The organism is Synergistota bacterium, assembly GCA_025060595.1.
In the GTDB taxonomy this organism is placed as follows: Bacteria; Synergistota; GBS-1; order GBS-1; family GBS-1; genus 42-11.
In genome coordinates this window covers 1-57,269 of the sequence record JANXBX010000013.1, presented here as the reverse complement: position 1 = coordinate 57,269, position 57,269 = coordinate 1, and the positions used below count along the sequence as shown (strand labels likewise).

Annotated in this window: 61 protein-coding genes and 1 tRNA gene; 44 read left to right on the top strand and 18 right to left on the bottom strand. The window is 41.1% G+C overall.

The window, feature by feature from the left end:
• The 3 genes from NZ900_08510 to NZ900_08500 form a co-directional block, all read left to right on the top strand.
• Positions 1-625: lectin like domain-containing protein (locus tag NZ900_08510; protein ID MCS7234124.1), on the top strand; the 625-nt coding region annotated here is incomplete at its 5' end.
• Between the two features lie 196 nt (positions 626-821).
• Positions 822-1,640, top strand: coding sequence for a pyrroline-5-carboxylate reductase (gene proC, locus NZ900_08505; GenBank protein MCS7234123.1), 819 nt, complete (start codon positions 822-824; stop codon positions 1,638-1,640).
• A gap of 102 nt (positions 1,641-1,742) precedes the next feature.
• The gene (locus NZ900_08500) at positions 1,743-1,943 is read left to right on the top strand and encodes a cold shock domain-containing protein (GenBank protein MCS7234122.1); all 201 of its coding nucleotides are present in this window, start codon (positions 1,743-1,745) and stop codon (positions 1,941-1,943) included.
• Between the two features lie 71 nt (positions 1,944-2,014).
• Here the strand turns inward: NZ900_08500 and NZ900_08495 are convergent, their stop codons facing one another.
• Positions 2,015-2,788 (bottom strand): glucose 1-dehydrogenase, encoded by a 774-nt coding sequence (locus NZ900_08495; GenBank protein MCS7234121.1) that lies wholly within the window; start codon positions 2,786-2,788, stop codon positions 2,015-2,017.
• A gap of 129 nt (positions 2,789-2,917) precedes the next feature.
• Between NZ900_08495 and NZ900_08490 the strand changes: the two genes are divergently transcribed.
• From NZ900_08490 to NZ900_08440, 11 genes are all read left to right on the top strand, one after another.
• Entirely contained in the window at positions 2,918-3,934 is a 1,017-nt protein-coding gene (locus NZ900_08490; protein MCS7234120.1) for a rod shape-determining protein, read from the top strand.
• On the top strand, positions 3,931-4,728 hold the full coding sequence (locus tag NZ900_08485; GenBank protein ID MCS7234119.1) for a flagellar hook-basal body protein: 798 nt from the start codon (positions 3,931-3,933) through the stop codon (positions 4,726-4,728). The genes NZ900_08490 and NZ900_08485 overlap by 4 nt, the downstream gene beginning before the upstream one ends.
• Before the next feature lie 15 nt (positions 4,729-4,743).
• Positions 4,744-5,532: a flagellar basal-body rod protein FlgG gene (gene flgG, locus NZ900_08480; GenBank protein MCS7234118.1), complete on the top strand. Its 789-nt coding sequence runs from the start codon at positions 4,744-4,746 to the stop codon at positions 5,530-5,532.
• A gap of 6 nt (positions 5,533-5,538) precedes the next feature.
• Positions 5,539-6,492 (top strand): flagellar basal body P-ring formation chaperone FlgA, encoded by a 954-nt coding sequence (gene flgA / locus NZ900_08475; GenBank protein ID MCS7234117.1) that lies wholly within the window; start codon positions 5,539-5,541, stop codon positions 6,490-6,492.
• Positions 6,480-7,049 (top strand): flagellar basal body L-ring protein FlgH, encoded by a 570-nt coding sequence (locus NZ900_08470; protein MCS7234116.1) that lies wholly within the window; start codon positions 6,480-6,482, stop codon positions 7,047-7,049. The genes flgA and NZ900_08470 overlap by 13 nt, the downstream gene beginning before the upstream one ends.
• A 17-nt stretch (positions 7,050-7,066) precedes the next feature.
• Positions 7,067-8,077 carry a flagellar basal body P-ring protein FlgI gene (locus NZ900_08465; GenBank protein MCS7234115.1) on the top strand — a complete coding sequence of 337 codons (1,011 nt, stop codon included), beginning with the start codon at positions 7,067-7,069 and terminating at the stop codon, positions 8,075-8,077.
• Complete coding sequence (locus NZ900_08460) at positions 8,055-8,345, top strand: rod-binding protein (GenBank protein ID MCS7234114.1); 291 nt, start codon at positions 8,055-8,057, stop codon at positions 8,343-8,345. Before NZ900_08465 ends, NZ900_08460 begins: the two co-directional genes overlap by 23 nt.
• 104 nt (positions 8,346-8,449) lie before the next feature.
• Positions 8,450-9,175, top strand: coding sequence for a molybdopterin-guanine dinucleotide biosynthesis protein B (mobB, locus tag NZ900_08455; GenBank protein ID MCS7234113.1), 726 nt, complete (start codon positions 8,450-8,452; stop codon positions 9,173-9,175).
• 13 nt (positions 9,176-9,188) lie between these two features.
• Entirely contained in the window at positions 9,189-9,404 is a 216-nt protein-coding gene (locus tag NZ900_08450) for a hypothetical protein (protein MCS7234112.1), read from the top strand.
• Between the two features lie 178 nt (positions 9,405-9,582).
• On the top strand, positions 9,583-10,677 hold the full coding sequence (locus tag NZ900_08445) for a zinc-binding dehydrogenase (protein ID MCS7234111.1): 1,095 nt from the start codon (positions 9,583-9,585) through the stop codon (positions 10,675-10,677).
• Between the two features lie 17 nt (positions 10,678-10,694).
• Complete coding sequence (locus tag NZ900_08440; protein ID MCS7234110.1) at positions 10,695-12,035, top strand: MmgE/PrpD family protein; 1,341 nt, start codon at positions 10,695-10,697, stop codon at positions 12,033-12,035.
• Positions 12,036-12,058: 23 nt separating this feature from the next.
• On the opposite strand, the gene NZ900_08435 is transcribed toward NZ900_08440, so the two are convergent.
• Both NZ900_08435 and NZ900_08430 read right to left on the bottom strand, forming a co-directional pair.
• Positions 12,059-12,133 (bottom strand) — tRNA-Ala (locus NZ900_08435).
• Between the two features lie 45 nt (positions 12,134-12,178).
• Positions 12,179-12,466, bottom strand: coding sequence for an iron-sulfur cluster assembly accessory protein (locus NZ900_08430; GenBank protein MCS7234109.1), 288 nt, complete (start codon positions 12,464-12,466; stop codon positions 12,179-12,181).
• Positions 12,467-12,652: 186 nt separating this feature from the next.
• On the opposite strand from NZ900_08430, the gene NZ900_08425 reads away from it, so the two are divergent.
• The 7 genes from NZ900_08425 to NZ900_08395 all read left to right on the top strand — a co-directional run bounded on the left by NZ900_08425 (position 12,653) and on the right by NZ900_08395 (position 20,894).
• Complete coding sequence (locus NZ900_08425; GenBank protein MCS7234108.1) at positions 12,653-12,940, top strand: DUF997 family protein; 288 nt, start codon at positions 12,653-12,655, stop codon at positions 12,938-12,940.
• A complete protein-coding gene (locus tag NZ900_08420) occupies positions 12,941-14,461 on the top strand; it encodes a sodium/solute symporter (protein ID MCS7234107.1) in 1,521 nt (506 codons plus the stop codon).
• Between the two features lie 21 nt (positions 14,462-14,482).
• Positions 14,483-16,078 (top strand): D-aminoacylase, encoded by a 1,596-nt coding sequence (locus NZ900_08415; GenBank protein MCS7234106.1) that lies wholly within the window; start codon positions 14,483-14,485, stop codon positions 16,076-16,078.
• Between the two features lie 129 nt (positions 16,079-16,207).
• The gene (locus tag NZ900_08410) at positions 16,208-16,951 is read left to right on the top strand and encodes an alpha/beta hydrolase (protein ID MCS7234105.1); all 744 of its coding nucleotides are present in this window, start codon (positions 16,208-16,210) and stop codon (positions 16,949-16,951) included.
• A gap of 2 nt (positions 16,952-16,953) precedes the next feature.
• On the top strand, positions 16,954-18,549 hold the full coding sequence (locus tag NZ900_08405) for a UDP-N-acetylmuramoyl-tripeptide--D-alanyl-D-alanine ligase (protein MCS7234104.1): 1,596 nt from the start codon (positions 16,954-16,956) through the stop codon (positions 18,547-18,549).
• Between the two features lie 21 nt (positions 18,550-18,570).
• Positions 18,571-19,746, top strand: a complete 1,176-nt coding sequence (locus NZ900_08400) for a D-alanine--D-alanine ligase (protein MCS7234103.1) — start codon at positions 18,571-18,573, stop codon at positions 19,744-19,746.
• On the top strand, positions 19,743-20,894 hold the full coding sequence (locus NZ900_08395) for a hypothetical protein (protein ID MCS7234102.1): 1,152 nt from the start codon (positions 19,743-19,745) through the stop codon (positions 20,892-20,894). Before NZ900_08400 ends, NZ900_08395 begins: the two co-directional genes overlap by 4 nt.
• Before the next feature lie 61 nt (positions 20,895-20,955).
• Here NZ900_08395 and guaB read toward each other — a convergent pair whose 3' ends face one another.
• From guaB to purS, 8 genes are read right to left on the bottom strand one after another with little or no spacing between them, the layout of a single operon-like run.
• A complete protein-coding gene (gene guaB / locus NZ900_08390; protein ID MCS7234101.1) occupies positions 20,956-22,407 on the bottom strand; it encodes an IMP dehydrogenase in 1,452 nt (483 codons plus the stop codon).
• A 5-nt stretch (positions 22,408-22,412) separates the two neighbouring features.
• Positions 22,413-23,339, bottom strand: a complete 927-nt coding sequence (locus tag NZ900_08385) for a phosphoribosylformylglycinamidine cyclo-ligase (protein MCS7234100.1) — start codon at positions 23,337-23,339, stop codon at positions 22,413-22,415.
• Positions 23,326-24,549 carry a phosphoribosylamine--glycine ligase gene (gene purD, locus NZ900_08380; protein ID MCS7234099.1) on the bottom strand — a complete coding sequence of 408 codons (1,224 nt, stop codon included), beginning with the start codon at positions 24,547-24,549 and terminating at the stop codon, positions 23,326-23,328. Before purD ends, NZ900_08385 begins: the two co-directional genes overlap by 14 nt.
• A complete protein-coding gene (gene purN, locus NZ900_08375) occupies positions 24,546-25,109 on the bottom strand; it encodes a phosphoribosylglycinamide formyltransferase (GenBank protein ID MCS7234098.1) in 564 nt (187 codons plus the stop codon). Before purN ends, purD begins: the two co-directional genes overlap by 4 nt.
• Positions 25,063-26,421 (bottom strand): amidophosphoribosyltransferase, encoded by a 1,359-nt coding sequence (gene purF, locus NZ900_08370; GenBank protein MCS7234097.1) that lies wholly within the window; start codon positions 26,419-26,421, stop codon positions 25,063-25,065. Before purF ends, purN begins: the two co-directional genes overlap by 47 nt.
• Positions 26,415-28,235, bottom strand: a complete 1,821-nt coding sequence (purL, locus tag NZ900_08365; protein MCS7234096.1) for a phosphoribosylformylglycinamidine synthase subunit PurL — start codon at positions 28,233-28,235, stop codon at positions 26,415-26,417. The genes purF and purL overlap by 7 nt, the downstream gene beginning before the upstream one ends.
• Positions 28,232-28,885 (bottom strand): phosphoribosylformylglycinamidine synthase subunit PurQ, encoded by a 654-nt coding sequence (purQ, locus tag NZ900_08360; protein MCS7234095.1) that lies wholly within the window; start codon positions 28,883-28,885, stop codon positions 28,232-28,234. The genes purL and purQ overlap by 4 nt, the downstream gene beginning before the upstream one ends.
• Positions 28,882-29,145 carry a phosphoribosylformylglycinamidine synthase subunit PurS gene (gene purS, locus NZ900_08355; GenBank protein MCS7234094.1) on the bottom strand — a complete coding sequence of 88 codons (264 nt, stop codon included), beginning with the start codon at positions 29,143-29,145 and terminating at the stop codon, positions 28,882-28,884. Before purS ends, purQ begins: the two co-directional genes overlap by 4 nt.
• 281 nt (positions 29,146-29,426) lie before the next feature.
• On the opposite strand from purS, the gene NZ900_08350 reads away from it, so the two are divergent.
• Positions 29,427-29,648: a hypothetical protein gene (locus tag NZ900_08350; protein MCS7234093.1), complete on the top strand. Its 222-nt coding sequence runs from the start codon at positions 29,427-29,429 to the stop codon at positions 29,646-29,648.
• A 36-nt stretch (positions 29,649-29,684) separates the two neighbouring features.
• Positions 29,685-30,035: a cupin domain-containing protein gene (locus NZ900_08345; GenBank protein ID MCS7234092.1), complete on the top strand. Its 351-nt coding sequence runs from the start codon at positions 29,685-29,687 to the stop codon at positions 30,033-30,035.
• Positions 30,036-30,050: 15 nt separating this feature from the next.
• On the opposite strand, the gene NZ900_08340 is transcribed toward NZ900_08345, so the two are convergent.
• From NZ900_08340 to NZ900_08330, 3 genes are read right to left on the bottom strand one after another with little or no spacing between them, the layout of a single operon-like run.
• Positions 30,051-30,893 (bottom strand): sensor domain-containing diguanylate cyclase, encoded by an 843-nt coding sequence (locus tag NZ900_08340; protein MCS7234091.1) that lies wholly within the window; start codon positions 30,891-30,893, stop codon positions 30,051-30,053.
• Positions 30,894-30,936: 43 nt separating this feature from the next.
• Positions 30,937-31,536, bottom strand: coding sequence for an ImmA/IrrE family metallo-endopeptidase (locus tag NZ900_08335; protein MCS7234090.1), 600 nt, complete (start codon positions 31,534-31,536; stop codon positions 30,937-30,939).
• On the bottom strand, positions 31,533-31,865 hold the full coding sequence (locus NZ900_08330; GenBank protein ID MCS7234089.1) for a helix-turn-helix transcriptional regulator: 333 nt from the start codon (positions 31,863-31,865) through the stop codon (positions 31,533-31,535). The genes NZ900_08335 and NZ900_08330 overlap by 4 nt, the downstream gene beginning before the upstream one ends.
• Before the next feature lie 162 nt (positions 31,866-32,027).
• On the opposite strand from NZ900_08330, the gene NZ900_08325 reads away from it, so the two are divergent.
• The 20 genes from NZ900_08325 to NZ900_08230 all read left to right on the top strand — a co-directional run bounded on the left by NZ900_08325 (position 32,028) and on the right by NZ900_08230 (position 50,281).
• Complete coding sequence (locus NZ900_08325) at positions 32,028-32,207, top strand: ferredoxin (protein ID MCS7234088.1); 180 nt, start codon at positions 32,028-32,030, stop codon at positions 32,205-32,207.
• 40 nt (positions 32,208-32,247) lie between these two features.
• Positions 32,248-32,844, top strand: coding sequence for a DUF445 family protein (locus tag NZ900_08320; protein MCS7234087.1), 597 nt, complete (start codon positions 32,248-32,250; stop codon positions 32,842-32,844).
• Between the two features lie 9 nt (positions 32,845-32,853).
• Entirely contained in the window at positions 32,854-33,864 is a 1,011-nt protein-coding gene (gene mltG, locus NZ900_08315; GenBank protein MCS7234086.1) for an endolytic transglycosylase MltG, read from the top strand.
• The gene (locus tag NZ900_08310) at positions 33,812-34,108 is read left to right on the top strand and encodes a DUF4911 domain-containing protein (GenBank protein ID MCS7234085.1); all 297 of its coding nucleotides are present in this window, start codon (positions 33,812-33,814) and stop codon (positions 34,106-34,108) included. Before mltG ends, NZ900_08310 begins: the two co-directional genes overlap by 53 nt.
• Complete coding sequence (locus NZ900_08305; protein ID MCS7234084.1) at positions 34,065-35,111, top strand: 50S ribosome-binding GTPase; 1,047 nt, start codon at positions 34,065-34,067, stop codon at positions 35,109-35,111. The genes NZ900_08310 and NZ900_08305 overlap by 44 nt, the downstream gene beginning before the upstream one ends.
• Before the next feature lie 5 nt (positions 35,112-35,116).
• Positions 35,117-36,475 (top strand): TldD/PmbA family protein, encoded by a 1,359-nt coding sequence (locus NZ900_08300; GenBank protein MCS7234083.1) that lies wholly within the window; start codon positions 35,117-35,119, stop codon positions 36,473-36,475.
• Positions 36,462-38,471, top strand: a complete 2,010-nt coding sequence (locus tag NZ900_08295) for a DNA translocase FtsK (protein MCS7234082.1) — start codon at positions 36,462-36,464, stop codon at positions 38,469-38,471. The genes NZ900_08300 and NZ900_08295 overlap by 14 nt, the downstream gene beginning before the upstream one ends.
• Positions 38,468-39,106 (top strand): thiamine diphosphokinase, encoded by a 639-nt coding sequence (locus NZ900_08290; GenBank protein MCS7234081.1) that lies wholly within the window; start codon positions 38,468-38,470, stop codon positions 39,104-39,106. Before NZ900_08295 ends, NZ900_08290 begins: the two co-directional genes overlap by 4 nt.
• Before the next feature lie 2 nt (positions 39,107-39,108).
• Positions 39,109-40,434 carry a UDP-glucose/GDP-mannose dehydrogenase family protein gene (locus NZ900_08285; GenBank protein MCS7234080.1) on the top strand — a complete coding sequence of 442 codons (1,326 nt, stop codon included), beginning with the start codon at positions 39,109-39,111 and terminating at the stop codon, positions 40,432-40,434.
• Entirely contained in the window at positions 40,431-41,372 is a 942-nt protein-coding gene (locus NZ900_08280) for an SDR family oxidoreductase (GenBank protein ID MCS7234079.1), read from the top strand. The genes NZ900_08285 and NZ900_08280 overlap by 4 nt, the downstream gene beginning before the upstream one ends.
• A gap of 3 nt (positions 41,373-41,375) precedes the next feature.
• Positions 41,376-42,083, top strand: coding sequence for a glycosyltransferase family 2 protein (locus NZ900_08275; protein MCS7234078.1), 708 nt, complete (start codon positions 41,376-41,378; stop codon positions 42,081-42,083).
• A 3-nt stretch (positions 42,084-42,086) separates the two neighbouring features.
• A complete protein-coding gene (locus NZ900_08270; GenBank protein MCS7234077.1) occupies positions 42,087-43,400 on the top strand; it encodes a glycosyltransferase family 39 protein in 1,314 nt (437 codons plus the stop codon).
• 83 nt (positions 43,401-43,483) lie between these two features.
• A complete protein-coding gene (locus NZ900_08265) occupies positions 43,484-43,732 on the top strand; it encodes an EamA family transporter (protein ID MCS7234076.1) in 249 nt (82 codons plus the stop codon).
• 71 nt (positions 43,733-43,803) lie between these two features.
• A complete protein-coding gene (locus NZ900_08260) occupies positions 43,804-45,312 on the top strand; it encodes an ABC transporter substrate-binding protein (protein MCS7234075.1) in 1,509 nt (502 codons plus the stop codon).
• 57 nt (positions 45,313-45,369) lie between these two features.
• Positions 45,370-46,386, top strand: a complete 1,017-nt coding sequence (locus NZ900_08255) for an ABC transporter permease (GenBank protein ID MCS7234074.1) — start codon at positions 45,370-45,372, stop codon at positions 46,384-46,386.
• A gap of 3 nt (positions 46,387-46,389) precedes the next feature.
• Entirely contained in the window at positions 46,390-47,247 is an 858-nt protein-coding gene (locus tag NZ900_08250; GenBank protein MCS7234073.1) for an ABC transporter permease, read from the top strand.
• Between the two features lie 15 nt (positions 47,248-47,262).
• Positions 47,263-48,210, top strand: a complete 948-nt coding sequence (locus NZ900_08245) for an ABC transporter ATP-binding protein (protein ID MCS7234072.1) — start codon at positions 47,263-47,265, stop codon at positions 48,208-48,210.
• Complete coding sequence (locus tag NZ900_08240; GenBank protein MCS7234071.1) at positions 48,203-49,195, top strand: ABC transporter ATP-binding protein; 993 nt, start codon at positions 48,203-48,205, stop codon at positions 49,193-49,195. The genes NZ900_08245 and NZ900_08240 overlap by 8 nt, the downstream gene beginning before the upstream one ends.
• A gap of 17 nt (positions 49,196-49,212) precedes the next feature.
• Positions 49,213-50,109, top strand: a complete 897-nt coding sequence (gene hslO, locus NZ900_08235; protein MCS7234070.1) for an Hsp33 family molecular chaperone HslO — start codon at positions 49,213-49,215, stop codon at positions 50,107-50,109.
• Positions 50,096-50,281 carry a hypothetical protein gene (locus tag NZ900_08230; GenBank protein MCS7234069.1) on the top strand — a complete coding sequence of 62 codons (186 nt, stop codon included), beginning with the start codon at positions 50,096-50,098 and terminating at the stop codon, positions 50,279-50,281. Before hslO ends, NZ900_08230 begins: the two co-directional genes overlap by 14 nt.
• On the opposite strand, the gene NZ900_08225 is transcribed toward NZ900_08230, so the two are convergent.
• On the bottom strand, positions 50,261-50,989 hold the full coding sequence (locus NZ900_08225) for a DUF72 domain-containing protein (protein ID MCS7234068.1): 729 nt from the start codon (positions 50,987-50,989) through the stop codon (positions 50,261-50,263). The genes NZ900_08230 and NZ900_08225 overlap by 21 nt on opposite strands.
• A gap of 108 nt (positions 50,990-51,097) precedes the next feature.
• On the opposite strand from NZ900_08225, the gene NZ900_08220 reads away from it, so the two are divergent.
• A complete protein-coding gene (locus NZ900_08220; GenBank protein MCS7234067.1) occupies positions 51,098-52,972 on the top strand; it encodes a lytic transglycosylase domain-containing protein in 1,875 nt (624 codons plus the stop codon).
• A 126-nt stretch (positions 52,973-53,098) separates the two neighbouring features.
• Here NZ900_08220 and iadA read toward each other — a convergent pair whose 3' ends face one another.
• The 3 genes from iadA to NZ900_08205 form a co-directional block, all read right to left on the bottom strand.
• Positions 53,099-54,274 carry a beta-aspartyl-peptidase gene (gene iadA / locus NZ900_08215; GenBank protein MCS7234066.1) on the bottom strand — a complete coding sequence of 392 codons (1,176 nt, stop codon included), beginning with the start codon at positions 54,272-54,274 and terminating at the stop codon, positions 53,099-53,101.
• A gap of 11 nt (positions 54,275-54,285) precedes the next feature.
• Positions 54,286-56,070, bottom strand: coding sequence for a M28 family peptidase (locus NZ900_08210; protein ID MCS7234065.1), 1,785 nt, complete (start codon positions 56,068-56,070; stop codon positions 54,286-54,288).
• Between the two features lie 10 nt (positions 56,071-56,080).
• The coding region (locus NZ900_08205; protein MCS7234064.1) for a M20 family metallopeptidase at positions 56,081-57,269 on the bottom strand (1,189 nt) is incomplete at its 5' end.

Here is a 57,269-nt window from a genome sequence, read left to right as displayed (position 1 = left end):
TGTTCTTTATAATGACTATTGTGGGATGAATAATGGACTAATGTATGCTGGGAGCACGAGAATTTATGGAGCCAACGCTTTTCAAGCTCTTTATGATTCCTATCTTATGGGGGTTGTGCTTTCGGTTTTTATGTTAAATGGCGGTTATGTAGATTATACGATAAGGGTATATGCAGGTTACTCGACTCCGCCGAGAATAGGTTCTGTTTCTCCCGATGCTATAGAAAGCGGGAGGTTGTACTATACAGGATATTATACTATTAAACTAAGCAATCCGCCTTATCTTAGTGCGGGGGAGCCTTTTGTGGTTGTTGTAGAGCTTAGGCCTCAATTCCCATCAAGAGCCTATCCTTTGGGTTGCGAAAGCTATATAAGTGGGTATTGTAGCAATGTGATTATAAATCGTGGTGAGAGTTTTGTTAGTCCTGATGGCATTGTATGGTATGATTTATATAATTATTATTCTAAAGATGGTTATGGTAACCTCTCAATAAAAGCTATAATAAGCTTTTATTCATCTCCGCCATCAGGTGGAGGCGGTGGAGGTTGTTCGGCAGGCGGAAGCTCCCTTGGTCTTGTGTTTATTTTATCTTTGCCTGTTTTATTCGTCTTAAGGAGGAGATAGATTGAGGTTTATTTTAACATCTGAAAGTTAGAAATCTAACTGGGCTTAGGGAAGGTTATTTCCCAGGCCCAGTTTTTGTTTAATCGTGAATTTGTAAAGGGAATAGCTTACCTTAGCTTCTATAAGTTTGAGTAAGATATGGTATAATTCTAACTAAGTTATTTTCTTAGGAGGTGGTTTTTAAGATGGGACCCGTTTGGAGAGTTTAAAGGTAGCTATTATAGGAGCTGGCACCATAGGTTCAGCGATTGCCTCATCCTTAGCTGGTAAGGCGGGGAAGGTTGTCGCCACAAGGAGGAACCCTCTCAGGATTGAGTACCTCAGTGAAAAGGGAGTGGAGCTCCTAAGGGATAATGAGGAGGCTTGTAAAGAGGCAGATTTAGTTATCTTCACTCTTAAGCCCGGTATAATAATCTCTGAGATGAGGAGGCTTTCACCTTATTTGGAGAACAAAATAGTCATATCTTTCGCTGCTGCTATAGGGCTAAATCTTCTTAAGAAAGCCTCTCCTAAATCTCATATAATTAGGGCTATGACTAATATGGCGGTTTTGGTGAATTCAGGGTATACGGTTTACTCTCCTGATGGGGATTTTCCTCATGAGGAGATACCTCTGGTTGAGGAGCTTTTCTCTCTTTTTGGTAAGTATGTCCGTGTTGAGGAAAAATATATGGATGCCTTAACCGCTTTGTCAGGTAGCGGGCCTGCCTATCTTTATCTTATAGTTGAGGCATTGGTTTATGGCGGACTTATGGTTGGTTTGCCAAGAGAGCTTTCTCTTGACGCCGTGGCCTACACCATGATAGGTGCTGCACGTCTGCTTTTGGAAAGCGGTAGGCATCCTTCTGAGCTTAAGGAGATGGTCGTTACGCCTGGGGGAGTTACCATAGAGGGTATATATCAGCTTGAAGATAACAGATTGAGGACTGCCCTTATGAAGGCGATAAAAAGTGCGACGGAGAAGTCTAAGGAGATAACGAGGGAGCTTCTTGAAAAAAACTCCCATATTGATTGACAGGGGTATCTTGGAGTGGTATACTGATCTTGACCTGCTTGAGAGGGGCGCGCCTTTTTAAAGCGGGTGAATCTTTAAGTGTAGCAGGAGGTAAAAGAAGTAATGAGAACTGGAACAGTGAAGTGGTTTAATGCGGCTAAGGGTTACGGGTTCATCACCGACGATGAGGGTGGAGATGTGTTTGTTCATTATACTGGTATTAAGGGAACGGGCTTCAGAACGCTTGAGGAAGGACAAAGAGTACAGTTTGAAATTAAGCAAGCCCCTAAGGGCCCTCAGGCCATAAATGTAACGAAGATCTAAGCCTTAGCCCCAGAGGGAAGTAAGTTGCAGTAGGGCCTCCCAAGAAACTCCTCGGGAGGCCCTAAAATTTTTTATACGTTCCAGAGCCAACCCCCATCTATTATGAATATTCCTCCTGTTGCGTAAGAAGAGGCCTCTGAAGCTAGGAAAACCGCTATTCCCTTTAGGTCCTCTGGTTTACCCCATCTACCAAGGGCTATCCTTGATAGGATGCGTTCGTTTCTTTCAGGATTCTTTCTCAATGCTTCAGTTAGATCTGTTTCTATATATCCTGGTGCGATGGCATTGACCCTTATTCCATATTTTCCCCATTCATTTGCAAGCTCCTTGGTTAGCTGAGCTACTCCTCCCTTGCTTGCGGCATAGGCGCATATATTTATTCCTGCTGCAAAGGACATTAGCGAGGCTATATTTATTATGGAACCCTGGATTTTTCTTTCGATCATACTTCGTGCTACAAGTTGCGTTATTATAAAGACGCTTTTTAAGTTTAGATTAACTATCTCATCCCACTTTTCTATGGGATGCGTTTCAGCCTTTTCTCTGTGTATGGCTCCAGCAGAATTAACAAGTATATCTATTTTCCCCATCTTTTCTAGAGCAAAGTTAACTATCTTTTTTATATCCTCCTCCTTAAGGAGGTCTCCGTCTATGGCGTATCCCTTTCCTCCTAACCAGGCTATCTTTCTTAGCGTTTCCTGCAGGGCTACCATGTTTCTTGCAGTAATTGTAACTTCTGCACCTGCTTCCGCTAAGGCTTCTGCTATGGCTCTTCCTATGCCTCTTGATGCTCCAGTTACTAAGGCACTTTTACCATTTAAGGAAAACTTGTCAAGTATGCCCATTCTGAGCCTCCCCCCTCTCTAAATCCTTAGTATCTATTATAGTATAATAGGTAAAGATTGAAAGAACCCTGCCGAAAATTAAAATGGCAGGGAAGTCTGCCTATGGGAGGGAAGGGAGAGAGCATAGGAATGCTTCGAAGGGACATTGGGATTGATCTTGGTACTGCGACCGTTCTGGTTTATGTTAGGGGAGAAGGGATTGTTTTAAATGAGCCTTCCGTTGTTGCGATGGATACCAGTACTCGAAAGATATTAGCCGTTGGGGAAGAGGCTCATAGAATGCTTGGGAGGACCCCTGGAAACATAGTTGCTGTCAGGCCTTTGAAGGAAGGAGTTATAGCCGACTACGAAGTTACGGAAGCCATGCTTCGTCATTTTCTTAAAAAGGCTTTGGGGAAGAGACGTTCTTTATTTAGACCGAGAGTTATGATATGTATACCCTCTGGGGCAACTGATGTGGAAAAGAGAGCCGTGCTTGAGGCTGCGGTTCAGGTAGGTGCCTCGGAGGCCTTTCTGATAGAGGAACCGATGGCTGCGGCTATAGGTGCTGGGCTTGATGTAGCTGAGCCGAGAGGAAATATGGTGGTTGACATAGGTGGTGGAACGACTGATATAGCGGTTATATCCCTTGGTGGGATAGTGATAAGCACCTCTTTAAGGATAGCTGGAAGCAAGATGGATGAAGCTATAGTTAAGTATGTTAAAAGTAAGTATAACTTGCTTATAGGTGAGCAGACAGCCGAGGAGGTAAAGAAAAGGATAGGCTCGGTTATGCCTAAAGAGATAAAGAGGATGGAGATAAGGGGACGCGATCTTATTCAGAGGCTTCCAAGGACTATAGAGATAACTACGCAAGATGTCCTTGAGGCAATAAGGGAAGAGGTTGAAGCTATAGTTAAGGGTGTTGAGGGAGTTTTGGAGAAGACCCCACCTGAGCTTGCAGCAGACATAATCGAAAGGGGCATAATTCTCACAGGAGGAGGAGCTTTGCTCGATGGTATGGATAGGCTTATATCTCAGAGGACCGGTGTTCCTGCGATGGTTGCTGAAGATCCAATAACATGCGTTGCGAGGGGAACTGGCAAAGCTTTGGAGGAGCTTGATATTTTAAGAGGTGGGGTTATAAGAGGAGGGAAGCTTCATTGATAAGGGGAATTTACACGGGCTGTAGCGGTATGCTTGTTCAGCTTACACGTACCGATGTGGTGGCTAACAACCTAGCTAATGCGAATACCGTTGGTTTTAAGCGTGAAGAAACTATTTTTAGGGCACATCCTCAGCATAGTATAGTTAGAGTGAATGATTTAACCCCTTCCTCGTTGAAAGACTTTCTCCTTCCAATCAAAGGTGCACCTTTCGTTGGAAGACTTGGGACAGCAAGCGTTGTTGATGAGACTTATATAGAGAGTAGCCTCGGTCCTTTAATACCCACAGGTAATCCTTTAGATTTAGCTTTACGTGATGAGGGGACTTTCTTTGTCCTTCAGGACTCTAAGGGAAATAGGTATTACACTCGCGCTGGTAGCTTTACCATAAACTCTCAAGGCAACGTGGTTTCTCAAAGCGGGCATATTCTTTTAAGCGAGGGTGGGCCAATAAATGTTCCTGAGGGAAGTAGAATTACCTTCGCTGAGGATGGTAGGTTCTTCATAAATGGGGAAGAGGGAGGAACTTTACTTATAGTTAGGTTTCAAAAGCCCACCTATCTTAAGAGGATTGGTAGTAACCTTTACGCTGAGACTAAGGATAGCGGAAGTCCCATCCCTCAAGAAAACATAAATCTTGAGGTTGGTGCCCTTGAGGGCAGCAATGTTTCTCCTGTGAAAGAGATGGTTCATCTTATAGAAGCACATAGAGCTTATGAGATGAATCAAAGGATGGTTTTAACTCAAGATGAAACTCTAGAGAGGGCCATAACTAATTTGACAAGGGTGGCTTAAGGAGGTGAGGTCTGCTTGATAAGAGCTCTTTGGTCTGCCTCAACTGGTATGATAGCTGAGCAGTTTCATCTTGATACCATATCCAATAATTTGGCAAATGCTAATACCGTTGGTTTTAAGAAAAATAGAGCGGATTTTGAAGATCTTTTCTATCAGACCGGAAGAGAAGCTGGAGTCCCTAATATAACTGGGGAACAGCTTCCCACAGCGATACAGGTTGGCTTAGGGGTAAAGGTATCTTCTACGCAGAAGCTTTTCTTTCAGGGAGCGCTTATAAATACTGGGAATCCTCTTGATCTCGCTATAGAGGGAGATGGTTTCTTCAGGGTAACTTTGCCTGATGGAACTATAGCCTATACGAGAGACGGAAGTTTTAAGATCGATAGCGAAGGTAATATAGTTACTGCGGATGGTTATAGGATTGAACCTGCCCTGACGGTTCCGGAGGATGCGGAGTCTATAACCGTTACCAGTGATGGAAATGTGGTAGTTAAAAGGGCAGGCGCTACAGAGCCAGAGGTATTAGGACAATTGATTTTAGCTAGGTTTATAAATCCTGCTGGACTTAAGGCTATAGGTAAGAATCTATTCATCGAGACCGCTGCATCTGGTGCTCCCATAGAGGGAAATCCTGGGGCTGAGGGCTTTGGAACCGTTCAGCAAGGCTTCTTAGAGGCGTCTAACGTTCAAGTGGTGGAAGAAATGGTTAGGATGATAGTTGCTCAGAGATCTTATGAGTTTAACTCAAGGACGATCCAAACCGCGGATGATATGTTGAGGACTGCAAGCGGATTGAAGAGGTAATGGGGGATGCTTAGGAGAGCCTTTTTAATAGCTGTTCTCCTTGTTTTAATACCCTCTACAGCTTTCTGTGTTAGAGCTCTAATAGATATATCTAATTATAGTGAGGTCAAGGGAAGTATCGTTCTTCTTGGAGATATAGCTAAGATAAGCGGGCAAGATATAGCTTTAATTGATTGTCTCAAGAAGGTTAAGATTGCAGAAGCTCCTTTAAATGGTGGGACTCTTGAGTTAAGTCTGCTTGATATAAGGGATGCCCTTTTAAGGAGTAAGCTTGATCTTAAGGATGTCCTTTTTAGAGTTCCAGATAAGATAGTTGTGGCTTCTGCTTCAAGGGGCAGCTTGGATAGAGTTTTAGGAGATTACTTGGTTTCTAAATTTGGTCCTTCTGTTTCTTGGAGTTTGCTTTCGAACCCTTCCCTTCCTCCCGACGCACGATATAGTGTGGTTGATTCCATCGTGCGTCGGGAAAACTTCTATGTTTTACCTGTAGTTTATTATCGCGATGATGGTTCTATGGGAAGGGCGGAGCTTATGGTTAAGCTCTCTTTAAGAAAGAATGTGGTTGTTGCTTTGAGAAATTTGGCTTGGCATGAGGTTATAAGCGAGGGAGATGTAGCCTTAATTGAAAAAGAGGTTGATCCTCTGTTTCCGGTATGTACCTCTTTGGATCAGGTTTTAGGAAAAATGCTTAAGAAGCCTGTCAAAAAAGGTGATATTATAATAAGCTCTCATCTTGATTCTCCTAATGTGGTGAAAAGGGGTTCTCCTGTAACCATAATCGCTAAGGTTGGTTCAGTTGAAGTTAAGGCTCAAGGAAAGGCTTGTGAAAGCGGTGGAGTCGGAGATCAAATAGAGGTCTTAAATACATCTACAGGGAGGAGAATTAAGGCAGTAGTTTTAGGACCAGGGATGGTTGAAGCGCTAATACTTGAGGGAGGTGAACTTAAGTGCGAAAGGTAACTTTGGCTTTCCTTTTGGTTTTGCTTTTTCCATACCTTTCTTTAGCTCAGTCTCTCTGGAAAGATGGTTTTAATCTTTATGGTGATAAGAGAGCTTCAAGTGTCGGAGATATAGTTTACGTGTTGATAGAGGAGAGCGCTACTATGAGACAAAAGGCAACGACCAAGACATCTAAGAATGCTTCTCTTGATGCTTCTCAAAAGGGTATTAGCTTCCTTAAGGGGCCTCTTCCTGCAAACCTTAACGCCAAGGGAAGCTACGATGGGTCTGATGAGACTAATAGGAGCACTACCTTTTATGCTGTTATCGCTGCGAAAATAGTTGAGGTTCTTCCTAACGGTAATCTCGTCATAGAGGGAGAGCATTATTTTAAAGGTAACAAGGATACGGTGAAAATCATCGTTAAGGGTATGATTCGCCCTGAAGATATATCTTCAGATAATACTGTCTCTTCAACTAAGATATGTGATGCTGAGATAATCTATTCTGGAACTGGTGTGTTTGGAAGCGTTCACCAGCCAGGCATACTAACTCAGATATTCCATCTTCTCTTTTAATTTAGGAGGGATTTTATGTGAAGGGATTTAGGATCTTAGTCCTGAGTATTCTTATAGCCTTGGCTTTATCTTCGATAGCCTTTGGGGCTCCGAAGGTTAGAATAAAGGATATAGCTCATATAGAGGATGCTAGGCCAAATCAGCTTATAGGTATGGGATTGGTTGTGGGTTTAAACGGAACGGGGGATAAGATGAAATTAACTCCCCAGATGATGCAAAATATGCTTAGGTTTTTTGACCTTTCAGTGGCTCAAAGGAATATAGCCTCGAGAAATGTAGCTGCTGTTATGGTAACAGCAAATCTTCCTCCCTTCGCTAAGCCTGGTATGAGAATAGATGTGACTGTTTCATCGCTAGGTGATGCAAGAAGCCTTGAAGGGGGTCAACTTCTTTTAACACCTTTGAAGGGTCCCGATGGCAAGGTCTATGCTGTAGCTCAGGGCCCCGTTTCTATAGGTCCAGAGGGCTCTTTTCCGACGGTTGGTGTGGTTACAAACGGCGCCATAGTTGAAAGAGAGGTCCCTGTTGAGCTTTCACAGGATGGTGTTTTAAGTATAGTTCTCGATAGTCCGGATTTTACAACTGCAAGGAGGATAGCGGAAAGCATAAATAATTCTTTTGGAAATATAGCTGAAGCTAAAGATGCCTCTAAAGTAGAGGTGAAGATACCATTATCTTATAGAAAAAACCTTGTGGCCTTTATATCTTCTCTTGAAGAGCTTGAAGTTACGCCTGATGCTCCTGCTATAGTAGTTGTAAATGAGAGAACCGGAACCGTTGTAATGGGAGAGAATGTTAAGATATCAAGAGTTGCTATAGCTCATAAGAACTTTTCGATAACCGTTGGCCCTGCAGCTGGAGCTGCTCCACCGACACAAGGATACATGATTGAGTTTCCTGAAGTGACGACTGTAGGTGATGTGGTTAAAGCTTTGAATGCGGTTGGGGCTACTCCTAAAGATATAATAGCTATACTTCAGGCTATGAAGAAGGCGGGTGCCTTGCATGCAGAGCTTAAGACTATGTAACGATTACTTTTTGGGGCCAGCCTCTTTACCGAGAGATAAAAAGGAAGCCTTAAGGGTGGTTTCTCAGGAGTTTGAAGCCATATTTGTTCATATGCTTTTAAGGCAGATGAGGAAGACCGTGCCTCAGGATGGCCTTCTTCCGGAATCGAGAGCTATGGAGATATATAAGGATATGTTCGACTTAGCTTTGTCTAAAGAGATAGCTAAGAGGGAGCTTTTCGGTATAGCTAAGATGCTTTATAAGGAGTACGAAAAAAGCCTGAAATAGGGAAGAATTCTATTAGGGCTGGGGGGATATAAAAGCCCCTCAGCCCTTTTTATTTTCTTCTTTTCTGAGCTTCTGTTAAAATTGATTTGTGGGGGTGAAAGAGCTTGGCTATAAAGAGTTGCTTTAGCGTTGTAGGTTATCATAACTCAGGTAAAACTACCCTCATATCCAGAATGATACCCTTAATCAGGGAGAAAGGCTTTACGGTTTCAACTATAAAGCATGCAAAGAGCTTAAGCTTTAAAGACTCGGATATACTCTTTCAGTCAGGTAGTGAGGAGACTATAGCTGTGGCGGATGGATTCAGTCTGATGTATTTCAAGCTCTTCGATCTCGGTTTGCTTATAGATCTTATAAAAAGCGATATTCTGGTAATAGAGGGCTTTAAGAAGGGACCTTTTCCGAAGATAGTCAAAGGTAGAAACTTAGGAGAGGTCGAAGGCTTAGTGGATGAGCTTACGCTCGCTTTAGTATTAGATGAGGTTAAAGATAGAGATTTTAATGGTATACCAGTTTTTTTGTCTGAGGAGATAAAAGATATAGTAGATCTTGCCTTAAATAAATCCTTTCCTCCTCTTCCTTTGCTTAACTGCGGTGGCTGTGGTTTTAAAGATTGTTATGATATGGCAAAGGCTATATTCATGGGAGAAAGAAAGTATAGCGATTGTGTAGCTTTGCCGTCGAAAGTTATACTTAAGGTAAATGGGTTTAGGATTCCTCTAAAGCCCTTCGTTGAGGAGATTTTTATGGTTGTAAATGCAGCCTTAGTTAATACTCTTAAGAGTAGACCGGAAGGAATTAAGGAGATCGAGCTTAATATTAGGCTTTAAGGGGGTGAATAGGATGGTTATAAGGGTGTGGAACTATATTAGAGGTGGAAAGCTTTTTGAGATAAAAGCTGAGAAGCCTTTGAAGATAAGGGAGATACTTCAGCTTACTTCTACTCCTATAGATATGTTTGGGATAGCCATGCTAAATGATGGAAAGACCTTAACTCTTGATGACGAAGTTTCCCCAGGCAGTGAAATAAAGCTTGTTCCTGCCATAATAGGAGGATAAGGTGATTTAAGAGCTTCTTTTAAAGAGAGCTTTCGTATAGTTTTAATAGAGAAGCTTCTTTTAGAAGAAGATGGCGCATCAATAATATTGATAAATTCTTGACAGATTTATAAAAATTATTCTATACTTTGAATATTAGTTGTTAATGTATATAGGGGTCTTAGAGGGGGGAATGGAGATGAGCGAAGATAGGGGAAGATTAGCCTACATGCCAGAGCCTGGGAGAATCGAGTTTCGTGAGTATGAGCTTCCCGAACCTGAACCTGGCGCCATCTTGGTGGAAGTAATTAATGCGAATGTTTGTGGTTCGGAGCTTCACATATGGCGTGGACATCATCCTGTTAAAAGGGCAGTGTTAGGGCATGAGATGGTAGGCCGTGTAGCTAGGTTAGGCAAGGGTGTTACGAAGGATAACGCTGGAAATCCACTTAATATAGGAGATCGAGTGGTTGCTCCTTACTTTATAACTTGTATGAGATGCAGAGCCTGTCGCAGAGGCATATTTAATATGTGTGAGAACGTTTATAGATTCTGGATGGAGAGCCCTGACGTTTTTCCTCACTTTCATGGTGCTTTTTCAACGCATTATTATATTCATCCAGAGCAGTTTGTCTTTAAGGTTCCTGATGAGATACCTGATAAAGTTGCTGCGAGCGCTAACTGTGCTATAACTCAGGTTTATTACGGTATAGATAAGATTGGGGTTAAGCTTGATGAGCTCGTTGTGGTTCAGGGGTGTGGAGGTTTAGGCTTAAGTGCCATAGCCATATTAAAGGAGCGGGGAGCGGTTGTTATAGCTATAGATGGTGTAGAAGAGCGTCTTGAGATGGCAAAAAGGTTTGGAGCAGATTACATCATAGACATAAGAGAGTTTCCTGTAAGGGAGAGTCGTGTGAAAAGGGTTATGGAGCTTACGGAGGGTTGGGGGGCAGACGTGGTAATCGAGCTTGCTGGTGTTCCAGATGCCTTTGCTGAGGGCATCCTATATCTTCACCCTGGTGGAAGGTATCTTCAAATAGGTAACGTTTCTCCTGACTTAACGACTACCTTTGCTCCAGGGATTTTAACTCGTAGGTCTATACTTGTGCTTTCCGTTGTTAGGTATGATCCATGGTATCTTTTAAGGACTTTAGAGTTTCTTAAGAAGAATGCTAAGAAATATCCTTTTGAAAGCTTGCTTGATAAGGAGTTCTCCTTAGATAAGGTTAAGGAAGCCCTTGATGCAGCTGCTTCTAGAGCTTCTACTCGTCCTACGATAAAGCCTAACCCTTAATAAAGGGGGGACTGATCATGACCATCTCTGAAAGGATAGGAGAGTTTGTTAGTCAAACTTGCTATGAGGATTTGCCTAAAAGCGTCGTTGAAGCGACTAAGCGCCTTATTCTCGATTGGTTAGGTGTTGGCTTTAGGGGTAGCCTTGCTACACCCTCTTCTTGGGTATTGAAGATGCTTTATGAGGGTGATCTTAAGGGATCTACATTTTTAAGTTATCCTCCTATAAAGGGGAACTTCCTATCGGTTGCCTTTGCTAATGCCTTTTTCTCTCATATCCTTGAGATAGATGATGTTCATAGGGGTTCCATATATCATCCTGCTTCTCCAGTGATATCTTCGGCTTTTAGTCAAGCGGAAAGATTAGGTTCCTCGGGTAAGGATCTTATAACTTCAATCGTCTTGGGTTATGAAGTTTCAATAAGGGTAGGAGAGTGTCTTGGGCTTAGCCACTATAAGTACTGGCATCCCACTGGTACATGTGGAGTCTTTGGATCGGCAGTTGCCGGTTCTAAGCTATTAAATTTGGATCCTCAAAAGGTATCTTTTGCGATCGGAAACGCTGGGACAAGCGCGTCTGGTTTATGGCAGTTTAACCTTGATGGAGCTATGACTAAGCCTCTGCATCCTGCTAAGGCTGCTATGGAGGGTCTAATTTGTGCCAACTTAGCCTATCAGGGTTTTTCCGGAGCTTCAAGGATATTTGAGGGGGAGAAAGGCATATGTAAAGCCATGGCAAGGGATGGCTTTGATCTGGATAAGCTTACTTATGGCCTAGGAGAAAAGTGGAAAGTGGAGGAGGTCTCTTTTAAGCCTTATCCCTGTTGTAGACACATTCACTCTCCCATATACGCTGCTATAGAGATTTACAAGCGATTCAAGCCAAACCTTGATCAAGTTAATCGCATCAACGTTTATACCTATAAGACTGCTATGGAAACCGCTCACTTTAAGATCCCCTCTTCGGTTGAGGAGGCCAGATTTAGCATCTCCTATTGCGTGGCTACAGCTTTGCTTTTCGGTAAGGTAGACTTAGATCATTTTACTCCTGATTCCATTAAAAATGAGAAGGTTTTAAGCTTGATTGATAAAATCAAGGTTATTGAGCATGAGGAATATACAAAAGCTCATCCCCAAAAGTGGGGGGCTAAAGTTGAGGTTTTGACTGAAAACGGTGAGAATTATTCAGCTGATACATGGTTTCCTAAAGGTGATCCCGAAAATCCCATGACTGATGAGGAGATAGAGGGAAAAGTAAGAGGTCTTCTCTCTTCAATGCTTCCTGGTGAATATTTAGATGAATTGATTAAAAGGGTCTGGAGCCTGGAGGAGATAAGTGATTTAAGGTTATTTTTCTAGTATTAAATATTATAAAAATAATATGGTGGAGCTGACGGGATTTGAACCCGTGGCCTCTTCCGTGCGAAGGAAGCGCGCTCCCACTGCGCTACAGCCCCACCGGTTGGTAATTTTAAGCTATCTTTTAGGCAATGTCAAGGATTTTAAGCCTCTTGCGGAGATGCTTTTTCTATTACGAATCCGTCTTTGTAATCTATGATTGAGTCTGAAAGTAAATTATAGGCTATGGGATCAAGGAATATCTTAATCCCTTCCTTCTCTATTAGCTTGTCTCCCTCTTCCCCTTTTTCTGTAAGCGTAAGGTGGTAAGAGGGACCGCAACAGCTGCAAGAGGATCCCAAGAGGAATATCCTAACTCCATAGGCCTTTTCGCTATACTTTGAGAGGATCTTCTTAAACTCCTCCATTGCTTTGTCGGTTATGCTTAACATCTTCTTCACCTCCCTTTGTCTTTAGCCTAGATTACCACTTATAGGGAAAATTTGCAAGATAAGTTCATTAATTTATTTTAAAGATGGATTTACTCCTTTTAACAGTTTTTGCTCTTTGTTGTAAAATAAAGTATTGCACTTCGGGATAAAGAGTGATAGATTTTTATTTAAGGGGGTGGTCAGGTAATGGATATCTTAAGAAAGTATGGTATTAAGGAGGACCAGAGACTTAAGAGGGCGCGCAGGGAGTTCCTAATAGCTTTGCTGGTTTGGTTGCTTTACACCTTGGCCTCTTTAGGTTATGCCTTTGGAGTAAGCGGCTCTAATCCCAATGCTAAGGTTTTAGGCTTTCCATGGTGGTTTCATTTTTTAACGATATCTGTTATTTTCATGATCGTTATTATCTGTGTCACTAAGTATTTCGTAAAAGAGGCGGATCTTTCTCCTTGGAGGTCTGAGGGGAGTGAGAGTTAAATGTCTGAAATAGGATTGCTGATCACACCGAGCGAGAGATTAGCGGTAGTTGTGGTTTTTGCGATTTATCTTTTAAGCTTGGTTTTTATAGGTATTTATGCGAGGAAGAGATTAGGAAAAACCGCTATCGATAGGTTCGTTGAAGAATACTACACTGGTGGGAGGCTATTAGGTGCCATAATAGTTGCTTTCCTTATAGCGGCAGGCATATGTAGCGTTGGAACTTTTGTTGGAGGTCCGGGTCTTTCCTGGCGTTTAGGGATGCCCTGGTTTACGATAGTTGGCTCTCAGATTTTCATGAATTTCTTTATTTTGATCGGATTAGGAAAGCTGATCGGTATAGTCGCAAGACGCATAGGAGCTCTTTCCTTGGGGGATATTCTATTTGAAAGATATGATAGAAGCAAGCTTATAGCCGTTTTATATGCTTTACCTATAGTTATATTTTTAACACCTTATTGTTCAGTTCAGTTTGTTGGTTCCTCGAGGATTTTTGAGGTTATGACGGGATGGTCCTATAAGACCGCTTTGGTATTAACCGCTTTAGTAACCATATTCTACGCAACTGTGGGTGGAATAAGGGGAGTAGGATTAGCTGCAATGGTTCAGGGTACCTTTATGACAGTGGCCTCACTTTTATTAGCTGTTGGTGTTTTCGGAGGCGCTCTATCTCAACAAGGTAGCTTCTTAAGCGTTCACGAGGCTCTAGTTAAGATAGCCGGGGATAAGTATGTTAACTCTCTTGCCATGGGTCCAAGGATAGTTATGTCCTGGTGGATAATCTTTAGCCTAGGGGTTTTAGTGCTTCCTCACGGTTTGATGGGTGCCCTTACCTACAAGGATACGAGCGCGATGAAAAGGGCTGTTTACCTTGGCGTGATTGTTGTTACAGTTTGGACTTATATACTGCTTGGGGCTGGTTTCTTTGGGAAACTATGGTTTCCAAAGCTTCCCGTTCCAGACCATGTTATACCTGCTTTAACTATGAAGCTTCTTCATCCGGCAGTTGCTGGGATTGTGTTCGCTGGTGTCATTAGTGCGGCTCAGTCTACCATTGCCGCTATGACTATACTCATAAGTAGCGCGGTTGTCCAGAACATATATAGGGAGATCATAAGGCCAGATGCTAAGCCGGAGCAGTTGAAGAAAATGAGTATGTATACCACTTTAGTGGTTGGAATAGTAGCGCTTCTTTTAGCTCTTACAGAGCCCCCAGCCCTTGAATACATAATAATAATGGCAATTGGTGGAATAATGTCTGCCATATTCTGGCCTGTTGTCCTTGGATTTTGCTGGCCAAGGGGAAACAGGTTTGGTGCTATGGCAAGCATGATAGTTGGATTAGCTGTGTATGGCATTGCAAGGATAGTGTATAGACCTTTAGCTTTAGGTTTCGACCCGGTTATAATGGGAACTTTAACTTCGCTTTTAGCTTACTTGGCCGGAACTTATATCAGTGGCGAGATTCCCTCAGAGAGGGTGATAAGGATATTCTGGGGTAGCGAACCACCCAAGGAGTGATATTTTAAGGAGGAGATAGCTTTGTTGGATTTAGTGATAAGGAATGGAAAGATATTGGATGGTACCGGAAACCCTTGGTTTAGCGGTGATATAGGGATAAAGGATGGTAAGATAGTGAAGGTAGGCAAAGTCGAAGAGAGGGGAGAGCTTGAGATAGATGCTAAAGGATTTTTTGTTGTACCAGGGTTTGTGGATATTCATACTCATGCAGATTTAACTATTTTGGCAGTTAAGGACGCTCAGAGTTATATAACTCAGGGGATAACGACGGCTATAGCTAGTAATTGTGGATTAGCTATGGCTCCGATTAATCCTGAGAGACTTGACCTTCTTAAAAGCTATGTTTCTCCTTTCCTGGTTAGGAACTTTGACTATGGTTGGGAATGGAGATCCTTTGGAGAGTTTTATGAGAAGGTAGAAAGAGATGGTATCGCTATTAACCTCGTTCCTCTTGCTGGTCACGGCACCATAAGGATATTTGTTAAGGGTTTCGATCCTTCACCGCCTTCTCCTGAGGAGCTTTCTAAGATGAAGGATCTTTTGAGGCAGTGCATTGATGAAGGAGCCTTTGGTTTGAGCACCGGTTTGATCTACCCGCCTGGATCTTACTCTGAGACTTGGGAGATAGTGGAGCTTGCTAAGGTATTAAGCGAAAAGGGAGGAGTTTACTTAAGTCACATAAGGAATGAAAGTAAGAGGTTGATAGAGGCCGTTGAAGAAGCTATAGAGATAGGGGAGAAAGCCGGTGTTCCCGTTCAGATATCTCATCATAAGGCTTCTGGAAAACCGAATTGGGGGAAGGTTAACGCTACACTGAGGCTTATGGAAAAAGCCAGAGCAAGAGGAGTAGAGGTAAACTGTGATGTTTATCCTTATCCTGCAGGAAGCACTACCATTACCGCTTTGCTTCCTCCCTGGGCGCTTGAGGGTGGGGTTGATAAGATGCTTGAGAGACTGAAGGATAGGGAAGTTCAAGCTAAGATAGCTAAAGATATCGAGGAGGATAATTTTAAAGGAGAGAACTTTTTAAAATCTGCCGGTTGGAATGGTATTCTTATATCTCAATGTGTTAATAGGGATTATGAGGGAAAAACCTTGGAAGAGATATTAAGAGATAGGGGCAAGCTTAGCGATCCATATAGCGGGCTTTTTGACTGGATGTTGGAAATAAAAGGGGATGCCGCTATGGTGGTATTTTTGATGGATGAAGAAGATGTTAAGACGGTTATATCTCATCACTTGTCCATGATAGGTTCCGATTCCTGGGTTACTTCTCCCTCTGTTGGGGGGAAGCCTCATCCTAGAGCTTATGGTACTTTCCCAAGGGTTTTAAGCAAGTATGTTAGGGAAGAAAAAGTCCTTTCTCTTGAGGAAGCCATAAGGAAAATGACATCGCTTCCCGCCTCTAAGATGAGGATACCCTTAAGAGGTCTTATAAAGGAAGGTTTCTGGGCTGATCTAGTCATATTTGATGGAGATAGAGTTAAGGATAAGGCTACTTTCCAGGATCCCCATCAATATGCTGAAGGGATAGAATATGTCATGGTTAACGGAAAGCTTGTTCTTGAAAGGGGGAAGTTAACAGGGGAAAGACCCGGTAAGGTAATAAAAAGATAGAGAAAGGATCTTAATAGCTAAGGGCTAAGGTGTAAAGGGTTTTAAAACCCTTTCACCTTAGCCCTTTTATTTTGTCTTTATTATTGGTATCATATCTATCGAAGTTTAAATGGGTGGTGAAAGATTTTCATGTTTTTAAGGATAGATGGGCTTGATATATTCTATAAGAAAGCTGGAAGTGGAAAGCCGGTTCTATTGCTTCATGGTTGGGGAGGAAGCTCAGACAGCTTCTTACCGGTTTTCAATAGCCTTAGATTTCGTTTTGAGGTCTACGCCATGGACTTTCCCGGCTTTGGAAGATCGTCCACGCCTCCCAGTTTTTGGGGCATTGAGGAGTATGCGGACATTACATACAAGTTTCTGAATATGCTTGGGATTAATAGAGTTCATGTGATAGCCCACTCCTTTGGGGGTAGGGTAGCCATTCTTCTTTCAGCCCTTCATCCTGAGATGGTGGAGAAGCTTGTTTTAGTTAACAGCGCTGGATTGATCCCTAAAAGGAGTTTAAAATACTATTTTAAGGTTTATTCGTTTAAGCTCTTAAGGAGAGTCTATACTTTCTTAGGTAAAGATTTAGAGAAGCTTTATAAGCGCTTTGGCTCTAAGGACTATAGAGAAGCTGGGGAGTTGCGACCTATATTTAAAAGAGTAGTAAATCAGGATCTAAGAGGGTACTTACCCTTGATTAAAGCTAAGACCTTGCTTATTTGGGGGGATCAGGATAGGGATACCCCTATTTACTTTGGTAAAGTTATGGAGAAGGAGATACCTAATGCTAAATTGGTTGTTTTCAAAGGTACAGGACACTTCTCTTATTTAGAGAATACTAGTGAGTTTAATCGTTTAGTATCCGAGTTTTTGGAGGGTGATTAATCATGATTACTATTAGGCTCTTAAGTTGTTTCTTACTTTGGTTAGCTTTGTTTTTAGAGGGTAAGCGCTATCTTCACATGCTTCAGCTTGAAGGCTATAAGACCACAGGTTATTTAAAATGGGTTAGAAGAAACTTGCTTAAGATAGTTGCTGAGAATTGGATAATTTACGCCTCTTTTATTATCTTTTTCGCTTTAAAGCTTGATGATGTATATCTTTTAGCGATCTTGGGTTTAATCTTTCTTTTGACGGAAATTAAAAAGATAAAAGGTAGAAAGCCCGTTAAAAAGCCGCTAGTTTTTACCTGGAGGGCTACGAGAACGTTCATAACCTTTATGGGGTTTAATATTCTCTTAAGCTTTTTAGCTTTCGGTTACTTTTTAAATTATTCTCACTTTCTGGTATCTCTGGCCTCTCTCTTTTTATTAGCTCCTTTAACTATAGCTTTTATAAATTTTATTCTTTTACCTGTGGAAATGCTTGTTCAGGGATACTATCTTGCTTCGGCTAAAAGAAAGATAAGGGGTCTTAAGCGATTGATTACCGTCGGTATAACTGGGAGCTACGGCAAGACAAGTACTAAGCATTTTATGGCTGCCATTCTTTCTGAAAGGTATAACGTTCTGATGACTCCTGGAAGTTATAATACCTTGATGGGGGTAACAAGGGTTATAAGGGAGAGCCTTAGCGAGGAGCATGATGTTTTTGTGTGTGAGATGGGAGCAAAATATAGGAGGGACATAAGAGATTTAGCTCGTCTTGCTCTTCCTAAGATAGGAGTTATAACTTCAATAGGTCCTCAACATCTAGAAACCTTTAAGAGTATAGATAATATCATTAAAACTAAGTTTGAGCTTGTTGAGGAGCTTCCCCTTGATGGGGTTGTAGTATTGAACGGAGACAATGAATACTGCTTTAAGTTTGGTCCTCTTTTTGCTAACGGTAGAAAGCTTTTATTTTATGGTTTTGAGAGGCTTTTGCCTGAGTTTTATATCTGGGCTGAGGATATAAAGGTTACCTCAAGGGGCTCTGAGTTTAGGGTTAGGACTAAGGATGGTCATGATTTTAAGTGTCATACCATTCTTCTAGGGAGGCATAACATCAGTAATATCCTTGCTGCAATTGCTGTGGCTTTGGAGCTCGGCCTGACCCCTAAGGAGATAGTTCGTGGCGTAAGGAGAGTAGAACCTGTTCCTCATAGGCTTCAGATTTTAAGAACAAGCTCTGGTGTGACCATCATAGATGATACCTTTAATTCTAACCCTGCTGGTTTTAGAGAGGCCCTTAACTGTCTTAAGGAGATGGAAGGGGGAAGAAAGGTAGTAGTTACTCCTGGAATGATAGAGCTTGGTGATATAGAGTATGAGGAAAATAAAAAGCTGGGTAAGCTTTTAGCTGATGTATGCGATTATGTTATCTTAGTTGGTAAAAGAAGGGCTAAGCCTATTTTAGATGGGCTCTCTGAAGTTAACTTTCCAGGAGAAAAGATTGAAGTGGTTTCAAGCCTTAATGAGGCGAAGGAGCGTCTTTCTGGAATGCTGAAGGCTGGAGATATAGTTTTGTTTGAAAACGATCTCCCTGATAACTATAGTGAGTGAGCTCTTCAAGGAGGGGTAGATATGTTGAATGTTGCGGTTATGTTTGGGGGAAGGTCTGTTGAGCATGAGGTTTCTGTGATAACTGGTCTTCAAGTTATTGAGAGCTTAGATAAATCGAAGTATAACGTGATTCCAGTTTACGTGGCTAAGGATGGTTGGTGGTATACGGGTTCAGAGCTTACGAAGATAGAAAATTATAAAGATATACCTGAGCTTCTTTCAAAGTGTAAGAAAGTTATAATTCCTCCTGTTCCTGAGCTTAAGAGGCTTTACTTTTACCCTTTTAAGAAGGGTTTATTTAAAGATGATGCAGATCATATAAAGATAGATTTAGTAATACCTGCTTTTCATGGAACGTTTGGAGAAGATGGGTCGATTCAAGGATTATTAGAGCTTTTGGACATCCCTTATGTGGGTAGTGGGGTTATAGGTTCTGCCTTAGGCATGGATAAGATAGTCATGAAAGAGTTGTTTAAAGCTAACGGCATTCCTGTTGTTAAATATGTCTGGTTCTTACGGAGAGATTATGAGGAGGATGAGGAAAAGGTCTTATCTTACATAGAGGGAAGCTTAAATTATCCCATGTTTGTGAAGCCTGCAAACCTTGGTTCGAGCATAGGAATAAGTAAAGCTAATAACAGGGATGAGCTTATCTATGCTATAGAGATAGCAACGAAATACGATAGAAGGATAATAGTTGAGGAGGCTGTGAAGGAGCTCATAGAGGTTAACTGTTCCGTTATGGGATTTGATAACGAGGTTTCAACATCTTTGTGTGAAATGCCTATTTCTTGGCAGGAATTCTTAAGCTATACCGATAAGTATATGAAGGGCGATTTAAGGAGCGGGCTCAAGGGGGCTAGTAGGAAGATACCTGCTCCGATACCTGAAAGTTTAGAGAGGGAAGTAAAGGAGCTTTCGATGAAGATATTTAAGATCCTTGATTGCGCTGGTGTCGTTAGGGTTGACTTTCTTATAGATAAGTCTGAGATGAAGATTTACGCCAATGAGGTGAATACCATACCCGGTTCTTTTGCTTTCTATCTCTGGGAGCCGCTTGACGTGTCTTTTAAGGAGCTTCTTGATAGACTGATAAATTTAGCTATAAGAAGGCATAAGGAACGGAGAAGAAACTTATATGTTTTTGATACGGACCTTCTAGTTAAGGCGAGCTCAGGGGGGTTGAAAAGGAGATGAGGTGGTTTGTGGTATTTTCGTTAAGTTTAATTGCGGTGGTGCCCTCTTTTTCCATGGCGTGGGAGAAAAGCTTTGGAGGGGAGGGGCATGATGAGGCTCTTTCGCTTTTCGAGGTTCCCGGTGGTGGGTTTGTCGTAGTTGGTATTACAGATTCCTTTGGCTCTGGAAGAAGCGATGTTTACGTTCTAAGGTTGGATAAGGATGGAAACAAGCTTTGGGAGAAAACCTTTGGAGGATCAGGTGAGGATGGGGCCTTTTCGATATGTAAAGCTCATGATGGCGGATTTATAATTACCGGATTTACTGAATCGGTAGGCTTGGGAGCAAGCGATGTTTATCTTATAAAGATAGACGATAATGGCAATAAACTATGGGAAAGGACCTTTGGAGGTAAAGGGGTGGATTTGTCTTCCTTCGTTGGTCCTACCTTGGATGAGGGATATATAATAACAGGGATGACCGAGTCTTTCGGTAATGGTGATTACGATTTTTATATTCTTAAGGTAGATAAATATGGAAATAAGCTTTGGGAAAGAGCTTTTGGTGGTAGATATTATGATGAGGCGCTTTCCGCTTTATCAACTCCCGATGGCGGTTGTGTGGTTGTTGGGGTAACAAAGTCCCTTGATCTGGGAGATGCCTATATGATAAGGCTCGATAAAGATGGAAACAAAGTTTGGGAGAAAGCCTTTGGCGGAAAGGGATATGAGGAGTTTACTTCTATAAAAGCCCTTCCTGAAGGTGGTTTTATCGTAGTTGGTTTTACTGAGTCCTTCGGTTCTGGAGGAAGCGATATTTACGTTTTAAAGCTTGATAAGGATGGGAACAAGATTTGGGAGAAAACCTTTGGCAAGAAGGGTAACGAGGCTGCCTTTTCCGTTGATATCGTTAAGGATGGAGGCTATATAGTGGCTGGTTGGACTAACTCCATTGGTGCTGGTAAGTCTGACGTTTATATTCTCCGGCTTGATAAGGATGGTAATGCCATTTGGGAGAAGACCTTTGGTGGAGCGGAGGATGATATAGCTTATACGGTTAGAGCTACCTCTGATGGAGGATATGTAGTAGCTGGGTGGAGCTTATCTTTCGGGTCTGGTGGTAGCGCCTATGTATTGAAGCTTGATAAAGATGGCAAGCTACTTTATTGATGTTTTTAAAATTTAGTGGAGGGTTCCCTTTAGGGGAAACCCTCCATTAAATTTGATTTTTCTAAGAGCTTTCCTCGCTTGTCCAATAGTTAGGGGCTTCCTTGGTTATTATTACATCGTGTGGATGGCTTTCTCTTACGGCAGCGTAAGTTACCTTTATAAAATGAGCTTTTTGCTGGAGTTCCTGTATGTTTCTTGCTCCTACATATCCCATCCCAGCTTTTATTCCGCCCACAAGCTGATCAACTACATCCTTGACGCTTCCCTTGTATGGGACCATTCCTTCTACTCCCTCAGGGACTATCTTCCCTCCCTCTCGGAAGTATCTTTCGCCGCCGCTCTCCTTCATGGCGCTTACGCTTCCCATGCCCCTATAGGCTTTGTACTTTCTTCCCTGGTATAGTATTGTTTCACCAGGCGCTTCTTCGGTTCCCGCAAAAATGCTTCCTATCATTACGCTTTCCGCTCCTGCCGCTAAAGCTTTAACTATATCGCCACTATATCTTATTCCTCCATCAGCTATTATAGGTATATCTCGTTTTCTGGTTTCGCTTACCGCTTCCATTATAGCCGAAAGCTGAGGCACTCCTGCTCCTGCGACTACCCTTGTTGTACATATTGATCCTGGACCAACTCCAACCTTTATACCGTCAGCGCCAGCTTCAGCTAAAGCCTTTGCTCCTTCGGCGGTTGCTACGTTTCCCGCTATTACCTGAAGGTTGGGGAAGCAAGCTTTTATCTCCCTTAATGTTTCTATTACTCTCTTTGAATGGCCGTGTGCAGTGTCTATTACTATTACATCGACGCCAGCCTTTATCAGGGCCTCGGTCCGTGCTAAGGTTTCGCTTGAAGTTCCTACGGCAGCTCCAACCCTTAACCTTCCTTTGTCGTCTCTTGAAGCGTTAGGATGTTCTATAACGCTCATTATATCTTTTATAGTTATTAGTCCAACAAGCTTTTCTCCATCCAAGAGGGGAAGTTTTTCCACCTTATGTTTGTGAAGTATTTCCTTTGCATCCTCAAGAGAGATGTTTGGCGGAGCAGTTATAAGCTTTTCTCTCGGAGTCATCAGCTCTTTAACAAGCTTATTCAGATTTTTCTCAAAGCGCACATCCCTATTGGTTAATATTCCTAATAGTCTTCCCTGGTCGTCTACTACCGCTAGTCCTCCTATTTTATACTCGGCCATCAAGGTCAAAGCCTGTCCCACTGTGGCATCTGGCGATATAGTAAGGGGATCGTAAATTACTCCGTTCTCGGTTTTCTTAACAAGCTCTACCTCATGAGCTTGACGCTCTATGCTCATATTCCTGTGAATTATCCCTATTCCGCCTTCTCTCGCTAAAGCTTTTGCTAGCTGATGTTCTGTTACCGTATCCATCGCTGCGCTTACCAGTGGGATGTTTAAGCTTATAGCTCTAGTTAGGCGAGTTTTAACGTTAGCTTCAAGAGGCGTTATCTCGCTATACTGGGGCAAAAGAAGCACATCATCAAAGGTAAAAAACTCTTTCATCTAGATCAACCTCCATAAACTATTTTTTTCTCTCCACTTAAAACTTCTCCTATTACCTTTCCGCTTACTTTCTTTGCTACTTCCTCCGCTTTTTCTTTTTGTACAAAAAGGAGCATCCCATACCCCATATTGAAGGTTGAAAAGGCCTCTTCCATGTTTACATACTTTAATATCCAATCGTATTTGGGGCTTGGTTCAATCCTTAAGATATATCCCTTTTCTCTAAGAAGCCTTCTTAAGGCTCTTTTTAGACCCCCACCTGTTACGTGAGCTATTCCCTTAACATCTTCTATGACATTTAATGCTTCCTTATATACCTTAGTTCCGGTAAGCAAGTCAAAGGGTAAAGAGAGCGGATCTATCCTCTCTTGATCGAGTATCTTTCTTATGAGGCTCCAACCGTTTGAGTGAAAGCCTGAAGAGGAAAGGCCGACTATAAGATCTCCCTCATCTATGGACTCTACGGGTAGCCTTCTTTTTAGCCTTCCTATAGCAAAGCCGACCACATCCCAGTGATCTTGATATATTCCAGGCATCTCAGCAGTTTCTCCAGCTACAAGGTAAAGGTCGAGCTCACGCAATGTCTTTTTTAACTCCTCTGCGAACTCGTAAAGCTCCTCATTTATCTTCGGAGTTCCTATATAGTCCACAAAAGCTAAAGGTTCCCCTCCAGCTGCTATTATGTCATTGTAGTTCATAGCGATTAAGTCTAAAGCTGCATCTTTCCATCTTTTATACTTCTGGTGGAGTATGAGCTTCGTACCAACGCCATCGGTCGTCACAAGTATAGGGGGGTCTGTAAAGGTTAGAATTGCTGCATATCCCGTTGGTTCCCTTAAGAGCCAAGGGGGGAGTTCTTCCAAGCGGGATATGAAGTTGGAGAATCTGTCTCCCCGTTCCACATCTACTCCGGAATCCCTATAAGTGTACATGGGCTATATCCTTTCTATAAAAGGCGCCTTCGAACTTAACTTTAGAGGCGCCTTCATATGCTTTATCACGAGCTTCCTTAAGAGTTTTTCCTACTCCAACAGAGTGAATTACCCTTCCTCCAGAGACAATCATTTTGTCATTTTTCCTTGATACTCCCGCAAAGAAGTATAACCCTTCTCCCTCTACTATTATTTCCATGCCCTTTTTGGGTTCCATTGGATATCCTTCAGAAGCTATAACTACATCTACTACATAGCTATCCTCTCTCATGCTCTTTGAAGGTGATCCTTCCTCCCATGCGCTTAAGACCATTTCCACAAAGCCTTGTGGATCTAATGGAAGTATGGCTTCGGTCTCTGGATCTCCAAGCCTAACGTTATATTCAAGAACGTAAGGTTCTTCTTCAACGAGCATTAATCCTAGATATAAAAATCCCCTATAGCTTAGTCCTTCCTTTTTAAGGCCGTAGAGAGTCCTTTCAATTATCTCCTCTATGCCCCTTAAGGTCTTCTCTTTTATCTTAACCGGAGCCCAGCTTCCCATTCCTCCCGTATTGGGTCCCTGGTCGTTATCATAGGCTCTCTTGTAATCCCGTGCAAAGGGTAGAAGCTTAAATCCCCTTTCTCCAACTACGGCTATGGCACTTAACTCCTCTCCTTTTAGGTATTCATCTAAAACAAGCCCCCCAGAGACCCCCTTTATAAGCTCTCCTTTCATAAGAGATGTTCCCTTTTCTATGGCTTCCTTCAGGTTTTCTAATATTATAACTCCCTTTCCTCCTGCCAAGGGGTCTGCCTTAAGGACATAAGGTGGGGAAAATCTCTTTAATTTTTCCTCCAGTTCGCTTTCGCTTAGGGCGATTTCGAAGTTAGCCGTTCTTATTCCGTATCTTTTCATAAACTTTTTTGCGAATATCTTTGAAGACTCAAGTAACGCTGGTTTCTCTTTTGGTGCAAAGGCCTTTTCCTCAAGAGCATCAGCTACCCCCTTTGCTATATACTCCTCTGAGCCAGGTATAAGAAGATCTATTTCGTTTTCATTTTCCTTAACTATCCTTATCGCCTCTTCCACGCTTCCACAGGGAATGTTTTCCCCTGTTCTTTCAGTTCCAGCGTTTCCTGGGATGAAGAAGACATCATGGCCGCACTCTTTAAATGCCCAGCCAATCGCATGTTCCCTTCCACCTGAACCCATTATCCATACTTTCATAAAAATATCACCTTTCCATCCCTGATTTCCCACTTATCGTAAAGGAGCCTTTTTACTACCCACGGATACCATATATGTTCAACCCTATGTATAACGCTTTCGAGCTTTTCTAAACTCCAATTGTCGCGGATATATACCGCTCTCTGAAGAATTATCGGTCCGTCATCTACCTTTTCAGTAACTATATGTATGGTAATTCCGGTTAATTTAACCCCCTTTTTATAGGCTCTCTCTATACTATTTATACCTGGGAAGGCAGGTAAGATTGCCGGATGAATATTGATTATCCTTGGATAAAATTCTCTTACGATATCCTCAGGTATTATTCTCATGAAGCCTGCTAAGGCTATGAGATCATAATTTCCCTCTGCTAAAAGCTCCTTAAGGGATTCTTGCCAAGGTTTTTGTAATAAAACCCAAGGTATATTTAAGCGTTTAGCTCTTTCTATTGCTCCACATTCCCTATCAACTATAAGGATTTTAACCTCTTCCTTAAGCTTTTTTGCTAAGGCTTCAAAGTTTGATCCTCTCCCCGACGCCAATACAGCTACTTTCTTCATGGGGATACCTCCCCTCAAAGCAGGCAAAGCAGGCGCTTCTTCCCTCCAAGGCCCTCTTTAACCCTTCTATGGAAAGATAAACCAATTTATCTGCTCCCACTGCTTCCTTTAACTCCTCTATCGATTGAGAGCTTGCTGCAAGTTCACTTCGCCTTGCTGTATCTATTCCGTAAAAGCATGAGAACTTAACGGGTGGAGAATGTATAGCCACATATACCTCCTTTGCGCCGCTTTCCCTAAGCATCCTGACTATTACGTTCATTGTGGTTCCTCTAACTATTGAGTCATCTATTACGATGACCCTTTTACCTGAAACTACTTCAGGTATAGGAAGGAGCTTTCTTCTTACGGTCTCGCTTCTCTTAGAAGGCATTATGAAGCTTCTTCCTAAATATCTATTTCTCATCAATCCCAAGTCTATGGGTATTCCTGAAGCGTAAGAGAACCCTAGAGCTCCTGAGATTCCCGAGTCTAAAACTGGAACCACTATATCACCTTCAAGATGGCTTTCTTGATAGAGTATCTTTCCCATGTTAAACCTTGCCTTATGAATATTAAGTCCATCGAAGGTAGAGTCTGGCCTTGCGAAATATATATATTCAAAGGAGCAAACCCTTTTGGGAAGGTTTGAAAAACTTATAGAGTAAGGTTCCTTATCTCTTTCAAAAAAGATGACCGTTCCCGGAGGTACCTCACTTATATCCTCTGCTCCTATTACTCTTAAAGCTGCGTCCTCTGAGGCCATAACGAAGCCATTTTCAAACCTTCCCCAGAAAAGAGGTCTTATTCCAAAGCCATCTCTTGCTATAGCTATGAAATCTTTATGGTAAAGGATAAGGGAGTAAGCGCACTTTATCTGCTGAAGGGTCCAGATTATCGCGTCTTGAGCTTTCTCAAAGGGAGAAGAGGAGATAAGGTGAAGAAAGAGCTCTGAATCTGTCTCTGTTAAGAAGATGTGTCCCATTTCCATTAGCCAGTTCTTCCAATAGTCTGCATCAGGCAGTGTTCCGTTGTGTGCCACACCCATTAATCCCTTTCTCGTTTGAGCTATTATGGGTTGGATGTTTCTCTGGGCGCTTGCCCCCACCGTTGAATATCTTACATGACCTATTCCCCTATCTCCTGGTATGTAACGCTCTGATTTTATCGTTTCCTCGACGAGCCCCATTCCCTTAACTGTTTCAAAGTTTCCAACTACTACTCCAGCGCTTTCCTGCCCTCTATGCTGAAGACCGAGTAATATATCATGCAATATATTATATGCTCTGTCTATGTTCCATACCCCAGCTATTCCGCAAGCTTCCCTTAACAAAGTCTTCCCACCTCCAATACCGGTGGGGCTAAGGTTTCTATTGGTTCATCTGCAAAGACTAAGATCATCTGGTGAGATTTATTAATCTTAGGCATGTTTCTAATCTCCAAGGATAACCCCTCTTTCTCTATCTTATTTTTAAGGGTTTCTGTTATAAGTCTCGATGAGGAGTAAACCCTGTACCCTTTACTGATGCAGTAATCTATCGTTCTTAAAAGTAGCTCCTCTCTTTTTGGATCAAAGTCTGGCCAACCCATAGCGTAAATGGTTGACGGCTTAAACCTTAAGGGTACCTTTTCTACATCTTCGACCTTTCCAAGCATTCCAACTATGAGAGTGGGAGGTATGGCTATGCCCTTAAAGGTATTATAGAGCGATGCATTGCCTGATACAATAGGTATCTTAAGTTCCTCAGCCCCTCTTTTAAGTCCATAAATTATCCCTGCAAGTCTCATAGGATCCATATCAGGGTCGCCATAGTTTATTCCGTTTGTTATTCCAAGAGGACGAGCACCTACTGTTCTTATTTTTCTTGCAGTTTCTAACACTGCTATATAGGTTCCCCAGTAGGGGTCTATATCAGCAAGGTCTGCCCTAGAATGGACCGCTAAAGCATATCCTATCTTTGTTCCCTTTATTCTCATCAAAGCAGCTCCGCTTCCCGGAGCTACTATAGTGTCTGTTCCTACCATGTAATCATATTGCTCGAAGACCTCGTGAGCATCTACATCCTTAAAGGATATCCTGGTTTCACCAAAGTTGGGCAAGGGAGAAGGTTCGTATATAAAAGCTGGCTCCGTTGGTGCCTCGGTTAAAAGCTTCGCTGGTACTTCTAAGATAGTCTCTCCCTTAAAGACCGCTTTATATATCCCGCTTTCGTTAAGCTCTGCTATTACGTCTCCGTAAAGCATAAACTCTCTTACGATTTCCAAAACTCTTTTTACTTTATCTCGTGTCGTTACAACAGCCATTCGCTCTTGACTTTCACTTATTAATATTTCCCATCCTTCCATATCTGGTTCCCTTAAGGGGGCTTTGTCAAGGTAAACTATTCCACCTAAGTTTCCTTTGCTCATAAGCTCGCAAGTTGCAGAGAGGATTCCGCCTGCTCCCAGGTCCTGTGCTCCGGTTATAAGCCTTTCCTCCACCATCTTTAGGAAGGCTTCTATAAGAAGCTTTTCCATAAAGGGATCTCCAACCTGGATGTGTATTTTTTCCTCTTCCTCTTGAAGCTCTCTGGATGCGAAGGATGCTCCTCCTATGCCATCTCTTCCCGTTGGAGCGCCAAAGACGACTATAACCTCATTTGGGGAGTTAGCTTGCGATGGAAGGATATCATCGCGCTTTCCTATCCCTACCGCCATGACGTTTACAAGGGGGTTGTATTTATATTCATCGCATATTCTTAATTCTCCTCCAACTGTTGGAACACCAATGGAGTTTCCATAATCAGCTATTCCGCTTATTATTCCTTGATTTATCGTATGCATGTGAAGAGAATCTAGTATAGCTGTTGGTCTTGTTCCCATAGCTAATATATCCCTTATTATACCTCCAACCCCTGTTGCAGCTCCGTTATAGGGCTCAACAGCACTTGGATGGTTGTGGCTTTCTATCTTAAAGCTCGCTACATATCCGTTTCCAAGCTCAACTACTCCTGCGTTAAGCTCTCTTTTAACTCCTGGGAGCTTTTTTATATATTCTTTAGTATGACAATAACCGCAGTGTTCGCTCCAAGTTATGCTAAAAGCCTGCAACTCAACGAAGGTAGGCTCCCTTCCTAAAGCTTTTTTAAGTTCCTCTAGGTATCTCATCGGATCTCACCTCTTTTTTCAAGAGAGAGCTTAATGGACTGAAAAAGCTTCAACCCATCTTCTCCCCCCAGGAGCTTGTCGTAGGCTCTTTCAGGGTGAGGCATTAAGGCCAATATATTTCCATCTTCACTTGCTATTCCTGCTATCAGGTCATCGGAATCATTTATATTCTCTGTGTATTTGAAAACTACCCTTGGTTCCTTATTTCCCTTTACATATCTTCCGAAGCCATTGGCTATAGGTAATTTTATTTTCTCCCCTTTATTATAAAGTATGGTGAAGGGGGTTTCACTGTCAACCACCTCAAACTCTATCCACTTACAGCTGAACTTGCCTGATGGGTTTTGAAGGAGGGCACCAGGAAGTAATCCCATCTCAACAAGTATTTGAAAACCGTTACATATACCGAGTATTGGTTTTCCTTTTAAAGCCTCCTTTTTTATCTCTTCTCCTATTTCCTCTCTTGCTGCAACCGCTCCAGGTCTGAGATAGTCTCCGTAAGAAAAACCACCTGGTATAGTTATAAGGTCGAACTTATCAAGAGGGCCTTTTTTAAATATATATTCTACATCAAATCCTACGTATCTCAAGGCATAAAATAAATCTCTGTCGCAGTTAGATCCTGGGAAAACTACTACCGCCGCTTTCATAATCTTCGCACCTCATATCTTTCAACAACGGGGTTTACAAGTAGCCTCTTGCAGGCTTCGTCAACCACTTTGAATGCTTCCTCTTCGCTGTTTGTTTCAACCTCGATATGTATGGATTTTCCAACCCTTAAGCTCTTAACGGGTAACCCCTCCTTTTCACTTAATACTCTCTTTATGGTCTCTCCCCTTGGGTCTCTTATATGGCTTTTATATTGTATATCGATAACAAATCTATAACTACTTCCCTTATTTTCTGACAAAGCTTTACACCTCCTCGTTATGCTTTAAGGCTCTTTCCTTTATAATTGCAATTTCAGCTAAGATCTTCACCTCCCTTGATAGTTAATTTTAACACAATTAACTATTTCGTAGAAGGTATAGTGGTTAATGCGAGACATGTCTGAATTTTTTTCCTGCAAAAATATCCTTATTATGTTTTTTCGCTTGAAGCCTTGAACATTTTATTGCTATAATAAAAAGTAGAATTTGAAGTGTCTTAACACCTATAATCGCGTTTTATATTTAAATGGGGGGGGTTATAATGGTCAAGGATATCAATTACAGCTTTGAAGAAGGGCTTAGAAATACGCTTCTTGAAGTTATTGAAGTATGGTTCGTTTTAAAGTTTGGTATCGAGGGTAAAAATTTACTTGATAAGCTTAAGAGTATAAGCGATGTGGAGAAGTTAAAGAAAGTTAAGGATATTATAATGGAAGCAAGAAGCTTAAGCGAGTTGGAAAAATTTATTGAAGATCTGATATAATCTTTTAAGAGATCCGTCTTAAAGGGGGAGATAGTTATGCTTGTTAAAGATGAGGATAGAAGCCAACCTGTGGTAAGGGAGAATTTTAGAGGAGGGGAAGGCAAGGTTTATATAAGTTATTTTGTTAATGAGGAAAGGAGCTCCCCTGGAGCTCTTAGGATAATGAAAATTGTGATCCCTCCAGGTTCCTCAATTGGCTATCATCAGCATGTAGGTGAGGAGGAAGTTTACTTTATATTAAAAGGTAGGGGAGAGGTTAACGATAACGGTAATATATTAGAGGTAAAGCCTGGAGATATGGTTTTAACAAGAAGCGGTTTTTATCATGGAATAAAGTGTATCGGTGAGGAGCCTTTAGAGCTTTTTGCCATGGTGAGCAAGGTTTAAGTTATATTTAAGGAGTTACCCGAAGCTTATGCAGTTTTTTCCGGAGGCTTTTGATTTATAAAGAAGGCTATCCGCTCTTGTCCTTAAGTCTTTTGGACTATCTCCAGGATGATAGCTTGTAACACCGAAGCTTGCGGTTACCTTTTCTCCGTGAGGTATTTCTATTTGGCTTATCCTTTCTCTCAGATCTTCAGCGAGTTTAATTGCTCCTGTAAGATCTGTTTCAGGAAGGAGTATAAAGAACTCTTCTCCACCCCATCTGGCGAAAATGTCCGTTTTTCTTATTCTTTCCTTTACCGCTCTTCCTACCTTTTTAAGAGTTAGGTCTCCCACTTCATGTCCATAGGTATCGTTTATTTCCTTAAATCTATCTAAATCAAACATTATTAAAGAAAAGGATCTTCCCGTTCGCTTAGCTCTTTCTACTTCCTCTTCTAGCCTCTGTTTAAAGTAGCGTCTATTATAAGCTCCCGTTAGGGGATCTATTATGGATATAAAAAAGAGCCTTTTAAGCTCCCTCTTCCTTTTAGTAACATCTTTAATGAAGGCAAAAATGTAATCTTTACCCTCAAAGGTAGCTTTGCTTAAATTTATTTCGATTTCGATAAGGGTCCCATTCTTTTTCGAATACTCCGCTTCTAAAACTCTTTCCTTTCCCTTGAGGATTTCTTCCAGAACCTCTTGGGGTATAGGGATGAGGGAATTTAAAGGCTTACCTATCAGCTCATCCTCCGAGTGTGCAAATAACCTCTTTGCGCTTTCATTAAGCTCTTTAATCTTATATTCCTCTAATATTATTATCGCATCTTTTGCGCTATCAAAGAGAAGCTTATACTTCTCTAAGGGCTCTTTGCTCAAGGTTTAAGGAATTACCTCCGATTTTAAATCAATTTGCCTAATATTATATCACATATGCATAAAGTAAAGGGCTTTTCCCATATCTAGAGAAGTGGAAAAAGTGGCCATCTTTCCTAAAGAAGAACTCCTTTCCCTTAGCTCCCTCAAATAGGATCGCTTTGCTGGGCAAGGGAGAAGGATCGCCGTAAAGTTTAACTATCGATAGGTTGTTTCCCTTTATGCTCAATTTATACAAAGAGACTTTAAGAAGCTTTGTCTCATTAAGCCTCTTTATAAGGGTTAAAGGTGATACTATAGCCTTTCTCGCAAGGGAAGTCAAGTCGTATTTCCAATAGCCATCCTCTATGTGTTCTCTCAGATCTTTATAGGGTAGCAAAATCCGTGCTGCTCCCCTATTTGCCTCTTCTTCGAGAATTCTCTTATCCTTCTTCAAGGGTCTTTCTCCCATGAGATGATTTTCTATATGATATATCTCATGTGCTATAGTAAATCTCTGTCTAGTTAATGAGTGATTTGAGTTATAGATTATGAATTTTTTTCTTCCCAGGTATGCTAGTCCGCATATGGATGGCGGAAGATTATAGGGTATTAATACTATTCCGAGGCTAGAGGCGATTTCGTCTAAGTTTACTGGAAGGCTCATTCTCCCTCTTTCTTTTTAAGCTCCTTTATGGCTTTAAGAAGGCTCTCTAAGCTTTCTAAATCAAGTTTGGAAAGCTCATCAGCTGCTCTGAGTAATATCTTGGTTTTTTCATCTGCTTCGAAGTTTATAATTTCCTCCCCTATAAGCTCCGATAGATTGACCTCGAGGCCAGCGGCGAGCTTTTTGAGCACTTCTATGGTGGGCGATTTTTTAAATCCTCTCTCAAGCATTGAGATGTAGCCTGGAGAAACACCGCTTCTTTGAGATAGCTCTTGTAAGGTTAGCCCTTTCTTCTTTCTTAGGCTCTTTATCTTCTTACCTATATCCATAAGTGTCACTCCCTTATTTTTATTATAGCAAAATCCTTTTATATTTTAAAACTTGGTTTAACATCTTTTGTTTTTCTTTCTACAAGGAAGCTTGAAAAGTTAAGGCTGTTGTAGTATAGTTTCATTTGAGCCTTTTTATATCACTCGAAGGGGGTGTTTTTAATGATTGTAAAGATTAATATGGATGAATGCATAGGTTGTGGAGTATGCGTTCAGCTATGTCCTGAGGTATTCGAGCTCGATGAGGAAGAGGGAAAGGCTAAGGTTGTGAAACCTAAAGGTGCTGATTGTGCTCAGGAGGCTGCAGATAACTGCCCTGTTGGTGCAATAATAATTGAGTAGAAATCAAGGGGCGGGGAAGTCCCGCCCTTAAAATGGCTTTATGGAGTATATAATTTTTCCTATTGTAGCCTCCTTTGTGGGATGGATAACTAACGTAATTGCTATAAAGTTGCTTTTTAGACCTTATAAGCCTTTTAAGGTCCCCTTTTTGAAGTTTGAGATACAGGGGGTATTGCCAAAAAGAAAAAAAGCCATAGCTAAAGCTATAGCGGATATAGTAGAGGAGGAGTTGCTTTCTAAGGATGATGTTTGGGCCAAACTTGGAAGCCCAGAGATAGAGAGCGCTTTAGTTAAAAGAATTTTATCTCTTATCGAAGAGAGAATTAAGGAGTTTTATCCTTCATGGCTTCCTGAGAAGTTTATGTTTCCGTTGTCTTACTTTTTAAATGGCTGGCTCGAGAGAAGGATTAGAGAGGCTATTTCTGAAATAAGGGAGAAGGTAAGAGAGGAAATCTTAGAGAAGCTAACCTTAAAGGATATAATAGAAAGTAAGGTTAACTCTTTTGAGTTTAAAGAGTTTGAAAGGATCGTTATGCGGGTGGCTTCGAGGGAGTTTCGTTTTGTTGAGATAGCGGGAGGAGTTTTAGGCTTATTTATAGGACTCATTCAGGTTGTGATTCTTAATGCATTGAGGTGATCTTCGAAGATGAGGTTTTTAATCTTTGGAATTGCTGTAGCTTTATTCTCATACTCCTTGCTTTTCCCCTTTAACTTTAATGATATGCCTCCCTTGCCTAAGGGGGAGAGGATAAGTTTTTACGTTTATCCGGGAGAAGGGATTGCCTCTGTTGGAGAAAAGCTTAAAAGGTTAAAGGTTATTAAGAGTGTGGAGCTTTTCTTTGACGAAGCAAAACGTAGCAGATTATCTATTAGAGCTGGTGGATACTTCTTAAGTGAAGGCATGAGCGTTTACGAGGCTATAGAGGCTTTCAAGGGGAAGCCTATCCTTGAGAAGGTAACGATACCTGAAGGTTTGACAGCGAAGGAGATAGCTAAGGTTTTCTTTGAGAGGGAGATAATTACCTCTGAGGAGGAGTTTTTAAATTTAGTATTTAACGGGAAGGATCTTTTTAAAGGTTTTAAGTTTCTCAAGGATATACCATCCTCAAGCGTTGAGGGATATCTTTTCCCAGATACTTATCACTTTCCGAAGCGTACGCCTTCTAAAGATGTTATAAGCGCTATGCTTAAAAGATTCGAAAGGGTTATAAGCCCTAAGATGCTTGAGGAGCTTTCTAAGTTAGGTTTAAGCTTCCATGAGGTTATAATACTTGCCTCTATAGTGGAGAAAGAGGGGCAAAGGGATGAGGAGTATCCTATAATAGCTGCTGTGTTCTATAACAGGCTTAAGAGAGGAATGAAGCTTGAATCTTGTGCTACTGTGGAGTACCTATTAAAGGAGAGAAAGGCTCGCCTGAGCTTGGAGGATTTAAAGATAAATTCTCCTTATAATACATATATATATAAAGGATTGCCGCCCGGGCCTATATGCAATCCTGGTTTAAAGTCAATTACGGCGGTTTTCTTTCCCGCTAGGGTTGACTACCTTTATTTTGTAAGCAAGGGGGATGGAGGTCACCACTTTTCAAGGACTTATGAAGAACATGTCGAGGCCAAGAATAGATATCTCAAAGGAACCGGACAAGAGGGTAATTAAGACTTTCTTTAAGCTTAGTCCTGAAAATATATACTATCTCTGTTCTATATTTCAGTGCTACGATGAGATAGGAGAAATAAGAACTGTAGATCCTAAGGAAGGCATTATTGTGTTAATTAGTACCCCCTCTTGTCTTCCCATATGTATGAAGGTTATAGAAGGTTTAAGAGAAGAGGGCTTAAACATAGAGGAGATAAAGGATGAAAAGATGCTTGGGATGTGGAGTTCCTCTTCAGAGCGATAACCCTGAAGATGCTGGTTACATTCCTTCTGAAAAGATTAATGATCCTGAAGCTTTGTGTCAAAGGTGCTTCAAAATAAAACATTATGGGGAATTTAAGGCGGTCTCCGTTGAAAGCTTTCCTTTTGATGAGCTTTTTAAAGCTGTTGATTTTGTTTGCTTTATAGTTGATGCGGTTGACTTTGAAGGTAGCTGGGCCTTAGAGGGGTTCAGGAATAAAGAGAACGTTTGGCTTATCATTAATAAGATGGATCTTCTTCCCTTTTCTAAGGAGGAAGTGGTGGAATGGGTAAGGAAAGAAAGGGGATGGGGTAATAAGTTATTTTTGCTTTCCGCTCGGAAGGGATGGGGATTAAAGGGCTTTTGGAAAGAGCTTACCTTCGTATGTAAGGGGAAAAAGGTGGCCTTTATGGGTGTCACCAATGTAGGTAAAAGTAGCCTAGTTAGCAGGCTTTTAAGCGATGATAGTATAACGGTTTCTCCTTGGCCTGGGACTACCATAGATATCGTTAAAAGGGAGCTCCCTGATGGCACGGTTTTTATTGATACCCCTGGTCTTGTTCCAGTGGGAAGACTTTACGATATGTTATGTCCTGATTGTCAGAAAAAGGTTGTGCCTTCCAAAAAGCTCTCGGGAAAGGTTTTCTCCTTAAGGGAGGGTAAGAGTTTAGCCTTAGGTGGTGTTGCGGCGATAACTGTTCTTGAAGGTCGTTTCCTTTTAAAGCCCTTCGTTTCTTATGAGGTTCCATTACACAGGACAAGTGAGAGGAGATTAAAGGAGATATTTTCAGGCGGCCCTTGTAATTGGCTTAAGCTTCCTTGTAAGGGTTGCTTTAGGAGGATAGAGGAGATAGGTTGGTGCGAGGAGGTTCTGACCGTAAGGGGAGGAAGGGATGTGGCGATATCTGGTTTAGGCTGGATTTCCTTTTTTGAGGGTGAGGGTAAACTAAGGCTAACGGTTCCCTATGGAGTTAAATTTAATCTAAGAGGAAGCATAAGGAGGTGAAACTTTTGAGCTATAAAGAGCTTATCCTGAAAGCGCTTGATGGTATTTATAATCTTGGGGATCTAAGCGACGTTTTTATAGAGCATTCAAGTGGTGAGGCAATAAAGATAGAGGATAATAAGCTTGAGATTTCCACATATGGAATTAAGAGGGGAATGGGTTTGAGAGTCGTTAAAGGGGAAGGTACTTACTACTTCCATGGGCTTCCTGAAGTTAGCTTTCTTGAGGAAGGTATCAGGGCTATAAGGGAGGCGTTAAAAGATAAAAGGTTAGGTAAGTTGGTTAGTAAAGGGATTTCAAGGAAGGAGATGGTTTGTCTTAAAAGGGTCTCTATTGAGGAGATAGCCGATCTCTTGTGGAAGCTTAATGACTTCTTTAGAAAGAACGAGTTCGTTAAGCAGGTTACTCTCTCTTATAGGAGGTCTTATCAGGAGGTTTGGGTTGGTAACGACGATGGTGATGTGGTTAGCGATCTTAGAATTTATACCTTTCTTACTATGGGGGTTGTGGTGGAGAAGGATGGGAAACTTGAGATTGGTTATGAGGTTATAGGTGGAACCAAGGGAGATGAGATCTTAAGCGAAAGGGATCCACTTGTAGTTGCGGAACGTGTGCTAAAGAGGGCCTTAATCACTATCTCTGCTGAGCCTTCCCCTGCTGGAATTATGGATGTGGTTATAGCTGGTGAAGCGGGAGGTACGATGATACATGAAGCGTGCGGTCATGGTCTTGAGGCAGACATAGTTAGAAAAGAGAGCTCCGTTTATGCTGATAAGATAGGGCAGGAGGTCGCATCTCCTCTTATTACGCTGGTTGACGATGGAAGTCTTAATGGTTTGGGAGGAAGCATAGGCTTTGATGACGAGGGTATACCTGCTCAAAGAACGATCTTAATAGAGAAGGGTATCTTAAAGGGATATCTAACTGATAGGCTTTCCTCGAAAAGAATGGATCTTCCTTTGACCGGCAATGGAAGAAGGGAAGGCTTTGAGGATTTTCCTATTCCAAGAATGACTAACACCTTTCTTGAGCCGGGAGAAAGCTCCTTTGAAGAGATAGTGTCTTCTGTTGAAAAAGGGCTTTTGGTTTTAAAAATGGGTGGTGGAGAGGTTAACCCAACGGATGGTAATTTTGTTTTTAAGGTTAACGAAGGCTATCTTATAGAGAAAGGGAAGATAGGTAAGCCTGTTAGAGGTGCTATACTTGTGGGGAATGGCCCTGAGGTATTGAAAAATATAAAGATGTTAGGGAAGGATTTGGCCTTTGATGTAGGTATTTGCGGTAAAGATGGACAAAGCGTCCCTGTAGGGGATGGACAACCTACCATGCTTGTGGGAGGGTTGGTCGTCGGTGGTGAGGGATAAAAGAAAGATAGCCCTAGCTATATTCCTTGTCGTTTTTTCTATCTTCACTTTTATAAGCTTGTTTAATTTTAAAACAGGGATGATCGGTAACTTTCTTAGATTAGAGCTTTTAAAGCTATTTGGTTTATCCTCTTATCTTTTTGGTGCCATACTTCTTTGTGAGGGCTTAAATCTCTTGGGTCTAAAGCTTCCCATCTTCCCGTTGCTCCTTTTTTTGCCCCTTTCTTCCATTCTTTTTCATTTTTTTGTCCCTCAGAAGCTTTTCCCCTATAAGGGTGGGTTAGTGGGAAAGCTTCTTTTCGAAGAGCTTAGCTATTACATAGGCACAGCTGGTAGTGCTATAGTTTTGACGATTTCCATATTTTTGATCGTTTATTGGCTTTTCGGTAAATCCATTAAATCGATAATTTCCCTGTTTAGAGAGAGGGTTGCTGAGGAAGATCGTCCAAATAAAAGAAGGGAGAGAGAAAAGAAGGAGCCTGAGAAAATCCAGGTTAAAAAAAGTTCGCTTGAGGAGAAGCCAGTTAGGATCATACCTAACGGAAAAGAGTCTAAATTGGCAGAGCCCCTATTCATCGAGAGCAAAGAGGAGATAACCGTACCTCCTCCTGTGGATCTACTTTATGATCCTCCCCCCTTTAAAGGTGATGGAGAGCCTATAGAGGAGGAGAGGAGAGAGCTTGAGGAAACTTTCAATAACTTTGGTATAGATGCTAAAGTGGTAAATGTAGTTATAGGCCCAACGGTTCATCGTTTTGAGGTTCAGCCTGCAAGGGGAATCAAGGTGAATAGGATCGCCTCTTTGTCTAAGGAGATAGCTTTAAACTTAAAGGCTGAAAGCGTCAGGATTGAGGCTCCTATACCTGGCAAGGGGCTTGTAGGTATAGAGGTCCCTAATAAGGTAAGAAGGGTGGTCTATCTTAAGGAGATAATAACATCTCAAATTTTTAAGAAGACGAAGGATCCCTTGGTTATAGCCTTGGGTAAAGATGTGGCTGGTTCTCCCTTCGTTATTAATATAGCTGATCTTCCTCACCTTCTTGTGGCTGGTTCGACGGGATCTGGTAAAAGCGTTTGCTTAAATGTAATAATAATGAGCCTTATATTTAGAAATAAGCCTGAGGATTTAAGGATAGTTTTGATAGACCCTAAGAGGGTTGAGTTCAGCATTTACAATGATATACCCTATCTCGCTGTTCCAGTGGTTACTGAGGTCAAGGATGCGGTAAATGTTTTAAACTGCCTTCTTGAGGAGATGGAAAGAAGGTATAGAAGTTTCTCTCGATTTGGAGTTAGGGATATATACGGTTTTAATAAGCTTAAGGGTGAGGAAAAGCTCCCTTACGTAGTCGTTGTAATAGATGAGCTTGCTGATCTTATGATGTCTTCCCCAAGGGAGGTTGAAGAGTCCATATGTAGGCTTGCTCAGATGGCTAGAGCGACAGGCATTCACCTGGTCTTAGCTACTCAGAGGCCCTCTGTTAACGTAGTTACGGGTCTGATAAAGGCGAATATTCCTGCAAGGATCGCTTTTTCCTTGCCTTCCCAAGCTGACTCAAGGACCATTCTTGACTTCTCTGGCGCTGAGAGGCTTTTAGGTAAGGGAGATATGCTCTTTCTTTCACCAGCTTTTGGTCATCCCATAAGGGCTCAATGCGCATGGGTAAGCGAGGAAGAGGTAAGAGGAGTGAGCGATTACCTAAGAAAGCTTGGTGAGCCCCAATATTGGGATGAGCTTCTTAAGGCGCCTGAAGAGGATGAGGAGTTTGATGAGATTCCCCAAGATCCCCTATATAGAAAGGCTATAGAGGTTATAATTAGTACTAAAACTGCTTCTGCGACGCTTCTTCAGAGGAAGCTTGGAATAGGTTATGCTCGTGCGGCTAGGCTTCTTGATATTCTTGAGAAGTTAGGGATAGTGGGGCCATCTAAGGGTGGAGGGAAGCCCAGGGATATACTAAAAAGCGAGGAGGAGTTAAGAGAGCTATTAGGATGACGATCGTTATATTCACTAACGGTGATTATAGGGATGAAGAGTTTTACAAAGGAATCCTTAAGAGGGCGGATCTTATAATATGTGCCGATGGTGGGGGGGATTATCTTTACAAGTGGGGTATAAGACCAGATCTTTTAATAGGAGATATGGATTCTATTTCAAAGGAGGCCTTAGAGAGTTTTAAAGGGTCTGGTGTTGAGGTTAAGCTTTTCCCCTCGGATAAGGATTACACTGATACTCACTTGGCTTTAATTGAAGCTCTGAGATACGCTCCATCGGAGGTGTTGATCCTTGGAGGGATTGGGACGAGGCTTGACCACATAATTGGGAATATCCATCTTCTACTTTTTGCCTTAAAGAGGGGGGTTAAGGCTAAATTAGTAAACGAATTTTATGAAGTTCAGCTTATTTCAGAGGGAGAATCCTTGATTGAAGCTTGGGGTGAAAAAGTTTCCCTTCTCCCTTTAACTCCTGAAGTTAAGTTTTCTTATTCAGATGGGCTAAAGTGGCCCCTTTTAAATTTAAGCTTAACCTTTGAACATCCTATAGGTATAAGCAATGAGCCACTGTCACCTATATTTAAGATAAAGGTTGAAGAGGGAATAGCTATTTTATTTCAGGTTAGGGAGGTGTAAAAGTGACTTCCTACCGAATAGCCGTTGTTGGGGCTGGCTATGTGGGATTGGTTTCAGCCTGTGGGTTTGCTGAGCTTGGGCACAAGGTGATCTGTGTTGAAAGGGACAAATCAAAGCTTGATATGCTTAAAGGGGGAGTTTCTCCGATATACGAACCTGGTTTAGAAGAGCTACTTAAAAGGAAGCTTTTTGATGGCTCTCTTGAGTTTACTGATGACCTTAAGAGAGCTTCCTCTTGGGCTCAGGTTATTTTCATATGCGTTGGAACTCCCCCTCGCGAGGATGGAAGCGCAGACCTTTCTCAGGTTGAAGAGGTTGCACGAAAGATAGCTGGCGTAATAGACGATTATAAGCTTATCGTTGAAAAGAGTACCGTGCCCGTTAAAACTGCCTTATGGATAAGGAGAACCATAGAGCTTTACGGTGGCAGAGGTAAATCTTATGATGTAGCTTCAAATCCAGAGTTTTTGAGGGAAGGTAACGCTCTTAAAGACTTCTTCAATCCTGATAGAATAGTGATAGGCGTTGAAAGCGATCGTGCTGAGAGGATATTAAAGGAGATTTACTCTAAGATAAATGCTCCTGTGCTTGTCACAGATATAAACACTGCTGAGATAATAAAGCATGCATCAAACTCCTTTTTAGCTATGAAGATATCCTTTATAAACATGGTGGCTGATCTGTGTGAAGCTGTGGGGGCGGACGTTAAAATGGTAGCAAAGGGTATGGGCTTAGATAAGAGGATAGGGGAAGCCTTCTTAGGTGCTGGTATAGGGTATGGAGGATCTTGTTTCCCTAAGGACCTTAAGGCTTTTATAAAGATAGCTGAGGAACATCATGTGGACTTTTCCCTTTTAAAAGAGGTGGAGAAAATAAATGAGCTTAGAGTTGATCGGTTTCTGAGGAAGATAAAGAGCGTCATGTGGGTTTTAAAGGATAAGGAGATAGCGATTTGGGGGCTTTCTTTCAAGCCTAATACTGATGATATAAGGGAAGCTCCGTCTTTGAAGATCGTTCCTTTGCTTTTAGCTGAAGGGGTATCTTTGAGGCTTTACGATCCTAAGGCAATGGAAAACTTTAAAAAGGCCTTTCCTGAAACAGAAAGGATAAGGTATTTCAGAGATCCTTATTCCGCTATTGAGAATGCTCATGCTTTAGTTATTCTTACAGAGTGGGATGAGTTTAAGGAGGTAGATCTTTTAAGGATTAGGGATCTTCTTTTAACGCCCATAATCTTTGATGGAAGAAATATATTTGAACCCGAAGAAGTTGGAAAGGTTGGCCTTGAATATTATCCTATTGGTAGGGGAAGGAGTTGTAAGACATGAAGGGAACTGTGCTTATAACTGGAGGAGCCGGCTTTATAGGAAGCCATCTTTGTGAAAGATTCTTAAAAGAGGGTTTTAAAGTTATAGCTTTGGATAGCTTACTTACTGGATCCGTAGACAACATAGCTCATCTTTTTGAGATCGAGGGTTTTAAGTTCATAAAATATGATGTAACGAACTTCATTTATGTTAAGGAAGATATAGATATCGTTTTGCATTTTGCCTGTCCTGCGAGCCCTCAGGATTATCTTAAGCATCCTATACATACGATGAAGGTAGACTCCTTGGGAACCTTGAATACCCTTGGATTGGCCAAGGCTAAAAAAGCTAGATATGTTTTAGCTTCTACTTCTGAAGTCTATGGAGATCCTGAGGTACATCCTCAACCTGAAAGCTATTGGGGAAGGGTTAACCCTATAGGACCAAGAAGCGTGTATGACGAGGCTAAACGCTTTGCTGAGGCCATGACCATGGCCTATCATAGAGAGCATGGAATAGATGTAAGGATAGCAAGGATATTTAATACTTATGGTCCGCGCATGAGGCTTGATGATGGAAGAGTAATACCTAATTTTATATGTCAGGCTCTAAAAGGAGAACCCTTAACAGTTTATGGTGATGGTAGTCAAACTAGGAGCTTTTGCTACATAGATGACCTTATTGAGGGTATCTTTAGACTTGCTGTATATGATGGTTTAGATGGAGAGGTCTTTAATCTCGGTAATCCCGATGAATATAGTGTCAAGGAGCTTGCCTTGATAGTAATTGAGCTTGTGGGCTCTGATTCGAGCATGGTCTATAAGCCCTTGCCTCAGGATGACCCTAAAAGGAGAAAACCTGATATAACGAAGGCTATTAATATTCTAGGCTGGAGACCGAGCGTTCCTCTTAAGGAGGGTTTGACGAAAACTATAGAGTATTTTAGGGGGAAGATTTAGTTGATGAAGCTTTCGATAGTAATTCCTGTTTATAATGAAAAAGCTACTATTGAAGAGGTTATAGAAAAGGTTAAATCTGTGAAAATCCCTATGGAGAAGGAGATCATAGTTGTTGATGACTGTTCTAAAGATGGCACAAGAGATGTATTAGCAAAATACTTTAGTGATCCTTCTTTAAAGATTATCTTTCATGATGTAAATAGGGGCAAGGGAGCCGCTTTAAGGACCGGATTTAAAGAGGTTACGGGAGATTTTGTAATAATTCAGGATGCCGATTTAGAATATAATCCTGAGGATTATCCAAAGCTTCTTAAGCCTCTTATTGAAGGTAGAGCTGATGTAGTTTACGGTTCAAGGTTTCTTCCAACGGGGGAAAGGGTAGTTACCTCTTTTATCCATTATTATGCTAATAAGTTTTTAACCTTTTTGGCCAACCTATTTTGTAACCTAAGCTTAACTGATATGGAAACCTGTTATAAGGCTTTTAAGAGGGATTTGCTGAGAAGATTCGAAATTGAGGAAGATAGGTTTGGCATAGAGCCAGAACTTACCGTTAAGTTTTCTAAGCTTCGCTGTAGATTTTATGAGGTTGGAATCTCCTATATAGGTAGAAGCCATAAGGAGGGCAAGAAGATAGGTTGGAAGGATGGTTTTAGGGCTATATGGTGCATAATAAAGTATAAGCTCTTTTGGAAGCCTGGTGAGGTGTGAGGTATGAAGAGGGGATGGCTTTTACCTGTTATTTTGGCCTTTGTTTTAAGGCTCTCCTTGTTTTTATTTATATCCTTTTATAATCCATCTTTTATGATTCAGCCTGATAGTCCTGGCTATGTAAATCCTGCTGAAAATCTTATTAAATATGGTCTTTTTTCGAGCGGTGAGCCTCCTAATCTTAAGCCTGAGACCCTTAGAACTCCAGGTTATCCTTTATTTATAGCTTTATCTTATTTAGTCTTTGGTAGAAAGATTGAATCGGTAATAATTCTTCAAATTATTATAGGTGCGTTGCTTCCTCTTTTATCTTGGAAGATATTGGAGGAGCTTGGAGCTTCTTTAAGAGCGAGGAGGATAGCGGCATATATTACTGCTTTAGATCCTCTTCTTTTAATATACACTGTTAATGTTTTAACGGAGGAGCTTTATGCTTTTATCATAGCTTTAGTTATTCTCTTATATTTTAAGGTTTTAAGGGGTTTTACTCTTTTTCATTTGTTTTTGGCTTCGATTATGACTGGTTTTCAAGCTTATATAAGGCCTGTAGGAGTATATTTTCCTGTTATAGTTTTTCTTTATTTTCTCTTTCTTAAGCGTTTTAAGGAGGCTTTTACCATACTTTTAGTTAGCTATCTTTTAATATTTGGCTGGTCGTTTAGAAACTATAAGGAGGCTGGTGCTTTTGAGTTTTCTACAATTTCTGGAGTTAACATGGCTTTCTATAGGGCTTCCTATGTTTTGCAGTTTGAGAGAGGGGAAAGCTGGGTAAAGATTCGAGAGGAGCTAAGGAGAGAGCTTGAGGAGAAGGGTAGGGGTTTAAATGAGGCTCAGAAACTTGCTTTAGCTAAGAGGATGGGTTTAGAGATTATTCTTTCTCATCCGATTTCTGCTATTAAAGCTTTTGTAAGGGGTATTTTAGGAACCCTCTTAGGTCCTGGAGGGGCTTATTATCTTGTGGCCTTTAAGGCTTATATTCCGGGTTCAGGTATACTGAACAGGCTTTATGAGCTTGGTTTTTTGAGATTTTTGGTGTTGCTTTGGAGGGAGTATAGGTGGTTGTTTTTGGTTGAGCTTTCCTTTGGGCTTTATTTTCTATTTATTTACATTTTTGCTTTGTTAGGTTTTTGGAGGAATCTTTTAAGGAAGGAGGTTTGGCTTTTAATCTTAACTATATTTTACTTTTTGGTCATATCTGCGGGACCGGAGGCCTATTCTAGATTTAGGGTTCCCTTTGAGCTTTTTCTTATAATTTTATGTTCTTTATATTTTGAAGGGAGGGGTAGAAGTTCAACAAGATTATTCTTATCCTGGTAGTTATAGCTTTATCGAGCTTAGGGCAGGTGCTCTTGAAGGGAGGGGTTTCGTCTATTGCTTTTAAGGGGGACCTAAGCTCTCTTTTGAGCTTTGGGGTTGATTGTGCTAAAAGCTATGTGGTTTTATTGGGATTGCTGTGTTATGCGTTAGGTGCCTTTTTTTGGCTTTTGGTTTTAAAGCTATCTGACTTGAGCGTAGCCTATCCTATGGTCAGCCTGACATATCCTGTGGTTTTATTTCTTTCCTTTGTTTTGTTTGGTGAAACCATAACTTTTAGGCAGATAATTGGGATTGCGGCTATAATGGTAGGGGTATCTTTGGTATATAGGTAAAAATGGTTCTACTGTTTTGTATGCGTGGTATCAAAACGTATTATAATTCTTTTGAAGGGGGTGAGGTGAAGGTGAGGAAAGCTGTCTTAGCGATACTTGCTGGTTTGCTTCTGCTATCAGGTTATGCTTTTGCTCAAGAGAAGGATACTATAGTTATTGGTACCACGGATAGAATAGTTACTCTGGATCCTGCGAATGCTTATGATTATCTTTCTTGTAATGTGATAAGGAATATTATGTCTGGGCTTGTGGATTATAAGCCTGGGACTTTAGAGATAGTTCCCGCTTTGGCTGAAAGGTGGGAGATAAGTTCAGATGGGTTAATTTATACTTTTTATCTTCGCAAGGGGGTTAAGTTTTCTGATGGAACGCTCTTTAATGCTCGTGCTGTTAAGTTTTCTATCGATAGGGTGTTTAAGCTTAATGGAGATCCTTCATTTCTCTTGACCGATGTTATAGATAGTGTGGAGGTGGTAGATGACTATACTGTCAGGATAAAGCTAAGATATCCTTTTGCGCCTTTACTTTCGGTTATGGCTTTCACTGTGAGCTTCCCTGTTAGTCCAAATGCTTATAACGATAGGGAGTTTAGCGATATTGGTGTTGGTGTCGGGCCATACAAAGTTAGAAAATGGACGAAGGATGAGGAGCTTATTTTAGAAGTTAATCCCAATTGGTATGGGCCTGCTCCTAAAGCTAAAGTCATAGTTATAAGATTTTATGAAAACTCGCAAAGTCTGAAGGTAGCTATAGAAAAAGGGGAGGTCGATATAGCTTATAGAACGCTTAATCCTGAGGACATACTTGATCTTAAAAAGGATGATAAGCTAAAGGTCTACGAAAAGGAAAGCCCTGCTATAAGATATATAGTGTTTAATGTTAAAAGGGAACCTTTCAATAATATTAATGTGAGAAGAGCTATAGCATATGCTATAGATAGAGAGATGATAACTAAAAGGGTCTTTAAAGATACCGCTTTTCCGCTTTATAGTATGATACCCGTTGGCATTTGGGGTCGCTTGGATGTGTTTCCTAAATATGATAGGGAGAAAGCCATAGGGTTATTGAGGGGGGCAGGTTATAGTGAGAGCAAACCCCTTAGTATAGAGCTATGGTATACTCCGACTCATTACGGTTTTATGGAGGCCGATGTTGCTCAAATGCTTAAGCTTATGCTTGAGGCAACGGGGATTATAAGGGTTGATGTTAAATATGCTGAATGGGCAACTTATGTAGAATATTTTGAGAGAGGGATAATGGGAATTTTCTTGCTTGGTTGGTATCCTGACTATATTGATCCGGATGATTACATCTGGCCCTTTGTTCACTCCTCGAGCAGCCCTAGCCTTGGAAGTTTTTACTCTAATCCCAAAATGGATGAGATTCTTTTAAGAGCTCGTCAGACGCCTCATGTGGAAGGAAGATCTAAGGTTTATGAGGAAGCGCAGAGGCTTTTAGCTGAAGAGGTACCTTATATACCCTTGTGGCAGTTAAAGCAGTATTGTGTGGCAAAGCCCGAGATCAAGGGAATACTTCTTGAACCTACACAGATATTTAGATATTACCTCCTTTATAGGTAGCCTGAGAGGAGGGCTTTAAGGCCCTCCTTTCGGAGGATTTTGGAGGTGTAAGAACTTTTGTCCTCCCTTCACAGTTATATCCTAACAAGGCTTATTTTTATTATCTCCATGATTTTAATGCTTTTAACCTTTGTATTTTTTATCTTTAGGGTTCTTCCGGAAGATCCTATAGATGCGGTTTTAAGGAAGAATTTTTCCCCTGAGCAAAAAGCCCAGATAAGGAAAGAGCTTGACTTGGATAAGCCTATAGTAGTTCAGTATTTCAACTATATACACGGTGTTTTCAAAGGGGATTTGGGTCGATCTATGCTTACTGGTAGACCGGTCTTAAAGGAGATTCTCGAAAGGTTTCCGGCTACCTTAGAACTTATAATTTTTTCTTTTCTTATAGCTTTCCTTTTGGGATCGCTTTTGGGTATTAGGTCTGTGCAAGGGAGAGGCGCTTTCGATTCGACCTTAAAATTTTATCCTTTAATAGTTTACGTTTTACCAGTTTTTTGGTTAGGGATGATATTTCAACTTCTTCTTGGTGTAAAGCTTGGGATCTTACCCATATCAGGTAGGATATCTCCATTAGTTAAGCCTAGTTGTATAACTGGCCTTTACCTTTTGGATAGTCTTGTTTCTTTTGATTTCGAAGTTTCCTGGGATGCTTTAAAACATCTATTTCTTCCATCCTTTTTATTGGGGATTTTTCTTTCTGGTATGATTTTTAAGATAATCAGGAGAAGTATTATGGAGATGTTGAGGATGGATTTTATAAGATCGGCTAGAGCAAGAGGTATATCGGAAGGGGTTATCTTCTATAGATACGCTGTTAAAGGTGCTTTAATTTCCGCTATTGCTTCGTTTACCCTTGAGTTTGCATTTCTACTTGGAGGGGGTGTTTTAATCGAGCGTGCTTTTTCTTGGCCTGGCCTGGGGGCTTTTCTTGTAACGAGCATAGAATGTGGAGATTTAACTATAGTTCAAGGGGTTATAGTTTTTTATATTTTTCTTATTGCGCTTGTGAAATTTATAGTCGATGTGATTCACGCTTATTTAGATCCTCGGATTAGATTGGGGGAGGAATAGCCTTTGGAGTTTAGAGTCTTTCATTCCTTCTTAAAAAGGGTTGTTAAAGAAAGAGGGGGAATTGCTTTAGTAATTGGAGGAGCGATTATTCTATTTTTCTTAATTCTCTCTCTTTTTGCTCCTTTTATAGCCCCTTATGATCCAATAAAGCCTGTTGGTCCTGTATTTTCTCCTCCTACGAGGGAGTTCATAATGGGGACCGATAATATGGGGAGGGATCTTTTTAGTAGAGTAGTTTGGGGGGCAAGAACAACCTTGACTGTGGCTTTTCTAGCCACTTTCTTTTCCTCTTTTATGGGTATAACCTTGGGAGTCGTATCTGGATATAGAGGAGGATTATTTGATAAGATTTTAACCTTTATAATGGATTCTCTTTGCTCTTTTCCAAGCTTCATATTGGCTATAGCCATAGCTGCGGTTTTAGAATCAAGCCTGTTAAACATATCCCTGTCCATAGCTATTGTGCAAGTTCCTATTTATTTTAGGGCGATAAGGGATCATGTGAGTTCGGTGAGAAAGATGCTTTATGTTGAAGCTGCTAAAGCTTTAGGTGCTAACGATTGGGTGATCTTAACTAAGTATATCCTTCGAGGTATCCTACCATTGTTTCCTATTATTGTTTCTGCAAACGTTGCTGGTGCTGTGCTTACCGAGGTGGGGTTAGGCTTTTTAGGAGTAGGTGTTTCTCCCTTAATGCCTGATTGGGGAATCGATCTTTCTAGCGGTCAAAAGTTTATACTTCAAAATAGATGGTGGATGATCTTATATCCAGGCTTTATGGTAGTTCTTTTAATATTAGGACTTAATTTATTTGCTAGGGGATTGGAAGAGAGGCTTAGTCCTAAATTAAAGGAAAGGTAGAGTTTAATGGGGATTTTGATTGAAGCCAGGGACTTAAGGGTTGGTTATGAGGTTGGAGAGAAAGTTTTATGGGCTGTGGATAGAGTAAGCTTCTCCATAGAGGAAGGGGAGATATTCGGAGTTCTTGGAGAATCCGGATGCGGTAAAACCACTTTAGCCTTAAGTTTCTTAAAGCTCCTTCCAGCTGAGACTAAGTTAGAGGGCAAGCTCCTTTTTGAAAGTAGGAATGTGCTTGAACTTCAAGAGGAGGATCTGAGAAGGCTTAGGGGAAAAGAGATAGGAATAATATTTCAAGAGCCTATAACGAGTTTAAACCCTATAATGAGGATAAAAGAGCATTTTCTGGATACTATAAGGGCTCACTTTGATATACTTGAGGATGAGGCTTTGAATATCGCATCTTCGACTTTTAATGCCATTGGGATTCCGTCCTCTATCCTTAATTTTTATCCTTTTGAGCTTTCTCACGAGCAAGCGCAAAGAGTCTTGATAGCTTTAGCTTTGGCTTTAAAGCCGAAATTACTTATAATTGATGAACCTACTAATGCTCTTGATATAGTTGATCAAGCTGGGTTTTTAAAGCTCATAGTCTCTTTAAGAAAGAGCTTTAAGTTAACGATAGTTCTTATGACGCGTGATCTTGGAGTAGTCGCACAGACTACTGACAGGGTTATGGTTATGTATGCTGGGGAAGTTATTGAAATAGCTCCGACAAGGGAGCTGTTCGGAGCCCCGCTTCACCCTTACTTTAAAGCATTGCTCTTTTCTGCTCCTAATCTGGATCTTGAAGATTTCGAGCTTCGTTCTCTTGAAGGTTTTCCTTCGGATCCTCTTAATCCACCTAAGGGATGCAGGTTTCATCCAAGATGCTTTGAGGCTATGGATATATGTGGGATGAAGGAGCCTAAGGTGTATAAGGTGAGTAAAAGTAGGTTAGTGAAATGTTGGAAGTATCATGGATAAGTTGGACATCTTGTTAAAGGTAGAGGATTTAAGGAAGTACTTTGAAGTTAATAGGAACTTTGTAGAAAAGATTTTTCTTAGAAGAAGAGAGCTTATTCGTGCTGTTGATGGCGTTTCCTTTGATATAGCTACTGGTGAGACCTTAGGGGTTATTGGTGAATCGGGAAGCGGTAAGACCACTCTCGGTAAGCTTATCTTAAAGCTTCTTGAGCCTGATAGCGGTAAAATACTCTTTAAAGGGGAGGATATAACTTTCCTTTCGGGAGAGAAGTTAAGAAGAATGAGAAAGAGCTTTCAAGTTATTTTTGGAGAAACTAATTCTCTTAATCCTTACATGACGGTGGGTGAAGCGGTAAGACATCCTTTGATTATCCATGGGATTGGGACAGAAAGGGAGCAAAAGGTTAAAGTTTTCAAGATGTTTGAAAGATTGGGGTTAAGTCCTCCCGATGGCTTTTATTATAAATATCCTAATGAGCTTTCTGGATGGCAGAAGCAGAAAGTAGCTATAGCCAGGGCTTTGATATTAAAGCCTAGTTTCGTATTGGTAGATGATCCGCTTTCTATGCTTGATGTTACAGTTAAGTCGAAGCTTTTGAAGCTGCTGATAGAGCTTAAGAAAGACTTTAATCTTACTTACCTTTTTATAACTCGTGATCTACCCTCAGCTAAGTACGTATGTGATAGAATATCAGTTATGTATATGGGAAGGATGGTTGAGATCGGGAGGTTAAAAGACGTTTATCTTTATCCTGCTCATCCCTATACTAAAGCGCTTCTTTCATCTATTCCGATACCTGATCCGAGCGCTAAGATAGAAGGTTTGCTCTCAGGTGAAAGGGTTTTTAATTATGTGAAGGTTTTCTCAGGATGTGGTTTTTGTCCGAGATGTCCTTTTGCTAAAGATGTCTGCTTTAGTAAGGAGCCAGCGCTGGTGGAGGTCGCTTCAGGACATTATGTGGCTTGTCACTTTCCATTAAGGTAAAAAGGGGGTTGTAGCCCTTGCAAGAGGATTATATGGTTAGGGGAGTAGCTTTAGATGGAAACGTTAGGATACTGGCCTCAAGGATAACTAATACTTTATTAGAGATAAGAAATCGCCAGGATGCTTCTCCAACCGCTATTGCTGCCTTAGGTAGATTGGTTTGTGCGGCAGTTATGATGGGCTGGGATATGAAGGTGCCTTATGGAAGGCTAACCCTTCAGGTGGTTTGTAATGGTCCCATAAGGGGAATGATAGCTGACGCTGATACTGAGGGTGGAGTTAGGGGTTACGTTAAGAATCCTCTTGTAGATCTGATGCCCAGTGAAAAGGGGAAGATAGATGTGGAAAGGGCTGTTGGTAGTGGCGATCTTATTGTGATAAAGGATTACGGTATTAGGGAGCCTTATGTTACCAGGATACCTTTAATAAGTGGGGGAATAGCATTAGATATAGCAAAATATTATAGGATCTCAGAGCAAGTTCCTACTGCTGTGGCTTTAGGGGTTCTTGCAAACCCAGAGAGGTTGATAGCTTCAGCGGGAGGAATTATAATACAGCTTATGCCAGGAGTAAGTGATGAATTTGTTTCTTTCCTTGAGGAATCTTTTTCAAGGCTTGGTTCTGTAAGTAGGAAGCTTGATGATGGTATGACTCCAGAGGAGATCGTTGAGGAGCTCTTAGGGAAAGATGTTAAGCCAGAGTGGCTTGCTAGAAAGAAGGTGGAGTTTAAGTGCACTTGTAGTAGGGAAAAGGCTGAGGCGATAATATTGGCCCTTGGCAGAGAGGAGATAAAAAAGATGATTTCAGAAGGAAAAGGAGAGGTGGAGTGTAAGTTTTGTAATGCAAAATACCTTTTTGATATAGAGGATTTGGGAAAGCTTCTTGAGGAGGTGGAAGAGGATGAGGGAGCTTAAGTGTGCTTCCTGTGGAGAGATTTTTCAGATTGAAAAGGGAGAGCTTCGCTGTCCGAAGTGTGGTAGCAGGACTCTTATATTGATAAAGGGTGACACTTTAAGAAGGAAAGGCGGAGCTGGTAGCTGTAGTACATGCTCTACGGGCACATGCTCAACATGCGGAATAAGTTAAATCTCTTAATAGCTTTGCGTTTTTAATAGCGTAGGCTTTTGTGTCGTTATTAAAGTATACGAATATATTCTTTACGTTTTTAGCGATTTCCTTTATCTTTAAAGCCCAGCTTTCTATCTCTTCTTCTGAATAGAGATAGTTATACCAAGCTGTTTTCCCATGAAACCTTATATAGGCCCAATCTGCTGTTACTTTTACTATCTCAGGGAGATTAGGTGCGCTTACAATTACGAAGGCGCAGTTTTTCTCACGAAGTAAATCTTCGATTTCTTTTGAGTTAAACCAACTTTCTTCTCTAAACTCAAAGGCGAATTTAAAATCCTGTGGAAGGCAGTCTAAGAAGCTTCTTAAAAGCTCTGCTGAGCATTTCAGCGAGGGCGGAAGCTGAAAAAGTATGGGACCAAGGTTTTCCTCTAAGCCTTGGGCTTCCTTAAGAAAGGCTTCTAAATCCTCGCAAGAGTCTCTTAACCTCTTAATATGTGTTATCACTCTGAAAGCCTTCAAAGTAAAGAGAAAGTTAGAAGGAACCTCTCTTTTCCATTTCCTTAGGTTCGCTTTCTTTGCTCCCCTGTAGAATGTGGAGTTTATCTCCACAGTATTAAAATCCTTAGCGTAGAATTTAAACCATTCGTTTGGAGGAAGATCCTCAGGATAGTAAAGACCCTTCCATCCTCTATAGAACCATCCTGAGGTACCTATATATAGCATTTTATGGCTCACCCCATTTTTAATTTTTCCTATTGAGCTTTTCTTAAGATCATTATAGCATAGATAATAGTCTGTTAGATCCTGAGGGATTGGAGGGAGGAAAGGTTAATGAGAAAGAAAATTATTTGCAAGTTTATCATAGCTTTTCTTGCAATTATCTTAATTCCGTTAGAGGCTTATTCTGCCAATTTAGATGATCTTTTATCTATGGCGAATCAGAAGAGGAGAGAAAGATCGCTTGACGAGGCTTTAAAGCTTTATGCTGAGGCTTTACCTCAAAGTAGGGAGCTCTCCCCTTATATAAGGCTTTATATGGGTTTGATCTATATGGATAAAAGGGATTATAACCAAGCGCTATCTTATTTTGAAGCTTTGTGGAAGGAAAGGAAGAATTTGCCCTTAGAGCTAGAAGCTATAGTACCTTATAGGATAGCTCAGGTTTATGAGGAGATGGAGGATTTACAGAGGGCTTATGATTTTTATCTTCTGAGTTTGACTTCAGGTACAAGTTATTTAAGGAAGCTTGCTTATGGTAGGCTTGCGTATTTAGCATACAGAATGGAGAAGTATGATAAGGCTTTTGAGTGGCTTTTGCCGATTTTGCAAGATAGCCCTAACGATAAGTTAGCTAATGATCTTGTTCTTAAGCTCTATCCCAAGATTAAAGAGCCTTCGTCTGAGTTCCTTTACAGGGTAGGAAGAGCTTACTATCTTTTAAATAATTATAGTAGAGCCCTGGATTTCTTTAGAAGGGCGGGCAGAGGCTTTTGGGAAGGATTAAGTCTTGAGAGGTTAGGAAGAAAGAAGGAGGCTTTTGATGTTTATTCAAGGTTGGTTAAATCTGGTGAGGTAAGTGAAAGCTTAGTAAGGCGCTTCGCTTGGGTTTCAGAGAGCTTAGATCTTAAAAAAGAGGCGATCGATCTTCTTATAGGGTTACTTAGAAAGGATGTTCAAGATAGGGACATGATAATTTACTACTTATATTACTTGAGTGACAATGTAGAGTATAAGAAGGCTTTGAAGAGAGATTATCCCAAATCTAAGTGGGCTTTAAGGGTGGCTTGGTTCGATGGTTGGAAAGCCTACTCAGCGGGTAAATATAAAGATGCCTTGAAGGAGTGGGATTTTATAATCAAGTATCATAAGGGAGAAATTCCTCATGCCAAAGCGATCTACTATCTTTCTAAAGTTGGACTTTATCCTAAAGGAAAGGCTAAGGAGGAGCTCTTATCTTTATTCCCTACAGAGTATTACACCGTTAAAAGGTATAACATACCTTTAAATGATAAGCTTCCTTCCTTTCCAGAGGATAGGCTTTTGAGGAGACTTTATAAGGTTGGCTTTTGGGAAGTCGCTCTTGTTAGGGCTAATCTGCTTGAAAAGCTAGAGGCTCACTCAAGAGACTACTATCTTTCTCTCGTTTCTGAGAAGTTATCTAACTACAGGTCTTCTATATCTTATGCTTATTCTCTCATTAACTCTGGCTTTAGAGATCCAAGAATATGGAAAAGGGCTTATCCGCTGGGAGACCATTATAATCATATTCTTGAGAATGCTAAAAGGGAAAAAGTTGATCCTCTTCTTGTTCTTGCGGTTATTCATCAAGAAAGTAGATTCGATCCAGATATAGTTTCTTGGGCAGGCGCTATAGGTTTAATGCAGCTTATGCCATTTACGGGGGAAGCCTATGGAATTAAGAATAGAGATCTTCTATTTTCGCCCGAGATAAATATAAAGTATGGTATAAAACATCTTAAGGAGTTTTTAGATCGATACAATGGCAATCTTTACCTTTCTTTAGCTGCTTACAATGCTGGTCCAGGTAATGTTGATAGGTGGCTTAAAGATACAAAGGCTAAAGACTGGGAAGAATGGGCTGAGAGCATACCCTTTCAAGAAACTAGAGATTATGTAAGAAAGGTCATGGCAGCTTATAGGATATATAAGGAGCTATATAGAGAAAAACCAAAATCAAAATCTTAGAGTTTTATCAAATCCTTTTCCTTGCCTGTGACAAATGTAAACTATACCTTTCGTAATATTCGTGCTTTAAATCGAGCGTTGCCGTTTTAAATCCTTTTAGGCTTATTTAAAGGATCTTTTATCATATCATTCTTCAAAGGTCCCCTTTACTATAAGCTTTCCCTCTTTTATCAAGGTTTTTCCCTTTGCGAAAAGATATACTATATCCAGCTTTTCATCTAAGACTAATATATCTGCATCGCTTCCTACTTTAATCGTTCCTTTCTTTGGATAGAGCTTTAAGGATCTTGCGGGGTTTAACGTTACAGTTTTGATAGCGTCTTGGAGAGGTATCCCTTCCTCAATTATGAGGTTTTTAAGCTCCCTATATAAGGATAATGGTTCTGCCATCTTTAAGCCTATCAAGTTTCCTTTTTCGTCAAAGGCCGGAAGGCTCCCATTTCCATCGGAGCTCATAGTTATGTTTTCTATAGGAACGTCCTGATCTAAGCAATATCTTATTGCCCTTGAGGCCTTGATAGCTTTACTTGGTCCGGTTCCAGAATTTATGCTTGATGTCATATCTATAAAGCCACCGAGCTTAGCGAATCTTATTCCCTCCTCTAAAAGGTCTGGGTTTCTATTTATATGAGTTGGTGTGAATTGCCTGATGGGTATCTCTTTTTCCTCGACTATTTCGAATAGAAATCTTAATCCTGTCTTTCCATCCCCTACATGAAGGTGTAGTACTCCTGCCTTTCCGCTAAGCATTCCTCCAAGGCGTGCTTCAGCTGCGAGCTTTTTAATCTCTTCCTTGGTAGGTTGAGAAGACCTATGGTCTGATATGGCTATCTCTCCCGCCCCTAAAACTTCCTTTATGAGGATTATGTCGTTTCTTATGCTTCCCGTTATGGTTTTTACCGGGATTTCATAAGATCCTGTATATATGAAGGCTGTGATTCCCTCTTCTTCTAAGGCACGAGCTTTGGCAAGTAGGGATGTCATGTGTCTTGTGGTTCCATCTGTTCCAAGGCATCCGACTACCGTTGTTATTCCTCCCATAATAATTCTGCTTAAGGTGATCTCAGGTGTACGGGATGAAAAACCGGCTTCCCCTCCACCACCTATAAGATGGATATGCTGATCGATTAATCCTGGGACTATGTAGAGTCCCGTTACATCTATCACTTCTACATCTCCATATTCTGGAAAGGGAGAGATGTTTGGAGCTATGTTTGCTATCAAGCCTCCTGCTATTAATATGTCTTTATTCCCTTGTGGATCTGGAGAAAAGAGCTTTCCACCTTTAATTATCTTAAACAATTTTATCACCCTCAGCTTTTCAGCTCGGAAATCAAACTTTCTGTGGCAATTAATGCCATCCAAAGCATTTCATGAACGCCATTTAACCTCCTTCTTAGTTCAACTAAAAAGGCCATTTTCTGGTCTATGTCGCTTAGGTACTCTAACCTTTCAGGCTCAAGGAGGATAGGCATCGGAGGCTCAGGTGTAGCTGGATCATGAAAGTAGAAAGGTCCACTACAGTAGTTTAATCTAACTAAGATCCTTTCAATATCTAGTATCTTCCTGTTTATATACGGAAGCCTCTTTTTGAGTGTTGAAGCTTCAAGCTTTTCTAAGTATGTCTCTGCTTCATGTAGCCTATTTTTTAACTTAATGGATAGTTCTAAGGCTATCTCTATAGCTGAACTGATTTGCATGTCTTCTTCGCCTGGACAAACCCTTTGCCATCTTTTAGCGTATTCATCTATATAGTTGCTTATCTCGATGACTGCAGAGAGAGGTATTAAAGGAATCAGAGGTGCTGTTAAAAACCACCATGTAGCTCCAAGAATTATCTTAGTATCGCGGACTAAATTTTCAGGGTCTATAATATCTATGGTATCTAAGGGTGTATGCCACCAGGGGCCAAGCCCTCCTGTTCTTTTCCTGCCGAGTAGCATTGATGTCGCTCCCTTTGTGCTAGGGGGTTGTTCTGCGGGTGTAACAAGTAGGGATGGTACTCCACAGCCCCAAAAAGATTGGTCTCCCATCCTAGTGAACCTATTTCCTATGAGCTTTTGACCGCATACGATTTCTATAACCCTTTCTCCAACGAATCTTGTTTCCTCCATGATGTTTCCTTCTGTAACCACGCTTGCCCCTTTTGCTCCAAGACAATCGGCGTTTATGTGTACTATACAGTTTGATAAAAGATCAAGATAGTTTTGGTCTGAGTACCAAGTGGAGCCTCCGTATCTTCCGTGAGAGTGTCCCGACCAAAAAGCTACCTTAAGGCTTCTTTGGAGTTCCTTTCTATGTAAGGATGCTATTCTTAAGATTTCAAGCTGACAGGCATTTCCACTAGCATTATCCATAGCTCCATGGTACCAGGAGTCTACGTGCCCGCTCAAAAGTATGAAAAGTTCTGATTCAGCTTCGCTATCCGGCTTAATCTCGGCCACTATGCAGTTAGTTTTCGTCCATTTAGTTTTGACTTTTGTGAAGATCTTTGCAGTTAGTCCTCTCTTTGCATAGGAAAGAAGCTCTTGAGCATGATTGAAACCAACGGATATAGTTGGTATTTGAGGAAGCTTCTTGAGATCCTCAAGATTTGGGCTTCCCCAAACGGGTGAAACTATCATCTCTGGTGGTGGATCGGTATCTGCTAAAAATATGCAAGCTGAGGCCCCTTTTAAAGTAGCGTCAAGAAGAGCCTTAGGATTAGCTATTCCTCTTACTAAAGCAAATCTGTTTTCCCTTTCATTTAGACTAAGTTCTTCATATAATATCAGTTTTCCAGTAATACCGGTGGGAGGGGTTGATGGGGACATAGAGTGAGTTATACAAGGTATGTTCCTAGTTCCTCCTTCGGGTAGCTCTACCAGAAGCTGGGCTTCTACGGGGACGCTCGAGAATATTACTGGTTTATATTCTGTTATTGATGCCTTTACTTCTTCACATCGCGTCTTTATATAGTCGAAGGCTTTTTCTTCCTCTTCTGAGCCTGTTATTCTAATCCATCTGGATATTTCGTGAGTATCGCGCATAAGGTTATCCTTATTGACTTCATTAAGTATCGATAGTAGCTTCGAGATGTCTACTTCTCTTAAGTTCATGTTTTTCCCCTCACGAAGAGAAAGCTTTAGCTATATTTATGTAGACTTCTGTAGCTAGCTTAAGATGTTCTATGGGAACGTGTTCATTAACCTTATGAATAATTTTAGGATCGCCTGGTCCAAACCATACCCCAGGAATATTCCTTTTAAGAGAATAGTAAAGATCACCAGCGGAAAGCGTTCCCCTAAGTAAGGGGGTTCTTCCAGTAATCTTATAAATTAATTCAACTAGCCTCTTTATCTCTGGATGATCTATCGGGGTTTCCACAGGGTCTCTCTCCTCGAAAACCTCAAATAAAGATATATTCACATCTTTCTCTCTCGAGGTTCTCTCCAGTATTTTTCTAACCCAATCTATATATAGTTTAGCGTTTTTAGGGGGTCCCATTCTTATATCATATTCCATTATACAGTTTTCTGGTACAACATTTACTCTTGAACCTCCGCGCATGGTTCCAAGGTTAATTGTATCTGGGCCAAGTAGAGGATGAGGGTTAAGGTTGCTTTCGCTTGTTAGATGCCGCATCTCCAGTGCTATTTCTATTGCCTTTTCTATAGCGTTTACTCCCTCTTGAGGTGCTCCACCATGAGCTGCTTTTCCGCTAACTCCTATTCTCACCCATATCCTTCCCTTAAAGGCTGTCATCAGGTCTAAGTTAGTTGCCTCACCTAATATGTGGAAGGTAGGGCTCGGGAGCCCTACCTTCTCAAGCCCTTCATCAAGGAGATATTTCATTCCCATCTTTCCAGCGATTTCATCATCTACTGTAGTTGCTATCATTAAGTCATGCTTTGGTCTCCACCCAATTCCTTTAAGGAATTTAAGTGCATAGATCATACAGGCTATTGCACCTTTCATGTCGGCAGAACCTCTGCCCCATAAAGCTCCATCAGCTACTTCTCCGGAGAAAGGAAGATATTTCCAATCGTTTGGTTTTCCTCCTTCAACTACATCCATGTGTCCGCTTAAAAGGAGAACCTTATTTTCATTGAGATATCCTCGCCATATCCCTACTACATTAGGTTTATCCTTTTGTCCCCTTATTATATAAGATTCAAGGCCAAACTCTTCCATACTCCTTTGTATTACATAGCATAATTCTTCATAGTTTCCTGGAGGGTTTTCCGTTGGAATCTGTATAAGTCTTCTTCCAAGTTCGATTATCTCTTCTAAATCCTTTTGACTTATACGAATTATA

Bases quoted from the DNA above. Each gene is read 5' to 3' on its own strand.
- NZ900_08500 (MCS7234122.1), top strand. From the start codon at position 1,743: ATGAGAACTGGAACAGTGAAGTGGTTTAATGCGGCTAAGGGTTACGGG.
- NZ900_08495 (MCS7234121.1), bottom strand. From the start codon at position 2,788: ATGGGCATACTTGACAAGTTTTCCTTAAATGGTAAAAGTGCCTTAGTA.
- NZ900_08490 (MCS7234120.1), top strand. From the start codon at position 2,918: ATGCTTCGAAGGGACATTGGGATTGATCTTGGTACTGCGACCGTTCTG.
- flgA (MCS7234117.1), top strand. From the start codon at position 5,539: ATGCTTAGGAGAGCCTTTTTAATAGCTGTTCTCCTTGTTTTAATACCC.
- NZ900_08460 (MCS7234114.1), top strand. From the start codon at position 8,055: ATGCAGAGCTTAAGACTATGTAACGATTACTTTTTGGGGCCAGCCTCT.
- NZ900_08450 (MCS7234112.1), top strand. From the start codon at position 9,189: ATGGTTATAAGGGTGTGGAACTATATTAGAGGTGGAAAGCTTTTTGAG.
- NZ900_08445 (MCS7234111.1), top strand. From the start codon at position 9,583: ATGAGCGAAGATAGGGGAAGATTAGCCTACATGCCAGAGCCTGGGAGA.
- NZ900_08440 (MCS7234110.1), top strand. From the start codon at position 10,695: ATGACCATCTCTGAAAGGATAGGAGAGTTTGTTAGTCAAACTTGCTAT.
- NZ900_08430 (MCS7234109.1), bottom strand. From the start codon at position 12,466: ATGTTAAGCATAACCGACAAAGCAATGGAGGAGTTTAAGAAGATCCTC.
- NZ900_08425 (MCS7234108.1), top strand. From the start codon at position 12,653: ATGGATATCTTAAGAAAGTATGGTATTAAGGAGGACCAGAGACTTAAG.
- NZ900_08420 (MCS7234107.1), top strand. From the start codon at position 12,941: ATGTCTGAAATAGGATTGCTGATCACACCGAGCGAGAGATTAGCGGTA.
- NZ900_08410 (MCS7234105.1), top strand. From the start codon at position 16,208: ATGTTTTTAAGGATAGATGGGCTTGATATATTCTATAAGAAAGCTGGA.
- NZ900_08405 (MCS7234104.1), top strand. From the start codon at position 16,954: ATGATTACTATTAGGCTCTTAAGTTGTTTCTTACTTTGGTTAGCTTTG.
- NZ900_08400 (MCS7234103.1), top strand. From the start codon at position 18,571: ATGTTGAATGTTGCGGTTATGTTTGGGGGAAGGTCTGTTGAGCATGAG.
- NZ900_08395 (MCS7234102.1), top strand. From the start codon at position 19,743: ATGAGGTGGTTTGTGGTATTTTCGTTAAGTTTAATTGCGGTGGTGCCC.
- guaB (MCS7234101.1), bottom strand. From the start codon at position 22,407: ATGAAAGAGTTTTTTACCTTTGATGATGTGCTTCTTTTGCCCCAGTAT.
- NZ900_08385 (MCS7234100.1), bottom strand. From the start codon at position 23,339: ATGTACACTTATAGGGATTCCGGAGTAGATGTGGAACGGGGAGACAGA.
- purD (MCS7234099.1), bottom strand. From the start codon at position 24,549: ATGAAAGTATGGATAATGGGTTCAGGTGGAAGGGAACATGCGATTGGC.
- purN (MCS7234098.1), bottom strand. From the start codon at position 25,109: ATGAAGAAAGTAGCTGTATTGGCGTCGGGGAGAGGATCAAACTTTGAA.
- purL (MCS7234096.1), bottom strand. From the start codon at position 28,235: ATGAGATACCTAGAGGAACTTAAAAAAGCTTTAGGAAGGGAGCCTACC.
- purQ (MCS7234095.1), bottom strand. From the start codon at position 28,885: ATGAAAGCGGCGGTAGTAGTTTTCCCAGGATCTAACTGCGACAGAGAT.
- NZ900_08350 (MCS7234093.1), top strand. From the start codon at position 29,427: ATGGTCAAGGATATCAATTACAGCTTTGAAGAAGGGCTTAGAAATACG.
- NZ900_08345 (MCS7234092.1), top strand. From the start codon at position 29,685: ATGCTTGTTAAAGATGAGGATAGAAGCCAACCTGTGGTAAGGGAGAAT.
- NZ900_08335 (MCS7234090.1), bottom strand. From the start codon at position 31,536: ATGAGCCTTCCAGTAAACTTAGACGAAATCGCCTCTAGCCTCGGAATA.
- NZ900_08330 (MCS7234089.1), bottom strand. From the start codon at position 31,865: ATGGATATAGGTAAGAAGATAAAGAGCCTAAGAAAGAAGAAAGGGCTA.
- NZ900_08325 (MCS7234088.1), top strand. From the start codon at position 32,028: ATGATTGTAAAGATTAATATGGATGAATGCATAGGTTGTGGAGTATGC.
- NZ900_08320 (MCS7234087.1), top strand. From the start codon at position 32,248: ATGGAGTATATAATTTTTCCTATTGTAGCCTCCTTTGTGGGATGGATA.
- mltG (MCS7234086.1), top strand. From the start codon at position 32,854: ATGAGGTTTTTAATCTTTGGAATTGCTGTAGCTTTATTCTCATACTCC.
- NZ900_08310 (MCS7234085.1), top strand. From the start codon at position 33,812: ATGTCGAGGCCAAGAATAGATATCTCAAAGGAACCGGACAAGAGGGTA.
- NZ900_08305 (MCS7234084.1), top strand. From the start codon at position 34,065: ATGAAAAGATGCTTGGGATGTGGAGTTCCTCTTCAGAGCGATAACCCT.
- NZ900_08290 (MCS7234081.1), top strand. From the start codon at position 38,468: ATGACGATCGTTATATTCACTAACGGTGATTATAGGGATGAAGAGTTT.
- NZ900_08280 (MCS7234079.1), top strand. From the start codon at position 40,431: ATGAAGGGAACTGTGCTTATAACTGGAGGAGCCGGCTTTATAGGAAGC.
- NZ900_08275 (MCS7234078.1), top strand. From the start codon at position 41,376: ATGAAGCTTTCGATAGTAATTCCTGTTTATAATGAAAAAGCTACTATT.
- NZ900_08270 (MCS7234077.1), top strand. From the start codon at position 42,087: ATGAAGAGGGGATGGCTTTTACCTGTTATTTTGGCCTTTGTTTTAAGG.
- NZ900_08240 (MCS7234071.1), top strand. From the start codon at position 48,203: ATGGATAAGTTGGACATCTTGTTAAAGGTAGAGGATTTAAGGAAGTAC.
- NZ900_08230 (MCS7234069.1), top strand. From the start codon at position 50,096: ATGAGGGAGCTTAAGTGTGCTTCCTGTGGAGAGATTTTTCAGATTGAA.
- NZ900_08225 (MCS7234068.1), bottom strand. From the start codon at position 50,989: ATGCTATATATAGGTACCTCAGGATGGTTCTATAGAGGATGGAAGGGT.
- NZ900_08220 (MCS7234067.1), top strand. From the start codon at position 51,098: ATGAGAAAGAAAATTATTTGCAAGTTTATCATAGCTTTTCTTGCAATT.
- NZ900_08210 (MCS7234065.1), bottom strand. From the start codon at position 56,070: ATGAACTTAAGAGAAGTAGACATCTCGAAGCTACTATCGATACTTAAT.